51 protein-coding genes, 1 tRNA gene and 3 pseudogenes (2 of these 55 cut by a window edge) are annotated in these 57,671 nt (G+C 67.6%); 44 read left to right on the top strand and 11 right to left on the bottom strand.

The features are described 5' to 3' along the window. Positions 1-77: part of an AMP-binding enzyme coding region (locus tag BJF87_RS04820; protein WP_139319417.1), annotated on the top strand (this coding region is incomplete at its 5' end). Its footprint begins 75 nt before the window's first position; the window shows 77 of its 152 annotated nt. Positions 78-156: 79 nt separating this feature from the next. Continuing rightward, positions 157-233: transfer RNA gene (locus BJF87_RS04815), tRNA-Met, on the top strand. A 66-nt stretch (positions 234-299) separates the two neighbouring features. Here BJF87_RS04815 and BJF87_RS04810 read toward each other — a convergent pair. Then, on the bottom strand, positions 300-1,745 hold the full coding sequence (locus tag BJF87_RS04810) for an APC family permease (RefSeq protein ID WP_075862739.1): 1,446 nt from the start codon (positions 1,743-1,745) through the stop codon (positions 300-302). Positions 1,746-1,857: 112 nt separating this feature from the next. Here BJF87_RS04810 and BJF87_RS04805 point away from each other — a divergent pair, with 112 nt between their 5' ends. The 4 genes from BJF87_RS04805 to BJF87_RS04790 all read left to right on the top strand — a co-directional run bounded on the left by BJF87_RS04805 (position 1,858) and on the right by BJF87_RS04790 (position 5,205). Beyond that, positions 1,858-2,604, top strand: coding sequence for a phosphoglyceromutase (locus tag BJF87_RS04805; protein ID WP_006358521.1), 747 nt, complete (start codon positions 1,858-1,860; stop codon positions 2,602-2,604). Positions 2,605-2,703: 99 nt separating this feature from the next. Beyond that, positions 2,704-3,024, top strand: a complete 321-nt coding sequence (locus tag BJF87_RS04800) for a GNAT family N-acetyltransferase (protein WP_006358522.1) — start codon at positions 2,704-2,706, stop codon at positions 3,022-3,024. A 139-nt stretch (positions 3,025-3,163) separates the two neighbouring features. Next, positions 3,164-4,522 carry a cell wall metabolism sensor histidine kinase WalK gene (locus BJF87_RS04795; RefSeq protein WP_006358523.1) on the top strand — a complete coding sequence of 453 codons (1,359 nt, stop codon included), beginning with the start codon at positions 3,164-3,166 and terminating at the stop codon, positions 4,520-4,522. Then, positions 4,519-5,205 carry a response regulator transcription factor gene (locus tag BJF87_RS04790; protein ID WP_006358524.1) on the top strand — a complete coding sequence of 229 codons (687 nt, stop codon included), beginning with the start codon at positions 4,519-4,521 and terminating at the stop codon, positions 5,203-5,205. Before BJF87_RS04795 ends, BJF87_RS04790 begins: the two co-directional genes overlap by 4 nt. A gap of 30 nt (positions 5,206-5,235) precedes the next feature. On the opposite strand, the gene BJF87_RS04785 is transcribed toward BJF87_RS04790, so the two are convergent. Continuing rightward, positions 5,236-6,096: a hypothetical protein gene (locus tag BJF87_RS04785; RefSeq protein WP_035752078.1), complete on the bottom strand. Its 861-nt coding sequence runs from the start codon at positions 6,094-6,096 to the stop codon at positions 5,236-5,238. Between the two features lie 55 nt (positions 6,097-6,151). Between BJF87_RS04785 and BJF87_RS04780 the strand changes: the two genes are divergently transcribed. From BJF87_RS04780 to BJF87_RS04735, 10 genes are all read left to right on the top strand, one after another. After that, entirely contained in the window at positions 6,152-7,129 is a 978-nt protein-coding gene (locus BJF87_RS04780) for a Ppx/GppA phosphatase family protein (protein WP_187346464.1), read from the top strand. Between the two features lie 131 nt (positions 7,130-7,260). Beyond that, positions 7,261-9,048, top strand: a complete 1,788-nt coding sequence (locus BJF87_RS04775) for a hypothetical protein (protein ID WP_006358527.1) — start codon at positions 7,261-7,263, stop codon at positions 9,046-9,048. Further along, the gene (locus BJF87_RS04770; RefSeq protein WP_006358528.1) at positions 9,045-9,953 is read left to right on the top strand and encodes a sugar phosphate isomerase/epimerase; all 909 of its coding nucleotides are present in this window, start codon (positions 9,045-9,047) and stop codon (positions 9,951-9,953) included. The genes BJF87_RS04775 and BJF87_RS04770 overlap by 4 nt, the downstream gene beginning before the upstream one ends. A 64-nt stretch (positions 9,954-10,017) precedes the next feature. Beyond that, positions 10,018-10,905, top strand: coding sequence for a thioesterase family protein (locus BJF87_RS04765; RefSeq protein WP_006358529.1), 888 nt, complete (start codon positions 10,018-10,020; stop codon positions 10,903-10,905). A gap of 6 nt (positions 10,906-10,911) precedes the next feature. Next, positions 10,912-11,772 carry a pyrroline-5-carboxylate reductase gene (proC, locus tag BJF87_RS04760; RefSeq protein ID WP_035751763.1) on the top strand — a complete coding sequence of 287 codons (861 nt, stop codon included), beginning with the start codon at positions 10,912-10,914 and terminating at the stop codon, positions 11,770-11,772. A gap of 188 nt (positions 11,773-11,960) precedes the next feature. Then, complete coding sequence (locus tag BJF87_RS04755; protein ID WP_006358531.1) at positions 11,961-12,194, top strand: helix-turn-helix domain-containing protein; 234 nt, start codon at positions 11,961-11,963, stop codon at positions 12,192-12,194. Between the two features lie 314 nt (positions 12,195-12,508). Continuing rightward, complete coding sequence (locus BJF87_RS04750) at positions 12,509-12,610, top strand: 30S ribosomal protein bS22 (RefSeq protein WP_003402602.1); 102 nt, start codon at positions 12,509-12,511, stop codon at positions 12,608-12,610. Positions 12,611-12,720: 110 nt separating this feature from the next. Beyond that, positions 12,721-13,773 carry an NAD-dependent epimerase/dehydratase family protein gene (locus tag BJF87_RS04745; protein ID WP_006358532.1) on the top strand — a complete coding sequence of 351 codons (1,053 nt, stop codon included), beginning with the start codon at positions 12,721-12,723 and terminating at the stop codon, positions 13,771-13,773. Positions 13,774-14,291: 518 nt separating this feature from the next. Then, on the top strand, positions 14,292-15,287 hold the full coding sequence (locus BJF87_RS04740) for a lysophospholipid acyltransferase family protein (RefSeq protein ID WP_006358533.1): 996 nt from the start codon (positions 14,292-14,294) through the stop codon (positions 15,285-15,287). A 66-nt stretch (positions 15,288-15,353) separates the two neighbouring features. Next, positions 15,354-16,517: a zinc-binding dehydrogenase gene (locus BJF87_RS04735; protein ID WP_035751761.1), complete on the top strand. Its 1,164-nt coding sequence runs from the start codon at positions 15,354-15,356 to the stop codon at positions 16,515-16,517. Positions 16,518-16,523: 6 nt separating this feature from the next. On the opposite strand, the gene BJF87_RS04730 is transcribed toward BJF87_RS04735, so the two are convergent. Together BJF87_RS04730 and BJF87_RS04725 are read right to left on the bottom strand one after the other, a co-directional pair. Beyond that, entirely contained in the window at positions 16,524-18,893 is a 2,370-nt protein-coding gene (locus tag BJF87_RS04730) for a transketolase-like TK C-terminal-containing protein (RefSeq protein WP_006358535.1), read from the bottom strand. Between the two features lie 63 nt (positions 18,894-18,956). Next, positions 18,957-20,129, bottom strand: coding sequence for an HAD family phosphatase (locus BJF87_RS04725; protein WP_006358536.1), 1,173 nt, complete (start codon positions 20,127-20,129; stop codon positions 18,957-18,959). A gap of 174 nt (positions 20,130-20,303) precedes the next feature. Between BJF87_RS04725 and BJF87_RS04720 the strand changes: the two genes are divergently transcribed. The 9 genes from BJF87_RS04720 (at position 20,304) to BJF87_RS04680 (ending at position 28,506) form a co-directional block, all read left to right on the top strand. Then, a complete protein-coding gene (locus BJF87_RS04720; RefSeq protein ID WP_006358537.1) occupies positions 20,304-20,558 on the top strand; it encodes a glutaredoxin family protein in 255 nt (84 codons plus the stop codon). Positions 20,559-20,703: 145 nt separating this feature from the next. Next, positions 20,704-21,531 carry a redox-sensing transcriptional repressor Rex gene (locus tag BJF87_RS04715; RefSeq protein WP_006358538.1) on the top strand — a complete coding sequence of 276 codons (828 nt, stop codon included), beginning with the start codon at positions 20,704-20,706 and terminating at the stop codon, positions 21,529-21,531. Then, positions 21,528-22,904, top strand: coding sequence for a glutamyl-tRNA reductase (locus BJF87_RS04710; RefSeq protein WP_006358539.1), 1,377 nt, complete (start codon positions 21,528-21,530; stop codon positions 22,902-22,904). The genes BJF87_RS04715 and BJF87_RS04710 overlap by 4 nt, the downstream gene beginning before the upstream one ends. Next, positions 22,901-23,845 (top strand): hydroxymethylbilane synthase, encoded by a 945-nt coding sequence (gene hemC / locus BJF87_RS04705; RefSeq protein WP_006358540.1) that lies wholly within the window; start codon positions 22,901-22,903, stop codon positions 23,843-23,845. Before BJF87_RS04710 ends, hemC begins: the two co-directional genes overlap by 4 nt. A 49-nt stretch (positions 23,846-23,894) precedes the next feature. After that, positions 23,895-25,577, top strand: a complete 1,683-nt coding sequence (locus tag BJF87_RS04700) for a bifunctional uroporphyrinogen-III C-methyltransferase/uroporphyrinogen-III synthase (RefSeq protein WP_006358541.1) — start codon at positions 23,895-23,897, stop codon at positions 25,575-25,577. A 13-nt stretch (positions 25,578-25,590) separates the two neighbouring features. Beyond that, positions 25,591-26,568, top strand: a complete 978-nt coding sequence (gene hemB, locus BJF87_RS04695; RefSeq protein WP_006358542.1) for a porphobilinogen synthase — start codon at positions 25,591-25,593, stop codon at positions 26,566-26,568. Positions 26,569-26,633: 65 nt separating this feature from the next. Further along, the gene (locus BJF87_RS04690) at positions 26,634-27,428 is read left to right on the top strand and encodes a hypothetical protein (protein ID WP_006358543.1); all 795 of its coding nucleotides are present in this window, start codon (positions 26,634-26,636) and stop codon (positions 27,426-27,428) included. Then, positions 27,425-27,868 (top strand): hypothetical protein, encoded by a 444-nt coding sequence (locus BJF87_RS04685; RefSeq protein WP_006358544.1) that lies wholly within the window; start codon positions 27,425-27,427, stop codon positions 27,866-27,868. Before BJF87_RS04690 ends, BJF87_RS04685 begins: the two co-directional genes overlap by 4 nt. After that, positions 27,865-28,506, top strand: a complete 642-nt coding sequence (locus tag BJF87_RS04680; protein ID WP_006358545.1) for a hypothetical protein — start codon at positions 27,865-27,867, stop codon at positions 28,504-28,506. The genes BJF87_RS04685 and BJF87_RS04680 overlap by 4 nt, the downstream gene beginning before the upstream one ends. Here the strand turns inward: BJF87_RS04680 and BJF87_RS04675 are convergent. The 3 genes and pseudogenes from BJF87_RS04675 to BJF87_RS04665 form a co-directional block, all read right to left on the bottom strand. Next, the gene (locus tag BJF87_RS04675; protein WP_006358546.1) at positions 28,488-29,204 is read right to left on the bottom strand and encodes a hypothetical protein; all 717 of its coding nucleotides are present in this window, start codon (positions 29,202-29,204) and stop codon (positions 28,488-28,490) included. The two genes, BJF87_RS04680 and BJF87_RS04675, sit on opposite strands and share 19 nt — an antisense overlap. A gap of 22 nt (positions 29,205-29,226) precedes the next feature. Beyond that, a pseudogene (locus BJF87_RS27065) lies at positions 29,227-29,399 on the bottom strand (catalase); the annotation flags it as partial. A gap of 171 nt (positions 29,400-29,570) precedes the next feature. Further along, a pseudogene (locus tag BJF87_RS04665) lies at positions 29,571-31,636 on the bottom strand (acyl-CoA dehydrogenase). Positions 31,637-31,856: 220 nt separating this feature from the next. On the opposite strand from BJF87_RS04665, the gene BJF87_RS04660 reads away from it, so the two are divergent. The 8 genes from BJF87_RS04660 to BJF87_RS04615 all read left to right on the top strand — a co-directional run bounded on the left by BJF87_RS04660 (position 31,857) and on the right by BJF87_RS04615 (position 45,463). Continuing rightward, entirely contained in the window at positions 31,857-33,566 is a 1,710-nt protein-coding gene (locus tag BJF87_RS04660; protein ID WP_075862742.1) for an AMP-binding protein, read from the top strand. Between the two features lie 234 nt (positions 33,567-33,800). Continuing rightward, a complete protein-coding gene (locus tag BJF87_RS04650; RefSeq protein WP_075862737.1) occupies positions 33,801-34,487 on the top strand; it encodes a TetR family transcriptional regulator in 687 nt (228 codons plus the stop codon). Positions 34,488-34,646: 159 nt separating this feature from the next. Continuing rightward, complete coding sequence (locus BJF87_RS04645; RefSeq protein WP_075862736.1) at positions 34,647-35,810, top strand: acyl-CoA dehydrogenase; 1,164 nt, start codon at positions 34,647-34,649, stop codon at positions 35,808-35,810. Between the two features lie 175 nt (positions 35,811-35,985). After that, entirely contained in the window at positions 35,986-36,519 is a 534-nt protein-coding gene (locus BJF87_RS26585; protein WP_075862735.1) for a hypothetical protein, read from the top strand. 493 nt (positions 36,520-37,012) lie between these two features. Then, positions 37,013-38,848 (top strand): DUF2075 domain-containing protein, encoded by a 1,836-nt coding sequence (locus BJF87_RS04630; RefSeq protein WP_075862733.1) that lies wholly within the window; start codon positions 37,013-37,015, stop codon positions 38,846-38,848. Then, positions 38,848-39,351 (top strand): hypothetical protein, encoded by a 504-nt coding sequence (locus tag BJF87_RS04625; protein WP_075862732.1) that lies wholly within the window; start codon positions 38,848-38,850, stop codon positions 39,349-39,351. The genes BJF87_RS04630 and BJF87_RS04625 overlap by 1 nt, the downstream gene beginning before the upstream one ends. 57 nt (positions 39,352-39,408) lie before the next feature. After that, complete coding sequence (locus BJF87_RS04620; protein WP_075862731.1) at positions 39,409-42,219, top strand: PD-(D/E)XK nuclease family protein; 2,811 nt, start codon at positions 39,409-39,411, stop codon at positions 42,217-42,219. 1 nt (position 42,220) lies between these two features. Continuing rightward, on the top strand, positions 42,221-45,463 hold the full coding sequence (locus BJF87_RS04615; RefSeq protein ID WP_075862730.1) for an exodeoxyribonuclease V subunit beta: 3,243 nt from the start codon (positions 42,221-42,223) through the stop codon (positions 45,461-45,463). A gap of 4 nt (positions 45,464-45,467) precedes the next feature. On the opposite strand, the gene BJF87_RS04610 is transcribed toward BJF87_RS04615, so the two are convergent. The 4 genes from BJF87_RS04610 to BJF87_RS04595 form a co-directional block, all read right to left on the bottom strand. Then, complete coding sequence (locus tag BJF87_RS04610) at positions 45,468-46,562, bottom strand: hypothetical protein (RefSeq protein WP_075862729.1); 1,095 nt, start codon at positions 46,560-46,562, stop codon at positions 45,468-45,470. Then, on the bottom strand, positions 46,562-47,185 hold the full coding sequence (locus BJF87_RS04605) for a hypothetical protein (protein WP_075862728.1): 624 nt from the start codon (positions 47,183-47,185) through the stop codon (positions 46,562-46,564). Before BJF87_RS04605 ends, BJF87_RS04610 begins: the two co-directional genes overlap by 1 nt. A gap of 27 nt (positions 47,186-47,212) precedes the next feature. Continuing rightward, positions 47,213-47,803, bottom strand: a complete 591-nt coding sequence (locus BJF87_RS04600) for a DUF6642 family protein (RefSeq protein WP_075862727.1) — start codon at positions 47,801-47,803, stop codon at positions 47,213-47,215. A 148-nt stretch (positions 47,804-47,951) separates the two neighbouring features. Then, positions 47,952-48,146: a hypothetical protein gene (locus tag BJF87_RS04595; RefSeq protein WP_075862726.1), complete on the bottom strand. Its 195-nt coding sequence runs from the start codon at positions 48,144-48,146 to the stop codon at positions 47,952-47,954. A gap of 87 nt (positions 48,147-48,233) precedes the next feature. On the opposite strand from BJF87_RS04595, the gene BJF87_RS04590 reads away from it, so the two are divergent. The 11 genes and pseudogenes from BJF87_RS04590 to BJF87_RS04545 form a co-directional block, all read left to right on the top strand. Continuing rightward, positions 48,234-49,625 carry a recombinase family protein gene (locus tag BJF87_RS04590; RefSeq protein WP_075862725.1) on the top strand — a complete coding sequence of 464 codons (1,392 nt, stop codon included), beginning with the start codon at positions 48,234-48,236 and terminating at the stop codon, positions 49,623-49,625. Beyond that, positions 49,622-49,984 carry a hypothetical protein gene (locus tag BJF87_RS04585; protein ID WP_024497260.1) on the top strand — a complete coding sequence of 121 codons (363 nt, stop codon included), beginning with the start codon at positions 49,622-49,624 and terminating at the stop codon, positions 49,982-49,984. The genes BJF87_RS04590 and BJF87_RS04585 overlap by 4 nt, the downstream gene beginning before the upstream one ends. A 124-nt stretch (positions 49,985-50,108) precedes the next feature. Continuing rightward, positions 50,109-50,330, top strand: coding sequence for a hypothetical protein (locus BJF87_RS04580; protein WP_075862724.1), 222 nt, complete (start codon positions 50,109-50,111; stop codon positions 50,328-50,330). 319 nt (positions 50,331-50,649) lie between these two features. Continuing rightward, the gene (locus BJF87_RS04575) at positions 50,650-52,215 is read left to right on the top strand and encodes an AAA family ATPase (protein WP_262338865.1); all 1,566 of its coding nucleotides are present in this window, start codon (positions 50,650-50,652) and stop codon (positions 52,213-52,215) included. Then, on the top strand, positions 52,212-52,367 hold the full coding sequence (locus tag BJF87_RS26045) for a hypothetical protein (protein WP_158037456.1): 156 nt from the start codon (positions 52,212-52,214) through the stop codon (positions 52,365-52,367). Before BJF87_RS04575 ends, BJF87_RS26045 begins: the two co-directional genes overlap by 4 nt. Continuing rightward, the gene (locus tag BJF87_RS26040; protein WP_158037454.1) at positions 52,364-52,525 is read left to right on the top strand and encodes a hypothetical protein; all 162 of its coding nucleotides are present in this window, start codon (positions 52,364-52,366) and stop codon (positions 52,523-52,525) included. The genes BJF87_RS26045 and BJF87_RS26040 overlap by 4 nt, the downstream gene beginning before the upstream one ends. Beyond that, positions 52,518-52,793: a hypothetical protein gene (locus BJF87_RS04570; RefSeq protein ID WP_075862722.1), complete on the top strand. Its 276-nt coding sequence runs from the start codon at positions 52,518-52,520 to the stop codon at positions 52,791-52,793. The genes BJF87_RS26040 and BJF87_RS04570 overlap by 8 nt, the downstream gene beginning before the upstream one ends. Positions 52,794-53,205: 412 nt before the next feature. Beyond that, the gene (locus tag BJF87_RS04560; RefSeq protein WP_075862720.1) at positions 53,206-54,675 is read left to right on the top strand and encodes a terminase large subunit domain-containing protein; all 1,470 of its coding nucleotides are present in this window, start codon (positions 53,206-53,208) and stop codon (positions 54,673-54,675) included. Next, positions 54,672-56,017: pseudogene (locus BJF87_RS04555) on the top strand (phage portal protein). The gene BJF87_RS04560 and the pseudogene BJF87_RS04555 overlap by 4 nt, the downstream one beginning before the upstream one ends. A 531-nt stretch (positions 56,018-56,548) precedes the next feature. Further along, positions 56,549-57,022 carry a hypothetical protein gene (locus BJF87_RS26580; protein WP_075862719.1) on the top strand — a complete coding sequence of 158 codons (474 nt, stop codon included), beginning with the start codon at positions 56,549-56,551 and terminating at the stop codon, positions 57,020-57,022. 121 nt (positions 57,023-57,143) lie between these two features. After that, positions 57,144-57,671: the 5' portion of a phage major capsid protein gene (locus BJF87_RS04545; RefSeq protein ID WP_075862718.1), read on the top strand. Its footprint extends 309 nt past the window's final position; the window shows 528 of its 837 coding nt (coding positions 1-528); the start codon lies at positions 57,144-57,146; the stop codon falls past the right edge of the window.

Raw genomic sequence — 57,671 nt, 5'->3', positions numbered from 1 at the left:
TTCGTGCGGTGGAGTTCATCGAGGCGATCCCGAAGTCGGCGTCGGGCAAGATCCTGCGCAAGGACCTGCGCAAGTAGGTCCGGCCACGGGACGGGGCCCGTCCGAGCTGCCGATTTGGTGCAGGCCGCACCCCGCGGATAGTGTTGCTCCTTGCAACGCGGGGTGGAGCAGCTCGGTAGCTCGCTGGGCTCATAACCCAGAGGTCGCAGGTTCAAATCCTGTCCCCGCTACCAGAAACGACCCCCACCAGGTGATCACCCGGTGGGGGTCGATTCATTTCCGTCCTACTCGAGCGGGCCTCAGCTCATCTGATGCGGCGGCACCTCGTCGTAGCTGATCGCATGGTCGCCGGCGCGTCTGTTCCACCAATAGGTCAGCGCCCACAGGAGTACGCCGATCAGCAACAGCCAGCCGGCGATCACATACTGCTCGGGATCGCGGCCGGTGACCGGCAGGGTGAGGTATCCGCACGTGACGGCACCGAGCACGGCGACCGGTGTCGAGGTGCGGAAGTGCTTGTGCTCCACCGTGTCCCGGCGGAGCACCAGCACCGATACGTTGACGACCGTGAACACCGCGAGCAGCAGCAGTGCAGTGGTGCCGCCGAGGAGTCCGACGATGGAGCTCTTCGGGTCGGAGCTCACGTAGGTGAGCAGCAACAGCGCGATGACCGTGGTGAAGATGACCGCCGCGAACGGGGTCCGGCGTCCCGGGTGCACATACGACAGGAATTTGGGCAGCACGCCTCGTCTGGCCATGCCGTAGAGCAGACGACTCGCCATCATCATGTTGATCAGGGCGGTGTTGGCGACCGCGAACATCGAGATCCACGGCAGCAGATCCGACATCGGGAAGTTCGGTGCCGCGGCCTGGACGACGTCGACGAGCGGGGTCTCGCTCTCGGCCAGCACGCCGACGGGCACGATCGCCACCGCGCAGATCGCGATGAGGACGTAGATCGCGGCGGTGATACCCAGGCCGCTCAGCATGACCTTCGGGAAGATGCGGGTCGGCTCCTTGCACTCCTCGGCCATGTTCACCGAGTCCTCGAAGCCGACAAGAGCGAAGAAGGCCAACGAGGTCGCGGCCGTCACCGCGATGAAGACGTTCTTGTCGTCGGGACTCTCGAAGGCCACCACCGCATCCCAGTGCTCGGCGTTGCCGCCGACGATGAACCAGTAGCCGATGAACAGCACGAGCAGCAGACCGGTCAGCTCCACGAGGGTCAGGACGACGTTGGTGCCGACGCCCTCGGCGACGCCGCGGAAGTTGATGAACATGACGAGCAGCAGGAAACCGACGGCCACCGCGTACAGGGCGGGGTTCGTGGCGTCGGGGGACTCGCCGCGGAACGCGGTCAGCATGTTCACCGCGAACGCGCGGGAGGCCGTGGTCGCCGACGTGATGCCCGAGCACATCACCGTGAACAGCACGATGAAGGTGATGAAGTGGATGCCGAAGGCCTTGTGCACGTAGAGCGCTGCCCCGGCGGCCTGCGGGTACTTGGTCACCAGTTCGAGGTAGGAGAACGCGGTGAGCGTCGCAACGGCGAAGGCGATGAGGAACGGCAGCCACGCCGCGCCCCCGACCTCGCCGGCCACCTGGCCGGTCAGCGCATAGACGCCGGTGCCGAGGATGTCGCCGACGATGAACAGGAGCAGCAGCTTCCAACCCAGTACGCGTTTGAGTTCGGGCTGCTGTTCCGCATTCTTGCCGGTCTCGCCGGCGTTCGTGCTGGCTGTCATGCGACAACGCTAGACCTCGGATGTGGGGGTCGCCGGGCGAATGGAGGCGTCGGACGTCAAATGGCCGGGCGGTGGGAAGAGGCCTCGGCGCGACTGTGCGAAACTATCGCCCATGAGCAACGGCACCCTGATCCTGATGCGTCACGGCGAGAGCGAATGGAATGCGTCCAACCAGTTCACCGGATGGGTGGACGTGGCGCTCACGGACAAGGGCAAGGCCGAGGCCGTACGGGCCGGTGAGCTGCTCGTCGAGCACGATCTGCTGCCCGACGTCCTGTACACCTCGCTGCTGCGACGCGCCATCTCGACGGCGCAGATCGCTCTCGACACCGCCGACCGCCACTGGATCCCGGTGGTCCGCGATTGGCGTCTGAACGAGCGTCACTACGGTGCGCTCCAGGGCCTCGACAAGGCCGACACCCTGGAGAAGTACGGCCAGGAGCAGTTCATGCTGTGGCGTCGCAGCTACGACACCCCGCCGCCGGCCATCGAGCCCGACGCCGAGTACAGCCAGGTCGGCGACCCGCGCTACGCCGACCTCGACGAGGTGCCGCTGACCGAGTGCCTCAAGGACGTCGTGGCGCGGATGATCCCGTACTTCACCGAGACGATCGCCGCCGACATCCAGGCAGGCAAGACCGTGCTCGTCGCCGCCCACGGCAACTCGCTCCGGGCGCTCGTCAAGTACCTCGACGGCATCTCCGACGAGGACATCGCGGGTCTGAACATCCCCACCGGCAACCCGCTGCGGTACGACCTCGACGAGAACCTCAAGCCTCTGAACCCGGGCGGCACCTACCTCGACCCCGAGGCGGCCGCGGCCGGCGCGGCCGCGGTGGCGGCCCAGGGCCAGAAGTAGCCTCTCCGACACGCCTTCGCCGCCCGCAGACGCCGGGCGGTGAGCGCGTAACATAATCGTCATAGCTTCTTGGGTGTGACGCGCGCTACATTAGACGCTATGGCGGATGTGGGCACCCTGCGGATCGATCATTCACCTGCTCGGGAACGGTATGAGGCGATGCTCGCCTCCGATTCCTTCGGCGAGGACGAGGTGGTCGGGTACCTCGACTATGTCTCCGAGCCGTATCAGGTCGTGCTCACGCACACAGTGATCCGCGAGCAATACAGCGGGCACGGCTATGCGGGACAACTGGTTCGGTTCGTCCTCGAGGACATCCGGGCGAGTGGCAAGCAGGTCGTGCCGGTCTGCTCGTATGTACAGCGTTTCATCCAGCTCCATCCGGAGTTCGCCGACATGGCGGTGCCGGTCCCCCAGTGATCCGCGCCGCCGGCGTGGGCTCCACCCGCCGACGGTCCGACCCGGCGGCCGCAAGGCCTTCGGCGAACGGCACGTGAACAGCTGCCCAACAGCTGCGACACGTGTGCAACTCGCGTTGGTTCCGCCGTAAGCTGGGCCTGTGACCGCCGCAATCTCAGCCGCGACGATCGCGTTCGTACTCGCGCTCATCCTCGGAGTCATCCTGGGTCGCTGTCTCGGCGCCTCCCGGTGGCCCCGACGCTTCTCGCTCGGCTCCTTGTTCGGCCGGGGTAGCACGTCCATGCAATCCGACGCCTCCGGCGCCGCGGCCCTGCCCGTCCCGGCCACCGACCGCGCGCAGGTCCCGAGGGCTGTGCCCGCCTCGGCCGAGATCCGCGATTCCGATGTCGCGTCGACGACCGCCGACGGCCGGATGACCAAGGCCGGCCTGCTGAGCATGGTCGTTCGCAACTCGTCGACCGCCGTTGCGGTGGTCGACGAGTTCCGCGACGTCGTGATGTTCAATCACCGGGCTGTCGAACTGGGGATCGTCCGCGACATGTTGCTCGCCGACCCCGTCTGGGATGCCGTCAAGGACGTCCTCGACACCGGCGTCGAGCAGAACTTCGAGTTCAGTCCACCCACCTCGACCCTCGGCTTCGTCTCCACCGGCCGCACCCCGCGGCCGACCGTCGAACATGTGCGCTGCCTGGCCAAGGTGGTGGCGCAGGACGACGAGCGGTACGCCGTGGTCTACGGCCTCGACGACACCGAACACAAGCGTCTCGAGGCCACCCGCCGCGACTTCGTGGCGAACGTGTCGCACGAACTCAAGACACCGGTCGGCGCGATCGGGCTGCTCGCCGAGGCTCTCCTGGAATCGTCCGACGACGTCGAATCGGTCCAGCACTTCGGCCAGCGGGTTGTGGGGGAGACCAAACGTATGGGCAGGCTGGTGAGTGAGCTGCTCGCGCTGTCGCGCCTGCAGGACGGCGACACCCCCGAGTTCACCCCGATCGACGTCGACGAACTGGTCGACGACGCCCTCGCCGCGGCGACGCTCACCGCCGAGGCGGCGTCGATCGAACTGCGTTCCGACGATCCGCTGGGCGCGACGATCCGCGGCGACCGGCTGCTGCTGTTGACTGCCCTGAACAACCTCATCTCGAACGCCATCGCCTACTCGCCCGCCGACACCGTCGTCTCGATCAGCCGACGCATCATCCGGATCGACGGCCGTCCCATGGTGGCGATCGCCGTCACCGACCGCGGTATCGGCATCGCCCGCGCCGACCAGCAGCGTGTCTTCGAGCGCTTCTTCCGGGTCGACCAGGCGAGGTCGCGGATGACCGGTGGCACCGGTCTGGGCCTGGCGATCGTCAAACACGTGGCCGCCAACCACGGCGGCACGATCAATCTGTGGAGCGAACCCGGTACGGGCTCCACCTTCACTTTGTGTATCCCCGAGGACCTGTCCGACGTGGGCTGGTCCGCTGACGACAAGGAATCCGAGAGTTGACCCACGTGCTGATCGTCGAGGACGAGGAATCGCTGGCCGATCCGCTGGCCTTTCTGCTGCGCAAGGAGGGGTTCGAGGCCAGCATCGTCAACGACGGTGCCCAGGCGTTGCCCGCCTTCGACCGCGTCAGCCCCGACATCGTCCTTCTCGATCTGATGCTCCCCGGGATGTCGGGGACGGAGATCTGCAAGGCCCTGCGTGCCCGGTCGAACGTGCCGGTGATCATGGTGACTGCCCGGGACACCGAGATCGACAAGGTCGTCGGACTGGAGCTGGGCGCCGACGACTACGTGACCAAGCCGTATTCGGCGCGGGAGCTCATCGCCCGCATCCGGGCGGTCCTGCGCCGCGGGGCGGACGCCGGCGACGACGACCTCGATCTCGGTGTCGTCGAGGCGGGCCCGGTCCGGATGGACGTGGAACGACACACCGTGGCGGTCAACGGCGAGCCGATCACGTTGCCGCTCAAGGAGTTCGATCTTCTCGAGTATCTCCTGCGCAATGCCGGCCGCGTGCTGACCCGCGGGCAGCTGATCGACCGGGTCTGGGGAGCGGACTACGTCGGCGACACCAAGACCCTCGACGTGCACGTCAAACGCCTGCGCTCCAAGATCGAGCCGGACCCGGCCAGCCCCAAACACCTCATCACGGTCCGCGGTCTCGGGTACAAGATCGAGGCCTGAAACGGGTGCGCGGTCTCCCGCGCACCCGGCTCACTCCGGCGGCTGCAGCTCGTATTTGACGTCGGTCTCGCGGCGTGCGGTTGCGGCGGTGGTCGCCGGGTGAACGGCGATGAGCCCCAGACCCTTACGGCGCCGGCAGGCGGCCGCGAGTGCCTCGTAGGCGGGGGCGCCGAGGAGCTCGGTCAGCTCGGGCGCATAGGACTCCCACACCTGCTTCGCGCCGACGTGGGCGTCGGGTGAACCCGAGCAGTACCACTTGAGGTCGTGGCCGCCCTCGCCCCATCCGCGACGGTCGAACTCGGTGATCGTGGTCTGCAGGATCTGGGTGCCGTCGGGCCGTTCCACCCAGTCCTGCTCACGGCGCACCGGCAGCTGCCAGCACACGTCGGGCTTGACGGTCAGCGGTTCGAGTCCCTTGCGCAGGGCCATCGAATGCAGTGCGCATCCGACGCCGCCCTCGAAGCCCGGACGATTCAGAAAGATGCACGCGCCCTTGTGGAGTCGCGTCTTGAGCGCCGGCTCGTCGTCGAGGTCGCCCTCCTCGAGATACCCCTTGGGGCCGAGCGGGTTCTTGCCCGAGCCCTTCTTGTAGAACTGCCAGTCCTCCGGGGTGAGCATGGAGACGCCGTGGGCGAGACGTTCCCGATCGTCGGAGTCGGACAGGTAGGCGCCGTGGCTGCAGCAGCCGTCGGTCTCGCGTCCGGGCAGGATGCCCTGGCAGGCCGGGGTGCCGAAGACGCACGTCCAGTGCGACAGCAGCCAGGTGAGGTCAGCTCTGATGAAGTGTTCGGGATCGGCCGGATCGACGAATTCGTACCATTCACGCGGAAAGTCGAGTTCGACCTCCGGGGCGGGCGTGATTCGTGGCGCGGACGGCGAGAGTGCGGTCACGACCACAACGGTAGCCGGGATCGTGCCGACACGGAGCCTGCACTACCGTTGACGCGTGCGCTTAGGAGTTCTGGACGTGGGCAGCAACACTGTTCACCTCCTGGTGGTCGACGCCCATCGCGGTGGCCACCCGACGCCCATGAGTTCGACCAAGGCCGTTCTGCGCCTCGCCGAACAGATCGACGCCGACGGGCGGATGAGCGACAAGGCGGTGTCCAAGCTGATCGACTCCGTCACGGAGTTCACCCACATCGCCGGCACCTCCGGATGCGAGCAGATGATGGCTTTCGCAACGTCGGCGGTCCGCGACGCCACCAACTCCGACGATCTGCTCGACGAGGTCGAGCAGCGCACCGGGGTGCGTATCACGGTCCTGTCCGGGCGCGACGAGGCGCGGCTCACCTCACTCGCCGTCCGACGCTGGCGCGGGTGGAGCGCGGGACGCATCCTCGCCCTCGACATCGGCGGCGGTTCGCTGGAGATGTCCAACGGCGTCGACGAGGAACCCGACGTCGCGCTGTCGCTGCCGCTCGGCGCCGGACGACTCACCCGCGACTGGTTGCCCGACGACCCGCCGGACCGGCGTCGGATCGGTGTGCTGCGGGACTGGCTCGACGCGGAACTGCGCGCCCCCGCCAGGGAGCTCCTCGCGCCCGGCGCACCCGACCTGTGTGTCGGCACCTCGAAGACCTTCCGCAGCCTCGCCCGCCTGACCGGCGCGGCACCGTCGAGCGCGGGCCCCCGTGTCCGGCGCGAGCTGACGACGAGCGGACTCCGTCAGCTCATCTCCTTCATCTCCCGCATGACCCGCTCCGACCGCGCCGAACTGGAAGGCGTCAGCGCCGATCGTGCCGGTCAGCTGGTCGCCGGCGCGCTCGTGGCGGAGGCGGCTATGCGGGCCCTCCAAGTCGATACACTGGAAATCTGTCCGTGGGCTCTGCGGGAGGGTGTTATCTTGCGTCGACTCGATGCGGAACCAGCCGACTCGTTCGAGCCCTCACAGACGACTGGCGCCCGGGGCGGCGTCGGCTGATCCGGTCTGCGACGCCCACGGGCGCGCGGGATGGGGGAGACGGTCGACGGTGCGTCCACGAGCGCCGAGAGGTACCCAAGCGGATGCGCTCGACCGGCATCCGGTGACGTTCGAGGACGGAGAGCCACTTCATGTCGAAGGATTCGGAACCCGAATCTCGACCCATTTCGGTATCGGAACTACTCGCCCGGTCGCAGGCGGCCGGCGGCACGACGCCCACGCGGCGTGACGGTCGCGGGCGGCGACGCGCAGGTCGCGACGGCTCGGTCTCGGTGTCCGAACTGACCGGCGAGATCCCGAAGATCACCGACGCGCCCGCCACGCAGGCCGACGAGAAACCCGCTTCTGCGGACGAGAACGCGTCCGCGCAGACCGAACCCGCAGTGGTGGAGGCGTCCGAGGTCGAAGCGCCCCAGGCGAAGACCGCCGAGGTCGAGCAGCCGGAGGCCGAGCCGGCCGAGACCGCATCGACCCCGGAACCGTCCGCATCGGAACCTTCCGCACCCGAATCGTCGGCGAGGACCGAGAGCCCGAGCGGTCCGTTCCCGCGGTCGGGGAACCCCGTCGCGCGTCGCGCCGCCGACGACCGCCCGGTCGCCGACCGGTCCCGCCCGGACCGGCCGTTCGCATCGTCCGGTCGCAACGCCAGCGGTATGCCCGGTTACGGCGAGGCACCGCCGGCCACCCGTGACTTCAGCTCGGATTCCGTCGCCCGGCGCATGAGCCCGCCGCGCGACTCGGAACCCGTCGACGAGGAGTCGGCGAACGCGGTCACCGGCATCATCCCGGTCGTGGAAGGTTCCGACGAGGGTCTCGTCGTCGTCGAATCCGACGATGTGGTGACCTATGACCTCAACGAGGTCGACTCGGGTTCCGATCCGCGCGAGCGGGCCGACGGCGGGTTCTCCGACGTCATGGACTTCGATGCCTACCGCAACTTCGCCGACGTGGAGGGCGACACCGACACCGGTGCCCGGCCGGCGGCCGGTACGAGTGGGCCGAAGAAGGGCGCCAAGGCGCTCGGCGGGCTCGCACGCAAGCTGTTCAGCCGCAAAGCGGCCGGCGCCGCCGCGGGAACAGCCGCTTCGGTCGCCGCCTCGACGCCCGGCACGGTCTCCGCGACGTCGTCCGCGCCGGGTGGTCGCGCACGAGCTGCCGCAGCACGGGCACGTGACGACGAGAACCCGACCGAGATCATCGAGCCGATCGCGTCCCCGGGGGACGCCGCCCACGACGAGGCGGCAGCGGGGGACACCCGCGTCGAGGAGACCCGGCCCGCAGAGACCGACGAGACAGAGGCATGGCAGGCGTCGGCCCAGTGGTACGACACCGAGGCATGGTCGGCGCCGGTCGTCGACGAGGAGGACGACCAGCCTCGCGAGACTCCCGAGCCGGCCGCGGAACCCGAGCCCGTCGACAAGCCCGACACCGCCCGCCTCGCGGAGACCGCCGACCTCGACGAGACCCCCGGCGGTGTCGCCGACGGGCCGGCGGAGGACACCGCCACCATCGCCGGTACGACGCCGCCTGAGCTGGAGGAGGCCGCGAAGCCCGCGGTCAGCGTCGGTGAGGCCGACGAAGCCGAGACCGACGAAGCCGAGACCAGGGAAGCCGAGACCAGGGAAGCCGAGACCAGGGAAGCCGACACCGAGGACGAGAGGTCACCGGCCGCCGCGTGGCTCCTGATCTTCGGTCAGGCGGTCGTAGGTCTGGTCGTCGGTATCGGTCTGTTCTGGGGCTTCACCGAACTGTGGCGCTGGAACCCGTACTTCGCGCTGGTCCTCGCGGTCCTGGTGATCTTCGGGATCGTCACGCTGTCGCACGTGGTGCGGCGCACCAAGGACCTGACCACGACGCTGCTCGCGTTGGGGGTCGGCCTGCTGGTGACCATCGGTCCACTGGTACTCCTGGCCACGTGACGACGCCCGGGACGCCTCCGCTCCCCAGACCGGAGATACCCATCGGTCTGTCGACCGCCTCGGTCTATCCGCAGAACACCGAGGCGGCCTTCGCCTACGCCGCGGACCTCGGCTACGACGGTGTCGAGCTGATGGTCTGGGGCGACCCGGTCAGCCAGGACATCCGACGCGTGGGATACCTGTCGGACCACTACCAGGTGCCGGTGCTGTCCATCCATGCCCCGTGCCTGTTGATCACCCAGCGGGTGTGGGGCCGCGACCCGGTCGTGAAGCTCGCACGATCGGTGCAGGCGGCCGAGGACCTCGGCGCGTCGACCGTCGTGGTGCACCCACCGTTCCGCTGGCAGCGCGGCTACGTGTCGGCCTTCGACGACCTCGTCGGCGAGCTCGAGGACGACAGCGGCGTCGCCATCGCCGTGGAGAACATGTTCCCGATGCGGGCGGACCGCTTCTTCGGCTCGCGCGAGCCATCCGTACGCCGCCTCCAGAAACGTGGCGGTGGGCCCGGTCTCGCCGCCTCGGCGTTCGGCAAGTCGATCGACCCCACCGACGACGGGTACTCGAACTACACGCTCGACCTGTCGCACACCGCGACGGCCGGTGTAGACGCCCTCGACCTGCTCGATCGCATGGGACCGAACCTCAACCATCTGCATCTCGCGGACGGTCACGGCGCCGCCACCGACGAACACCTCATCCCCGGTGACGGCGGACAACCGTGCGCCGAGGTGTGTCGTCGAATCGCGGAGAGCGACTTCGCCGGTGCGGTCGTGCTGGAGGTCACCACGGGCAGCGCACGCACCAAGCCCGAACGCAGTGCACTGCTCGCGCGTTCGCTAGATTTTGCGCGGCAGCATCTCAAACGGGAGCTGCACCCCGAGAGCGCCGGCCGGCTCGACACCTGACCCCGGAGATCGTCGCGTCCCGGTCTTCCGCCGGCGTCGGGGTCGGCACGACGAAAGCGGGACGATGACCAGCAAGATCACCGAGGTACTGGCGCTGACCGAGGTGGAGCGCGGTGGTCCCGACTCCATCACCTTGCGAGCGCACATCGACGAGACCTTCACCATCGGACCCAAGGTGCACGGCGGAAGCCTGCAGATGGTGGTGGCGAAGGCGGCGCGCACCGCACTGACCGCCCTCACCCCGGCCCCGGGACCGGACGGCGACACGAAGGACGGCGACACGAAGGCCGCCGACGCGGCGGCCGCGATGATCCCGGTCGCCATCGCCAGCGACTACCTCACCGCACCCGACGCCGCCGACGTCGACCTCGCGATCTCCGTGCGCAAACGCGGCCGGACCGTCACGGTCCTCCAGGTCGACGCGGTCCAGCAGGGTCGCACGGTCGTGTCCTCGTCGGTGACGATGGCCCGCCCCGACTCCGGGACCCCGCATCACTCCGGCCCCAACGTGCTCGACGGCACGCCCGCCGAACCCCCGTCGACCGGGATCTCGCTGGACGGTTCGCCGATCGCCGAGATCAACCATCTCGGTGCGGCGGTCGACCTGGTCCTCGACGCCGAGACGTTCCCGATGGTCCGCGGCGAGACCGGTGAGCCGCTCGTGCGCGGGTGGATTCGTCCGAAGGGCCTCGATCCCGACGAGTACTTCGCGGTCCTGGTGTGCGACATCTCGCCGCCGGTGGTCTTCAACCTCGCGATGTTCGGCTGGGCGCCGACCGTGCAGCTGACCACCTACGTGCGTCGGCATCCCGCGCCGGGATGGCTGCGGTTCGCCGCGACGAGTACCGAGGTCGGGCCCGGAATGTTCGAAGAGGATCATCTCGTGGTGGACTCGACCGGGACAGTTGTCGCCCAGTCGCGTCAGCTGGCACTCATTCCCGCAGGAAGGTAGACATTCGTGACCGAACGCATCGCCATCATCGGTGGAGGCAAGATCGGGGAGGCGCTCCTGGCCGGCCTGATCGGCGCCGGAACCCCGACGAAGGATCTCGTCGTCGCGGAGAAGCTCGAATCCCGCGCGTCCGAGATCGCCGACGAATACGGGGTCCTGGTGACCGACGTGAAGACGGCCGCCGAATCCGCGCAGTACGTATTCCTCGCCGTCAAGCCGGATGCCGTCGACTCGGTGCTGCGGGAGCTGGCCTCGGCCGAGGACAACGCGCAGACCGAGCGCGTGACCGTGACCCTCGTCGCCGGCATCCCGCTGGCCCGCTACGAGAGTGCGCTACAGGCGGGTTCGCCGGTCATCCGCGTCATGCCGAACACGCCGATGCTGGTCAACGAGGCGATGTCCGCGGTCTCAGCCGGACGCTACGTCGGCGATGAGCAGTTGCGCGCCGTCGTCAACATCCTCAAGACCGTCGGCCGGGTGGCCGTGGTGCCCGAGAAGCAGATGGACGCGGTCACCGCCGTGTCCGGGTCCGGTCCCGCCTACGTCTTCCTGCTCGCCGAGGCGATGATCGACGCCGGCGTCGGTCTGGGTCTGACCCGCGCACAGGCGTCGGAGATGACGATCCAGACCATCCGTGGCGCCGGGGTCCTGCTGAGTGATTCCGGGATGTCACCGGTCGATCTGCGGGCCGCGGTGACCTCACCGGGCGGCACGACCGCGGAGGCGATCCGGGAATTCGAGGCGAACGGCCTGCGGCACGCCGTCTACCAGGCCACACGCGCCTGTGCGGCCGCCAGCGCCCGCGGCGGACGTCGAGTGGAAGTCGAGGGTTTGGCGGCGGGACACGCGGTGTCCGACACCCCATGAGTTGTGGTCGACAGGCCGCTAAACCCCAGCATGTTGGGGTCGAGTCCCAGGAATCTCAGAAATCACGGTCCCTCACGTCGCTTTTTTCACATCTGCCACGCTAAGCTGCTTTAAGCACGTGCGTGTCTGATGTCCGCAGGAGGGGAAGCCTGCGGCCGCGACGCGTGCACCGGAGGTATGAGTGATCAATGGCACCTGCAGACACTCCTGGTGACAGGGCGGCCTCGGTGAGCAACGCGACCTCTGCGTCGCAGTTCCTCACCGTCGCCGAAGTTGCGTCGCTGATGCGCGTTTCGAAGATGACCGTTTACCGTCTCGTCCACAACGGCGAACTGCCCGCGGTTCGGGTCGGACGCTCGTTCCGTGTGCACGCGAAAGCGGTGCACGACTACCTGGAGACGTCGTACTTCGACGCCGGCTAGGTTCGGTCTCGGCTGACGCGCCGATCAGCAGTTCTACCCAGCACTCCCGAGGGTGGCCGCACGGCCGCCCCGGGAGTGCTGTGTCTGGTGCGGGTGTTCACCCGGGCCGGCAGACCGTCCCGGTGGTCATTTCGGCCACCGCGATTTCCTGATCCGATACACCGCCCGGTAGGCTCAGTGGTCGCGTACCTGGATGTACCGGTGAGCTCCTCGAGCCGGGTAGTCGACGCCAGTCGACGACCACTGACGAAGCCGATCGAGTGCAGGCCAGGGTCGGTCAAGTACATCAGTGTCAATCGTGAGGAAGCGCCCCCATGGGTTCAGTGATCAAGAAGCGCCGCAAGCGCATGTCGAAGAAGAAGCACCGCAAGCTGCTGCGTCGAACCCGGGTGCAGCGCCGCAAACTCGGCAAATAAGCACTCTCATGGCACCAGGACCCGCCTCGGCGGGTCCTTTTGCTGTTTGATGGACCCGATCCGGGGCCCTCGACGGGCTGAAACGGGCCGATGACGTTAGCCTCGACGCCATGGCCGAATCCTCCGCAGTGCTGCCCCGGGTCGTCCTGGTGACCGGGGCGTCGACTTTTCTCGGCGGGTACCTTGTCGCAAGGCTCGCGGCCAATCCGCAGATCGAACGTGTGCTGGCCGTGGACTCCCGGGTGCCGCGCAAGGACCTCCTGCGCCGGATGGGGCGTGCGGAGTTCCTGCGTCTGGACATCCGGCGACCCACCATCGCAAAGGCGCTGGTGTCGTACGAGGTCGACACGGTGGTCCACGCCGCGACGTCGATCGCCGACACCGCCCCGCACTCGGCGGCCATCAAGGAGTTCAACGTGGTCGGCGCGATGCAGGTCTGTGCGGCCTGCCAGCGGACGCCGTCGGTGAAGCGGCTCGTACTTCGGTCGACCGGGATGGTCTACGGCTCCAGTGCACACGACCCGTCGCACTTCTCCGAGGAGACCCGCGCACGCCGCGAGCCCAAGCGGGGTTACGGCCGCGACCTCCTCGACGTCGAGGGCTACGTCCGCGGACTCGGACGCCGCCGCCCGGACATCGACATCACGATCGTGCGCCCACAGGCGATGCTCGGACCGCGGATCACCACGCGCATGGGTTCGTACCTGTCGGCGCCGGTCGTCCCGACGGTCATCGGATACCAGCCGCGCCTGCAGTTCCTCCACGAGGAGGACGCACTCGCGGCGATGGAGCACGTGACCCTCGCCGGCAAGCCCGGCACGTTCAACCTCTCCGGTGAGGGTGTGGTGACGTTGTCGCAGGCCATCCGGCGGGTCGGGCACGTCGAACTGCCGGTGCCGAGTGGTCTCCTCGCGCCGATCGCCGGAGTGTTCCAGGACCTGCGCTCGGCGAAGCTCCGTTCCTCGCAGACCGAGTTCCTCACCTACGGCAGGGTGCTGGACACCACCAGGATGCGCACCGAGTTGGGTTTCGTGCCGCGGTACACGACCATGGAAACCCTGGATGACTTCGTGAAACGCAGCGGCGTGACGCCGGTGATCGGGACCGACGTCTGGCGGGCTCTGGAGCAGCGTGTCGTCTCGGCCGCACATCAACTCCAGTGAGTTGTGGATGAGATTGGTGCGAGGTGTGGCCGTCGACGTGCGCAACGTCGGTGCAACCTCTAGACTTGGTCGCCAGACCCACATCGCGCGCGGGGGAATCACTCCACCGCGGGCGACGGGTGAGACTTCGGGAACATGCTGACGATCACACGGGGAGATCGCGGGTCGTTCCCGGGTTCTCGTTTCATGTCATCGACGACGCAGCGTTACGTCTGCCGGCCTGGGGGGATGGCTTGTGACGGAACGACGGCCAGTAGTTCAGGCACCCCGGTTCAGACGTCGAGCGGGGGGTTCACCGACACGGACGATCCACGGGACAAGAACAAGGGGTGAGCGCCTTGCCAGGTAGCGGAGCGACGGATGCACGTACCGCCAAGGTCATACAGCTCTACGCGTCACCGTCGGGTCCGGACGCCTCTGCGGATCGCCGCGGTGCACGTGATTCGGGGCGCCGTCGACATCCGAGCCAGCAGGTTCCGGGACAGCGCACGAATACCGGTGTCATGCAAGGTGATTCGATGCTCGGCCATCCCAACACCGATGGATTCGGCCGCTCGCCCGCGCGGGTGACCCCGATCAGCAACGAGATCGCGCTGTCGGATGAGGCGCTCGGTGTCGAGCACCGCGGCCCGTCCAAGTCGAGCCCGCTGTTCAGTCTCGGGGGCATCCGGAACGCCGTCGCCGACACCCTGACCTCCACCGCGGGTTTCATCCGCGAACGGATGGCGGGCGAGTACGAGGTCGACGAGTTCGGATTCGACCCCCATTTCACCGAATCGGTGTGGTTTCCGGCGCTCCGCCAGGTCTACGAGAAGTGGTTCCGCGTCGAGGTCACCGGTATCGAGAATCTGCCCCTCGAGGGCGGTGCGCTGCTCGTTGCCAACCACGCCGGCACCATTCCGGTCGACGCGATCATCACCTCGCTGGCCGTCCGCGACAACCATCCCGACAATCGGTATCTACGTGTCCTCGCCGCCGACATGGCCTTCGACTCACCGGGCATCAGCGAGGTCGCGCGGCGTATCGGCGCGACGCTCGCCTGCAACAACGACGCCGACCGACTCCTGCGCGCCGGTGAACTCACCGCCGTATGGCCGGAAGGGTTCAAGGGCATCGGCAAGCTCTACAAGGACCGGTACAAGCTGCAACGGTTCGGCCGGGGCGGCTTCGTGACGACCGCGCTGCGCAACGCGGCGCCGATCATCCCGGTGTCGATCGTGGGCTCGGAGGAGATCTATCCGATGCTCGCCGACCTCAAGCCGCTCGCCAAGGTGCTCGGCCTGCCGTACTTCCCGATCACGCCACTGTTCCCGTGGCTCGGGCCCCTGGGCATGGTGCCGTTGCCGTCGAAGTGGCACATCCACTTCGGCCGCCCGATCGAGACCGGTTCCTACGACGAGTCGTCGGCGGACGACCCGATGGTGGTCTTCGACCTCACCGACCATGTACGCGAAGAGATTCAGCAGACCCTGTTCCGGATGCTGAGCCGCCGCGGAAGTGTCTACTTCGGCTGACCCCGCATTTCGGCTGACCCCGCATTTCAGCTGACGCAGCGCCCGTCGGCTGCTACCCATTGAGGCATGCGTGCAGTCGTGTGTCGAGCCGGTGAGCTGACCGTCCAGGACGTCCCCACCCCCGTACCGGAAACCGGGCAGGTTCTCCTGCGTGTTCTGCGGGCGGGCATCTGCGGTTCCGACCTCCACGCCCGCGTGCACTGCGATGCGACCGCCGATGTGTCCGGCGAGGTCGGTTACGACGCGTTCATGCGGTCCGACCAGTCGGTCGTCATGGGTCACGAGTTCGCCGGCGAGGTGGTGTCCTACGGTCCCGGATGCCGCAAGCTGTGGGCGCCGGGGACGCCGGTGGTGGCGGTGCCGATGATCCGCCACGGCGACGAGGCGCACCTGACCGGCCTGACGGCGTCGGCCCCGGGCGCCTACGCGCAGTTCGTGCTGGTGTCGGAGGACATGACCTTCGAGATCCCCGACGGGCTGTCGGTCGACCACGCCGCCCTCACCGAACCCCTTTCCGTCGCCCATCACGCGGTCCGACGCGGCGAGGTCGGCCGGCGCGATGTCGCCGTGGTGATCGGGTGCGGGCCCATCGGCCTCGCGGTCATCGCCATGCTCAAGGCGTCGGGCGTGCGCACCGTGATCGCGAGCGACCTGTCCGAGGGACGCCGGGCGCTGGCCGGCCGCGTCGGCGCCGACATCGTCGTCGACCCGGCCGTGGAGTCGCCGTTCGACCGGTGTGCGCAGGAGGGGAAATACGTCACCGCCGCGCAGGACCTGCTCGGCACCGCATTCGATGCCATGCACACCCTGCGTCGAATTCCGTTGGCCCCGTGGAACTCCCTGTTCCGGATCGCCGATCGGCTCGGCGCGACGCCGAAGGGGCCGGTGATCTTCGAATGCGTGGGCACCCCCGGCATGATCGAGCACATCGTGTCCAACGCCCCGTTCCGCTCACGTGTCGTCGTGGTCGGTGTGTGCATGGAACCGGACACGTTCCGCCCGGCGATGGCGCTCAACAAGGAGATCGAACTGCGATTCGTGTTCGTCTACGACCCGGCCGAATTCCACGAGACGCTGCAGATGATCGCCGCGGGCAAGGTCGACGTCGCGCCGATGATCACTGCGACGGTCGGACTCGAAGGGGTCGCGCCGGCGTTCGATGCGCTCGGGTCGGCCGCCCACCACGCGAAGGTGCTGATCGACCCGATGAGTGAGGTCGCCTCGCTCTGAACAGGATCAGGTCGCGAGGTCGAGGGCGGCGCGGACGATCGAATCGGCGTCGATGCCGTGGAGGCGATACACGTCCTCGAGCGAGCCGACCTGACCGAACCGGCTGACCCCGAGCGCCGCACCCGGCACGTTGTTGATGCCGGTCAGGAAGGCGAGGGTGTGCGGATGTCCGTCGAGGACGGTGACCATCGGTGCCGCGCGCCCGGGCGGGAACACCTGGTCGAGAATCCACGACGCGGCCTCGGCGAGCCCGCGTCGGGCCTGTAGCGCCTCGAAGATCAGTCCGGGGCTCGTCACGCAGACGACGTCGGCGGCGACGCCCTGATCCGCCAGGCGGTCGGCGGCGGCCAGTGTCTCCGTGCTGACCGCACCCATCCCGACCAGCGTGACCTGCGGGGATTCGCTGCGACGCAACAGGTATCCGCCGGCCACCACCTGACGGCGGCGGCGTTCACGGGCGGCCGGGTCGTCGGGGACCGCGGCGAGTCGCTGGTCGACCGGCCGCGTCGACAGCCGCAGGTACGACGAGGTCCCGTCGGGGCGTCCGAGCCGGCCGATGCACGCCAGCAGCGTCCACTCGACGTCGATCGCGAAGGCAGGTTCGTAGCTGACGCACCCGGGTTGTTCCAGGCCGATCGACGGTGTCGTGATCGATTGGTGCGCTCCGCCTTCCGCTGCCAGCGTGACGCCGGACGGGGTACCCACCAGGATCGACTGGCCGCCGGCGTAGATGCCGTAGGACCACGGCTCGAGTGTGCGCTCCACGAACGGGTCGTAGAGCACGCCGATCGGGAACAGCGGTTCGCCCCAACGACTCCAGGTGGCGCCGAGCTCGCCGATCAGTCCGGCCAGGTTCGTCTCGGCGATACCGAGTTCCATGTGCTGGCCGGTCGGTCGTTCCCGCCAGTGCATGATCGTCTCCGCGTCGTCGGCGAACCAGTCGCGGCGTTCGTTCGGCGACCACACCCCGACCTTGTTCAGCCAGCCGGCGAGATTGGTCGTCGAGCTGACGTCGGGGCTCACGGTGACGACCCGGGCGGAGGCCTCGGGAGCCTCCCGGGACAGGGCGAGGAGCGTACGGCCCAGTGCGGCTTGCGTTGTCGACGTTCCCGACGGTGTCTTCCCGGTGTCGGTCGGGACCGCGGGCGGTGCCGTGGGCGCGACGGGTTCGCGCCGAAGTCGCTCGGCCGTCGCGGCACACAGCCGGCCCTCGTCGGTGTCCTCGTCGAACCGTCCCCACGGATGGCTCGGGTCGAGCCCAAGCGACGCCGCCAGCTCGTCGTACTGTTCGACGGTGAGCAGCGACGAGTGGTTCTGCGGGTGGCCCTCGATCGGCAGTCCGTTGCCCTTGATGGTGTAGGCGAGGATGACCGTCGGACGGGTGTCGTCGATCTGCTCGTAGGCGCCGACCAGGGCGTCGAGGTCGTGGCCACCGAGGTTGCGGATGGCCTCGAGGAGGGTCTCGTCGTCGACCTCGGCGATGAGCGCGGCGACGGCGTCCGAGTCGGGACCCGATCCCGGCAGGCGTTCGCGGACCTCGCCGGCGTCGCACCGCAGCAGGCGTTGATATTCGGGGTTGGGCATGTCGAGGATGCGCGAACGCAGCGCGGACCCGCCCGTCCGCGCGAACAGATCCTCCAGCAGCCGGCCGAACTTCACCATGATCACCTGCCACCCGGCGGCGGCGAACATGGCCTCCAGGCGTCCGGCGGCGATGTTGGGGACGACCCGGTCCAGGGACTGCCGGTTGAGGTCGACGATCCAGACGATCTCGCCGAGCTCGGCCACGGAGGGGTCGAGGATCGCCTCCCAGACCGCGCCCTCGTCCAGTTCGGCGTCGCCGACGAGCGAGTACTGCCGGGCGAGCACCGTGGGCGAACGCCGGTCGGCGGCAACCGCATCGGGGCCGCCGACCGTCGTGTCGAGATAGCGGCGTGCCACCGCACCCCAGATGGGCGCGGTCGCACCGATTCCCACCGACCCGGTCGAATAGTCCACCGCGTCGGGGTCTTTCGTGCGGCTCGGATACGACTGGAGTCCGCCGAACTGCCGCAGCGTCGTCAGATACGACTCGTCGAGACCGCCGAGCAGGTAGTTGATGCCGTGCAGGACCGGTGACGCATGGGGTTTGACCGAGACCCGATCACCCGGCCGCAGTTGCGAGAACCACAGCGACGTCATGATCGACACCATCGAGGCGCACGACGCCTGGTGCCCGCCGACCTTCAGGCCCGACGGGTTCGGCCGAACCCGGTTGGCGTGGTGGATCATCGACGTCGACAGCCAGAGCACGCGCTGCTCGATCGTGCGCAGCGGATCGGGTGTGGCGGTCGCGCCTGCTCCGGGTCCGGGATCGGTGAGGGTCTCGTCCGTCATGGTGGTCCTCTCCGGGATGGGGTCTCTCCGGGCGGTCACCGACGTCGCGACGAGGCGCCGGGGTCAGCGGTGTCGTAGGAGCCGTGCGGCGGCCGCGGCACCGCCGCCGGCGGCGCCCAGCACGATGGCGGTACCGGCACCGTACTTCGCCGCCTTGCGCGCTGTCCGGAAGTCGTACATCTCCCATCCGCGGACCTTGGCGACGTCGCGCAGGTCGGTGTCGGGGTTGATGGCGACGGCCTTGCCCACGAGCGACAGCATCGGGACGTCGTTGTGCGAATCCGAGTACGCGGTACAGCGTTTGAGGTTGAGGCCCTCACGGATGGCGAGTGCGCGCACCGCGTGGGCCTTGCCGGGCCCGTGCAGGATGTCGCCGACGAGACGCCCGGTGAACACGCCGTCGACGCTTTCGGCGACCGTGCCCAACGCACCCGTGAGTCCGAGACGGTCGGCGATGGTCTGCGCGAGTTCGACCGGCGTCGCGGTCACCAGCCACACCTGCTGACCGGCGTCGAGGTGGCGTTGCGCGAGAGCGCGCGTGCCCGGCCAGATCTTGTCCGCGATGTAGTCGTCGAAGATCTCCTCGCCGAGTTCGGCGAGCTCCGAGGTCTGGCGTCCGGCGATGAACGAGAGCGCCTTCTCCCTGCCCTCGGCGACGTCGCGGGCGTTTTCCTTGCCGGTGATCCGGAACTTGGCCTGGGTCCACGCGAAATCCATGATGTCGCCGTAGGTGAAGTACTTGCGGGCGGCGAGGCCTCGAGCGAAGTGCACGATCGACGCGCCCTGGACGAGGGTGTTGTCGACGTCGAAGAAGGCGGCCGCGGTCAGATCGCGCGGGGGTTCGCCGGGCTCGATGTCGGACGGTTCGCGCAGCCGGAGCGAGTCGACGGCGGCTTTCGCGCTCGCCTCGCCGGCGAGGGTCTGACGGAGTTCGTGGGCGGTCTGGCGGAAACGGCCGGTCGCCGCGCTGGCCCGCTGGGAGATCCACGTGGTGACCCGGTGGGTCTCGTCGTCGGCGGCGATGTCGTGGAGTTCGGCGTCCTCGTCGAAGTCGTCGTCGAACTCGATGCGTGCTGCCTGCGACTCCCAGTCGTCGCCGGTGTCGAGCGGGGTGGCGCCGGAGTCGGCCGGTGCGGAGCTTCGCGCCGCGGGGGTTTCGGGACTGGATGCGCCGGGCACAGGGGTGTCGGACGAGTTGTCGGGTCGTTCGTCTCCCGGGCCCGGGGTGTTGCCCACTGCCCACCTCCCACGTCGCGTCTGGCGCCAGCACTGCCTGCGCGGTCCAGCCTAGCGGCCACCCACGACGATCAGCGTCGCCGCGGGGCCGTTGCGGCGCGCCCGGGCCGTGGTTCTCGTCACCGGGCCGGGGTCGCGTCGGCGGGGGAGCGGAGCGCTGCGAGTATGGACCTCATGACCGTGGAACTGCTGACCCGTGAGGGATGCCAGATGTGCGCGACCGCCCGTCGTGACCTGACGCGGATCTGTGGCGAGCTGGGGGTGGAGTTCACCGAGGTCGACGTCGACCGGGCCGCGGCCGACGGCCGTCCCGAGATCCGTGCGGAGTTCGGGGACCGGCTGCCGGTGGTGTTGCTCGAGGGTGACGAGCACAGCTACTGGGAGGTCGACGAGCCCCGGCTGCGTGCCGACCTCACGCGTCAGGGCTGAACCGGCGGTCCGGCCCCGATCCGCCATCGCGGAGAAACGGTGGTGCTTAACACAGCTCCGCGAATCATGAGGGTCCATGTGAAGAGATTCACAGAGGGTTATATCCTCGATGGATCGTGCTGTGCGTAGGGGAGTGGAGGTGAGCGTGGGCGCCGATCGTCAGAAGTCCGGCGACGCCGACCCTCCCGCGTCTGCGCTGCCGCCGCCCGCCGCCACGGTGGCCACCGACATCCCGGCTCCCACAGTGGCCCGGCTGGCCACATATCTGCACGTCCTGCGCTCTTTCAGCCAGCGCGGCGTCCTGGTGGCCTCCAGCGGCGAACTGGCCACCGCGGCCGGGGTGAACCCCGCCATCCTCCGCAAGGACCTCTCCTATGTCGCCGCGAACGGCGTCCGCGGCGTCGGATATGACGTCGGTCGTCTCACCGCGCGCATCTCGATGACCTTGCACACCGACAGCATCCACACGGTCGCACTGGCCGGGGCCGGCCAGCTCGGACGCGCTCTGCTCGCCCACACCGGCTTCGGTCGCGGCTTCCGGGTGGCCGCGATGTTCGACGCCGATCCGGCTCTCACGGGCACATCGCTGGAGGTCGGCGGCCCGCGGATCGCCCCGCTCACCGACATCGCGGCGGTCTGCGCCGAGGTCGAGCCCGCGGTGGAGATCGGGGTCGTGGCCACCGCCGACGACGACGCCCGGCCGGCCTTCGACGCCTTCGTCGGGGCAGGTGTGCGGCAAGTGCTCAACGTCACCCCGGTGGCGCTGACGACGGAGGCGGATGTCGTCGTCAGACAAGTTGATCTAGCCTTGGAGCTACAGGTGTTGACGTTCCAGGCCTCTCGTGGCAGTGCACAGGCCCCACGGAACGACCTCAAGATCTCCTCACGCAGCGACGTCGGTGCGCCTCGCGAGGTGAAGGCGGCCGACGGACGCCACGGAAAAGCAATGGGTGAAGAAACGGTGACAGCGTGAGTGTTCTGTTGTTCGGGGTGTCGCACCGCAGTGCGCCCGTCGAGGTGCTGGAGAGGTTGACGGTCTCCGACCACGACCGTCCGAAGCTGGTCGACGAGTTGCTGTCGTCACGGGCGATCTCCGAGGCCATGGTCGTCTCGACATGCAATCGCGTCGAGATCTACGCGGTCGTCGACGCCTTCCACCCGGCCCTCGAGGCGGTCGGCGAGGTTCTCGGCGACCACTCCGGCATGACCGTCAACGAGATGACCCGGCACGCCTACGTGCGCTACTCCGAGGCCGCCGTCGAACATCTCTTCACCGTCGCCGCCGGTCTCGACTCGCTCGTCGTCGGCGAGCAGCAGATCCTCGGCCAGATCCGCAACGCCTACCTGAGCGCGGACGCCAACGACTCGGCCGGCCGCGTCCTGCACGAGCTCGCGCAGCAGGCATTGCGCGTGGGCAAGCGGGTGCACACCGAGACCGGCATCGACCGTGCCGGCGCATCGGTCGTGTCCGTGGCCCTGCACCGCGCCAAGTCCCTCCTCACCGACCCCGCGACCGGGGCGCACCGGCTGCGCACCGCGGTGGTGGTCGGCGCCGGCGCCATGGGTGGCCTCGCGACCGCCCAGCTGGCCCGTGAGGGCGTCACGGAGATGTCCGTGGTCAACCGCACGGTCGAGAACGCCCGCCACCTGGCCGACAACATCGCCGCCAACCACGGGATCACCGTGCACGGGGTGGGACTCGACGACCTGCCGGCCGCGATGGCCGCCGCCGACGTCGTGGTCAGCTGTACCGGCTCGATCGGCTCCGTGGTGAGCGTGGGTGCGGTGCATTCGGCTCTCGCCGAGCGAAACCGCAACGGCGAGTCGACCCCGATGGTCATCTGCGACCTCGGACTCCCGCGGAACGTCGATCCGGCCGCGGCCCGCCTGCCCGGCGTGCACGTCGTCGACATCGAGGGTCTGCGCGGCCACTCCGAGACCCAGGCCGCGGAGAACGACACCCTCGCGGCCCGGTCCATCGTCGCCGCCGAGCTCGCCGACTACCTGACCCACCAGCGCCAGGCCGAGGTCACCCCGACCGTCGCCGCTCTCCGCCAGCGCGCCGCCGATGTCGTCGAAGCCGAGATCCTGCGCCTCGAGACCCGGCTCCCGGACCTCGAGAACAACCAGCGCGACGAGGTCGCCAAGACCGTCCGCCGCGTCGTCGACAAGCTGTTGCACGCACCGACGGTGCGGGTGAAGCAGCTGGCGTCGACGCCCAACGGCGATCACTACGCGGAGGCCCTGCGCGAATTGTTCGAGCTCAAACCAGGTGCGGCCGAGTCGGTTTCGGCGCCCGATCGACTGGGGACCACCGACTCGACCGGCGAGCAGGGTGACCGATGAGTGAAACCCGGACCGCGCCGATCCGTATCGGTACGCGGGGTTCGCTACTGGCCACCACCCAATCCCAGACGATCGCCGATGCACTCACCGCCGCCGGCCACCCGGCCGAACTGGTGATCATCAAGACCGCCGGTGACGCATCGGCCGCACCGGTCGCCGAGATCGGCGTCGGCGTCTTCACCACCGCCATCCGCGTCGCGCTCCGCGACGACGAGGTCGACGTCGCCGTGCACTCCTACAAGGATCTGCCCACGGCCCCCGAGGACGACCTGACGATCGCGGCCGTCCCGACCCGCGTGGACCCGCGAGACGCGCTGGTCAGCCGGGACGATCTAGTGCTCGGGGAATTGCCGCCGGGATCGGTGATCGGCACCTCGGCCCCCCGGCGGGCGGCACAGCTTAAGGCATTGGGTCTCGGTTTGGAAATCCGCCCCCTAAGAGGCAACCTAGATTCTCGGTTGGGCAAAGTCGCCAGCGGCGAACTCGACGCAGTCGTGGTCGCCCGCGCCGGCCTCGTGCGGATCGGACGGACCGAAGTGGTCTCCGAAGCGCTCGATCCGGTCGTCATGCTGCCGGCTCCGGCGCAGGGTGCTCTCGCTGTGGAGTGCCGCTCAGACGATGCCGAACTGGTGAGAATACTCGCCGAGTTGGACGACAAGTCCACCCGGGCGGCCATCGATGCCGAGCGGGCAGTACTCGCGGCCCTGGAGGCCGGGTGTACTGCGCCGGTCGGAGCGATCGCCGAGGTGGTCGAATCGATCGACGAGGACGGGCGCATCTTCGCCGAACTGTCGCTTCGTGCGGCGGTGGCGGCCGAGGACGGATCCGATGTGATCCGCGCTTCGGCGGTGGGTCCGGTCGATCGTGCCGTCCAACTTGGTAAAGATCTTGCCGCCGAACTGCTGGAGCTGGGAGCGGGCGAACTCGTCAACTCTCCCTAGCAGAGAAAGAACTGCAGCCCTCGACGCGAGGGCAGGAGAGTGCGAACCCATGAGCCGTACGAAGAAGGCAAATCCCGGACGGATCCTGTTCGTGGGGTCGGGTCCAGGTGACCCAGACCTGCTCACCGTGCGGGCACGCACCGTGATCATCAACGCGACCACGGCCTACATCGATCCCGATGTCCCGGCCGCCGTGGTGTCGCTGATCGGCAGCGCGCACCGCGAAGAACCCGCACCGAACACCCGCCGGTCGACCAAGAAGGCCGACAAGACGGCGGAAGACAAAGCCGACGGCACCGATGCGGCGGACACCGCGGCCGCCGCGGATGCATCCGCGGCGGAGGCGGACAAGGCCGACGAGGAGTCGGTGGTGCGCCCGGCGCTCGGTGACCCGACCGAGGTCGCCAAGACCCTCGTGGCCGCCGCCCGCAACGGGGACGACGTGGTCCGCGTCGTCGCCGGTGATCCGCTCACCACCGACTCGGTGCTCGCCGAGGTCAACGCCGTGGCGCGTCACTCGGTCACCTTCGAGGTGCTGCCGGGCCTGCCCGCCGCCTCGGTCGTACCGAGTTACGCCGGCATGCCGCTGGGTTCGACGCACACCGAGGCCGACGTGCGCGGTGAGGTCGACTGGGCCGCCCTGGCCGCGGCGCCCGGCCCGCTGGTCCTGCACGCCACGTCCGGCCACCTGGCCGAGACGGCCAGCGCGCTGACCGAGCACGGGATGGCGCCGCAGACCCCGGCGGCGATCACCATCAACGGCACCACGTGTGCACAGCGCACCATCGAGGCCACTCTCGCGACACTGAACGAGCAGGGCAACGCCCTGACCGGCCCGCTGGTCGTGACCGTCGGCAAGGTCGTGGGTTCCCGCAGCAGGCTCTCCTGGTGGGAGTCGCGGTCGCTCTACGGCTGGACCGTGCTGGTGCCGCGTACCAAGGACCAGGCCGGCGACATGAGCGACCGCCTCGTCAGTCACGGCGCGATCCCCAAGGAAGTGCCCACGATCGCCGTCGAGCCCCCGCGCAGTCCGGCGCAGATGGAGCGCGCGGTCAAGGGACTCGTCGACGGCCGCTACCAGTGGGTGGTGTTCACCTCCACCAATTCGGTCCGCGCCGTGTGGGAGAAGTTCGCCGAGTTCGGTCTCGACGCCCGCGCCTTCTCCGGCGTCAAGATCGCCTGTGTCGGCGAGGCCACCGCGGACAAGGTGCGGTCGTTCGGCATCAACCCCGAACTCGTGCCGTCGGGTGAGCAGAGCTCGCTGGGTCTGCTCGACGAGTTCCCGCCGTACGACGACGTCTTCGACCCGGTGAACCGAATCCTGCTGCCGCGGGCCGACATCGCCACCGAGACCCTCTCCGAGGGACTGCGTGACCGCGGCTGGGAGATCGACGACGTGACGGCGTACCGCACGGTGCGCGCCGCGCCGCCGCCCGCCGAGACCCGCGAGATGATCAAGACCGGCGGCTTCGACGCGGTCTGCTTCACCTCGAGCTCGACGGTCCGCAACCTCGTCGGCATCGCCGGAAAGCCGCACGCCCGCACCATCGTTGCGTGCATCGGTCCCAAGACCGCCGAGACCGCAACGGAATTCGGTCTGCGCGTGGACGTGCAGCCGGAGAACGCGTCGGTTCTCGAACTGGTCGACGCGCTCGCCGAGCACGCCGCCCGGCTCCGCGCCGAGGGCGCACTGCCCCCGCCGCGCAAGAAGTCCCGTCGATCGCGTTCGTGAGCCGGGTGCATCGATGGCACCGCTGATCCGGCCCCGCCGGCTGCGCACCACACCGGCGATGCGTCGGCTGGTCGCCGAGACCACCCTCGCACCACGGCAACTCGTGTTGCCGATGTTCGTCGCCGACGGCATCGACGAGCCGAAGCCGATCTCGTCGATGCCCGGCGTCGTCCAGCACACTCTTGCCTCGCTGCGCACTGCCGCGGCCGAGGCCGTCGAGGCCGGTGTCGGCGGGCTGATGCTGTTCGGCGTGCCGCGTGCGGAGGACAAGGATGCGACGGGCTCGGGTGCCGATGCGGACGACGGAATCCTCAACCGTGCCCTGCGCGCGCTGACCGACGACCTCGGTGACTCGACGGTTCTCATGGCCGACACCTGTCTCGACGAGTTCACCGATCACGGGCACTGCGGTGTCCTCGACGGTCGCGGGCGCGTCGACAACGACGTGACCCTCGACCGCTACGTGTCGATGTCGCTGGCACAGGCCCGCGCCGGTGCCCGGCTCCTGGGGCCGAGCGGGATGATGGACGGCCAGGTCGCCGTCATCCGCGAGGCACTCGACGCCGAGGGCTTCACCGACACCGGAATCCTGGCCTACTCGGCCAAGTACGCGTCGGCCTTCTACGGTCCGTTCCGCGAGGCGGTCGGCTCCTCGTTGCAGGGGGACCGGCGGACCTACCAGCAGGACGCGGCCAACCGGATCGAGTCGTTGCGGGAGGTGCGCCTCGACCTCGAGGAGGGCGCCGACATGGTGATGGTCAAGCCCGCGATGAGCTACCTCGACATCGTGCGCGACGTCGCCGAGATGAGCGACGTCCCCGTCGCCGCATATCAGATCAGCGGTGAGTACGCGATGATCACGGCCGCCGCCGAGCGGGGCTGGATCGACCGCGACGCCGCGATCATGGAATCGCTGACCTCGATCCGTCGTGCCGGCGCGTCGGTCATCCTGACCTACTGGGCCACCGAGGTCGCGAACCGGCTCTCCTGAGCTGACCGCGGCGGCCTCCGGGACGCGTGCACGGGACCGGGGTCGCCTCCGATTAGGCTGGTGCCATGTCCGCACCGTTCGACCCGATGCGCGCCTCGTCAGAGCCCGACGCAGACCTGCGCCCGACGATCCCGGATTCGATCTCGATCGCCGTCGAACTGTGGGTGGTGGTCGTCGTCGGACAGATCGTCGCGCTGTTCGCCCAGACCGGCACCTTCGTCGACCTCGTCCGCGACCAGATCCGCGCCAACCCGCAACAGGGTGTCTCCGCGGACCAGCTGCAGTTCATGACGTCATCGGGTTTCGTCGTCGGCGTCCTCGTCGCGATGTCGGTCTTCCTGACCGCGATCACCGCGCTGGTCGTGTGGTTCACGCGCAAGGGCTACAACTGGGCGCGCATCGTGCTGGGTGCGATGGGCGTCTATATCGTCGTCAACCTGGTCTTCTCGCTCTTCGGCGACCTCGAACCGGCGTGGGCGATGGTGCCGTTGGTCATCAGCGGCGTCGCCGCGCTCGGCGCGACGGTGCTGTTGATGCGTGGTGACTCCGAGAAGTACTGCCGGCGTATGGCCGAGGAGCGCAAGCCGCGGCCCGTGCCGCCCGCCGCGGCGCCGTACCCGTACGGACAGAACCCGTATGGCCAGAATCCGTACGGCCAGAATCCGTATGGCAGCAATCCGTATCCGTCACCCCACGAGCCGACACCGAACCCGTACGGGTCTGCGTCAGAGCCGGGGACGCAGTCCGCGGGCACACCGTATGGTGACAATTCACCCGGCGACGCGGCTCGCGGTGGAACACCCGACCTCCGCAAACCCGAGACCCCCGACCCCGACAGCGAAGGACCGAAGAAGCAGTGACAAGTCCCGACCCGGCGCAGCGTCCGAAACTCGTCGTCTGGGCCTACCGGTGCTGGGTGGTGTCGGGAGCGCTCCTGGCCGTCCTCGGTGTCCTCGTGGTGATCCTGTCCGCGATCGACGACTCCGGGTCGATGTCTTCGGCGACGCTCGGCGTCCTCGTCCTGATCGTCGGCGTCGCCTACATCCTGCTCGGCAGCAAGGCCTTCACCGGTGACGCGCGCTGGCGGTCGTCGCTGTCGGCCCTGACACTCGTCGTCGTCGCGATGCTGCTGTTCCTCAGTGTCGGTCTCGGATCGCCGGTGTTCGCCCTGGCGTTGCTGGCGGCCATCATCGGCCTGTTCGGCTCGCTGCTGGCCTACCGGCCGGACTCGGAGACCTGGTACACCGGCAAGGCCCCCGAACCCAAGAAGCAGCGCACGCCGCGCAAGAAGAAGCCGTGACCGACGAGACCCCCGACCCAGCCGACGGGGTCGATCCGGTCGAACCCGAACCGGCTGCACCCCAACCGGAAGTGGACCCGGGCGAGGTTCTCTTCTACGAACCCGGCGGCAGCAGGTGGGTGGTCCTCATCGGGCCGGTGCTCGTCCTCGCCGTCCTGATCATGGAGATCGCCGGGCCCGGGCAGGTGCACTGGCCGGTCCTGATCATCTTCCTGGTGATCCTGTTCGGCTTTTCGCTCGTCCAGGTGACCGCGGCACGACGCCACGTCAGCGTCGAACTCACCGAGACGACGCTGCGTCAGGGCGCGGTGACGACGCCGCTCGCCGACATCGAGAAGATCTACCCGGCCAACAACTCCCCGACACCCGAAGACTGGGAGAGCGCTCCGGCGCTCGGCGAACTCCACGGCGTGCCGCGGCGTCGTAAGGGGGTGGGGGTGCGGCTCACCTCCGGCAATCTGGCCCAGGCATGGGCCCGCGACGTCGAGGTGTTCCGCAGTGAACTCACGCAGGCGCACGCCGCCGTACGGATGGGACTACCGCCCTCCACCAGGAAGAGCAAGTCCACCGAGAGCGACGAATCCCGGAAGACCGATCCGGAAGAACCCGAGAAGAAGGATCAGGACACCACCGAGTGACGGCCCTTGCGGCTGTCGCGGTAGGCGCGCCGGCGCAGGTCGCCCAGCCACGACGGCGCGAACTCGACCCCGTCGGGACGATGCAGGATCGGATCGAAGTCGATGTCGAGCCCGGTCAGGACGTGGTCGAGTTCGATCCGGGCCAGGGGTACGAACCGTTTGAACCCGGCTTCGAGGATGATGACGACCGGTTTCTTGGTGCGCAGGCAGGCGGCGAGATCCTCGACATTCAGACCCGACGGCCCGGTCGGCTCGATGATGCGGGCACGAATCCAGTAGAGCTCGCCGTCGTAGCGATAGGGAGTCAGGCTCGAGACGGCGGTGGGGGCCCAGTGCGTGGCCGGCAGCGGCACCGGTAGACGACCCGACAGCGGTGCGGGGCCGGCCAGCAGCAGATCCCAGGCACCGGACGCGGTGTCGCCGGTGACGGTCGGGGTCGGGGCGTCGGCGGGGGCGTTCGTCGGGGCCACGGCGGGGAACCGCACGGCCACACCGACGATGTCGGGCAGACCGCCAGGGGTGCCGATCCCCTTCGACAGGCGGACCGTCACCGGGCCGGAACGGAACGGCAGCGGGTGGTCGCCGGACACCGACGCCCGGCCGCCGCACAGCAGGCCGTCCGGATGGAACACGCGGGCGTGCCGCAGAGCGCCGAGCCAGCGGAACGGCGTGGTGATGAGGTCGGGCAGGTCAGGCATGGCACCTCCGTAGATGAAGCGGCGGGTCTCCCATGGCGCCATCGTAGGTCGCGTAGAGCTTCGGATCCGGCGGCGGACCGGATTGGCGGTCGCCGAGCGGTTGCGGATCGGCGAGGAACTTGAACTCGTGCTTCCCGTCGGGGTAGGACCACTGGCCCAGCCGCCCTTGTCGGCGTCCGCGCCGTCCGAGAGGTGCTCGATGCAGCACGTGGCCACATCCCTGGACGCGTCGCAGCGGGTGGTTTCACAGCGGCGTCGAGGCAGTAGTGCCCGAGTTGTGCTCTTTCCAAACACGAGCGCACACAAGACTGCGCCCGGCCTGAGGGATACAGGCCGGGCACAGTGTCAGATGAATTACCGGTCGGGTCAGCCGTTCACGAGCATCGGTGCGCGGAGAAGTTCCTCGGGGACACCGAAGGCGTCGACCAGCGACCGTGCGTGCGGGCGCAGTTCCTGGCACAGCTCGTTCACGCCGCGCCGGACCGCCTTCGCGCGCTCCACCGAGATGTGCCGGTGCATCATGAACCACGACAGGTCGGCTTCGAGGGCGGAGTACACGAACAGGTCGCACACCTTGCCCAACAGTTCTGCGGCGGAACGGGAATCGCAGTTCTCGATCGCCTCGACGAAGGCCTCGAGCACCACGCGCTCGATGTGGGCGTGCCCGACCTTCAGCAGGTGGTCCTGCGCGTTGTTGAAGACGTCGAAGGCGTCGTTGTCGTCGTCGAGGGCTCGGCGCAGACGCTGCGCACACGTGCGGACGAGGTGGTCCTCACGGTTGCGGAACAGCCGGATCTGCGTGCTCCGGTCGGTGAGTGCCGACTTCTCGGTGTCCTCGTCGGAACTGTCGAGCAGTGTCTGCACCACCTGGCGGACGGCGGTCTTCTCGGCCACCACGTCGCGCGCCATCCCGGCGATGAAGCGGACCCAGCCGCCCGCCGAAAGACCTTGCACATCATCGGAATACGACGAGAGGAGTTCCTTGGCGATGAGCTGCATCATGATCGTGTTGTCGCCCTCGAAGGTGGTGAACACGTCGATGTCGCCGCGGATGATCGAGAGCTGGTTCTCGTCCAGGTATCCCGCGCCGCCGCAGGCCTCACGACTGACGTTGATCGAATGCGAGGCATGCCAGGTCGCGTAGGCCTTGAGGCCCGCGCCTGTCCCTCCAGCTGGCGCTGGCGTCCGGCGTCGGAGTCGTCGGGTGCCACCGATTGGACGTCGTGCAGTTCGGCGACGATCTCGTTCTGGGCGAAGGCGATCGCGTAGGACTTGGCGATGAGCGGCAACAACTTTCGCTGGTGGCCGAGGTAGTCCAGAACGGTGATCTCGTCGGTGGCCTCCGGCGCCTCGAACTGCTTGCGGATCAGGCCGTACCGGGTTGCGAGTGTCAGCGCTTTGCGACCGGCGGCACCCGCGGTCGCGGCCACGCTCACGCGTCCGCGGATCAGCGTGCCGAGCATGGTGAAGAAGCGACGGTTGATGTTCTCGATCGGCGAGCTGTAGCTGCCGTCCTCGGCGACGTCGGCGTAGCGGTTGAGGAGGTTCTCCGCCGGTATGCGCACGTTGTCGAACATGATGCGACCGTTGTCGACGCCGTCGAGACCGCCCTTGTAGCCGCAGTCGCTGGTGGTGACGCCGGGTAGGTCGTTGCCGTCCTCGTCGCGGATCGGTACGACGAAGCAGTGCACGCCTCGACCCTCCGGCTCCTCGCCGGGTCCGCCGGTGATGAGCTGGGCGAAGACCGCGGCGAACCGGGCGTGCTCGGCCGCCCCGCCGATGTAGTCCTTGCGCGACGACGGGGTGGGGGAGTGGATCACGAACTCGCGGGCGTCGCGGTCGTAGGTGGCGGTGGTCTCGATGGCCTGCACGTTGGAGCCGTGCCCGGTTTCGGTCATCGCGAAGCAGCCCAGGACGTCCAGGTCGATGATGCCCGGCACGTACTTGTCGTGGTGGCGCTTGGTGCCGAGGTTCTCGACCGCACCACCGAACAGACCCCACTGCACGCCGGCCTTCACCATCAGCGACAGATCCGCGTAGCCGAGCATCTCGATCGCGGTGATCGAGGCGCCGATGTCGCCGGTGCCGCCGTGATCGGCGGCGAATCCGGCGGCGGCGAAACCCTGCGACGCCAGCTCGCGCATCACCTCGAGGGTGTGGGCGCGTGCCTCCTCCAGCGTGCAGGAGGGATCGGGGAGCAGGTCGGCGCGGTTGGAGTTCTCGCGGACGGTTTCCCTCGTGGCCCGCCACCGGCCGTCGAGGACGAACCGGAGGTTGTCGACGAGTAGCGCGCGCTCGTCGGCGGACAGGTCGTCGTCGGCGGAGACACCGGCCGGGGTGACCGGATCGTCGACGGTCGGTTCCTTGGCGATCGGGGTGCGCCCAGATGAGGTGGGACTCGACGGGGTGGGACTCTCGGTGGGAGTTGCCATGGAACCACCGTACGTAGTGCGCAGGCCTCCGTCCCACCTTTTGTGGTGCCCGCTACGGGCTCGGGGAGTGCACCAATCCGGTCACGGTGTCGGCGTCGAACCCCCACTTCGGAGGGTGCAGGCACTTCCATGTGATCAGTACCCTAGATCGCCGTCGCACGTATGGGCCGTCACAAACCCCACGGCCCTTCTCACACGGTCGCGAGAAAACGGAGGAATGATGTCGGTCTCCACCCCCGATGTGTCCGGGACTGGCGCAGCCCCGTCCCCCGATGTGTCTACAGGCCCGGGCCCCTCGACCACGGATTGGGGCGGCGCGAACCGCTCCGAGCTGAGCCCCCTGCGATTCCTGGAGCGTTCGGCGGCGGTCTTCCCCGACCGCGCGGCCATCATCTACGGGCAGCGTCGGCACACCTACGCGGAGTTCGCCGACCATGTTCAGCGGCTCGCCCGCGTGCTCTCCGCCAAGATCAAGCCCGGTGATCGCGTCGCCTACCTGGCCCCGAACATCCCGGAGATGCTGATCGCGCACTATGCGGTGCCGCTCGCCGGTGGCGTCCTCGTCGCCCTCAACTCGCGACTCGCCGGACCCGAGCTGGTCTACATCCTCGAGCACTCCGGGGCCAAGGCACTCTATTTCGACGCGGAGTTCCGCGACACCGTCGCCGCGATCATCGGGCAGGTGCCGGAGGTCGAGACGGTTGTCGAGATCGCCGATCCCGAGTTCGGGGTGACACCCGGTCCGGTTTCCGACGCCGGCATCGACGGGCTCGTCTCCTACGACGACCACCTGGCCTCCGCCGACGACCTCGATGCGACGCCGATCCCGTGGACGGTCGACGACGAGAACGCGATCATCTCGATCAACTACACCTCGGGAACCACCGGAAAGCCCAAGGGCGTCATGTACACCCACCGTGGCGCGTACCTGAACTCCTTCGGCGAGACCTTCCACAACCAGTTCACCGGTTCGTCGCGGTATCTGTGGACGCTGCCGATGTTCCACTGCAACGGGTGGTGCACGCCGTGGGCGGTGACCCACGCCGGTGCCACCCACGTCTGTCTGCGTGCCGTGCGCGCGGACGCGATCTGGGATGCCATCGACGATCTCGGTGTCACCCACATGTGCGGAGCGCCGACGGTCTGCACCACCATCGTCGGCTCGCCGCGGGCACATCGGCTGGACCGGCCGCTGCACATCACCACTGCCGGCGCGCCGCCGTCGCCGACCGTGATCGGCTCCCTCGAGGCGATCGGCGTGACCGTGGTCCACGTCTACGGCCTCACCGAGGTGTACGGCCCGTACACCATCTGCGAGTACCAAGATGCTTGGAGCGCACTGGAACCCGGCGATCGTGCGGCGAAGCTCTCCCGCCAGGGCGTGGGTATGGTGCAGGCCGAGACGGCCCGGGTGGTGGTCGCCGATCAGGTTCCGCTGGTCGACGTCCCGGCCGACGGCGAGACAATGGGCGAGATCGTGCTGCGCGGCAACAACGTGATGGCCGGATACTTCCGTGACGAGGACGAGACCCGAAAGGCGTTCGCGGGCGGCTGGTTTCACACCGGCGACCTCGGCGTCATGCACCCCGACGGCTACATCCAGCTCCGCGACCGCGCCAAGGACATCATCATCTCCGGCGGCGAGAACATCTCCACCATCGAGGTCGAGCAGGCCTTGGTGAGCCACGACGCCGTCGTCGACGTCGCGGTCATCGGTGTCGAGGACGAGAAGTGGGGCGAGCGCCCCCGCGCCTACGTCCTGCTGCACCCCGGGGCGACGCTGACCGGTGAGGAGCTCATCGAGCACGGCCGTCGCCTGCTCGCCGGTTACAAGGTGCCGCGCGACATCGTCTTCGCGCACGACCTGCCGCGCACCCCCACCGGCAAGGTCCTGAAAGGCGAGCTCCGTGCACAAGCCCGCGCCGAGTGACCCGGCGCCCAGTGACGTAGGGCAGGAACCGAATCCGTACCCGAAGCGCAGGAGCGGCGGTGGCCTCGCGGCCAGGCGGTCCCGTCTCGGGCCCCGGCGTGGGATGTTGGTCGACGAGCAGGTGGAGGTGACGCCGCGCGCGACGGGCGCCTTCGGCCGGCAGGACCTCGGTACCGCCGACCACTGATTCGGGTCGTGCGCCCGTGCGGACGCTCATGTGGTGATACTTGACCCATGTCAGTTGCCGATGTCGACAGCGCGGGCTTCCGCATGCTCGTCGTCGCCGAGTCGATCCGGCTGTTCAGCGAGCACGGCTACGAGTCGACGACGGTCGAGCAGATCGCGTCGGCCGCCGGGATGTCGCGTCGCACGTTCTTCCGGCAGTTCGGGTCCAAGGAGGACGTGATCTTCGCCGATCACGAATCCCTGCTGGCGCAGGTCGATGACACCCTGGCCGGCTTCGAGGGTGATCCGTGGTCGGCGGTGTGCGCCGCCGCGGAGGTCGTGTTCAGCCATTTCCGGCGGGACCGCGACCTGGCCGTCCGGCGCGCCCAGGTGGTGCAGGAGGTCCCCGCGCTGCGTGATCGCGAGCTCGTCACCACCTACCGCTACCAGGGCGCCTTCGAGGAGTTCCTGCGCCGGCGCCTGCCCGACGAGCCGCCGGTCCGCATCGTCGCCTACGTCGCGGCGATCACCGGCACGCACAACTACCTGCTCCGGCAGATGATCCGCGGCGACGCCGACGCAACGCTCGAACGCCTACGTCGTGAGCTCGCCCGGGTGGCGGTGGCACTCGGTGCCGAGGTCGACCGAACCGACGCCGAGGACCTGCCGCAACAAGTCACCGTCGTGACCTATCCGGCGGGCACCTCGCCCGACGAGGTGGCCCGTCGCGTAGCCGATGAGCTGCGGAAAGCCTGACCGGGTCGGTCAGGTTCGGGACAACAACGGAACCGGCGAGGACAATCGGTGACGTGGGTCGCATTCCTGCGGTGCCGCGGTGCGTTGACATGGCACTGAGTGCCGTGATGCACTGGTCAATAACCACCAATTTGGCACCCCGTGCCGTGAGGAGTTGTCATGGGTTTCGGAAATCCCGACTTCGACGTCTTCCAGCTTCCGGAGGAGCACGTCGCTCTGCGTGAGGCGATCCGAGCGCTCTCCGAGAAGGAGATCGAGCCGCACGCGGCTGACGTCGACGAGAACTCGCGCTTCCCGCAGGAGGCCCTCGACGCGCTGAACGCCTCGGGCTTCAACGCCATCCACGTCCCCGAGCAGTTCGGCGGCCAAGGCGGCGACTCGATCGCGGCCTGCATCGTCATCGAAGAGGTCGCCCGCGTGTGCGCCTCGTCGTCGCTGATCCCCGCCGTCAACAAGCTCGGCACCATGGGCCTGATCCTCCAGGGTTCGGACGAGCTCAAGCAGCAGGTGCTCCCGGGCATCGCCTCCGGTGAGGCCATGGCCTCCTACGCGCTCTCCGAGCGCGAGGCCGGTTCCGACGCCGCCGGCATGAAGACCCGTGCCCGCAAGGACGGCAACAACTGGGTTCTCAACGGCTCCAAGTGCTGGATCACCAACGGCGGCAAGTCGACCTGGTACACCGTGATGGCCGTGACCGACCCGGAGAAGAAGGCCAACGGCATCTCCGCGTTCATGGTCCACAAGGACGACCCCGGCTTCACCGTCGGCCCGCTGGAGAAGAAGCTCGGCATCAAGGGTTCGCCCACCGCCGAGCTGTACTTCGAGGACTGCACCATCCCGCTCGACCGCATCATCGGCGACGAGGGCACCGGCTTCAAGACCGCACTGCAGACCCTCGACCACACCCGCCCGACCATCGGCGCACAGGCCGTCGGTATCGCGCAGGGCGCCCTGGACCAGGCCATCGCCTACACCAAGGACCGCAAGCAGTTCGGCAAGTCGATCAGCACCTTCCAGGGTGTGGAGTTCATGCTCGCCGACATGGCGATGAAGATCGAGGCCGCACGCCTGATGGTCTACACCTCGGCCGCGCGCGCCGAGCGGGGCGAGAAGAACCTCGGCTTCATCTCGGCCGCTGCCAAGTGCTTCGCCTCCGACGTCGCCATGGAGGTCACCACCGACGCCGTCCAGCTCTTCGGTGGCGCGGGCTACACCCGCGACTTCCCGGTCGAGCGCATGATGCGCGACGCCAAGATCACCCAGATCTACGAGGGCACCAACCAGATCCAGCGCGTCGTCATGAGCCGCGCGCTGCTTCGCTGATCGCCCGATTCTCAGCTGAATTCGCCCCGCCGGCATTGCCGGCGGGGCGTTTTCGTTCCCGCGGTGCCATTTCCTTCGCGCGGTGCCATTTCCCTCCCGCGGGTGCTAGCCGGCAAGCGGGAAGGAAACGGTCCCGCGGGAAGGGCGACTCACCGAGGCATTCTAGAGTCGTCTCGTGTCTGAGAACTCCACTGCCCGAGGTCATCTGTTCGTCCTGCACGGCAGGATCGAGAACTTCGATTACGACGCCGTGATCGTCCCGACGGACCACTCGTTTGTCGTCGAACCGCATTGGAAGGCGGTTGCGGGAGATGTCCAGCGGGCGTGTCCGGAAGATTGGCCCCGACCGCCTTTCGGTCGCAGCGCAACCGGGGACCCGGTGTGGTTCATCAGCGTCGCCGATGATGTCCCGGTGGAAGGGGCCGAACTCGTCGACACGCTTCGAGAGACGTTGCGCGACATCAAGGCATCGGACCTGCCGGAGCCTGTCGGCCGCGCCCTCCGACGCGTAGCGCTACCTGTCCTGGGGATCGGTTGCGGCGGACTCGGCGACCGTCGGGGTGCGATCCTCGCGGCGCTGCTCGACGCACTCCAGAGCGAAGCGCAGACACTCGAACTCGACATTCTTCTCGTGACGCCCGACCCCGCCGTCTTCAGTGCTGCTCAGCCGACTGGCGATGGAGGTCGACGAGTACCTTCAGCAAAGTGAAGACCGGTCCGAACAGGGCAGCTTCGTCGACGTTTCCGGTGTCGAGGCGCGGAAGCAACTGTGGCGCAGCCAATTTCGTTGGTTCGGTGGGTGAGGGGTGGCCAGAACTACGCCGAGTCCGCTGGATGGAGGTTTTCCTCGACGCGATCGCCGCGTATGCGGCGAGCGACGCACCGTGGCTCCTGGACCAGCGGTTCGATGGATTGCTCCCGGAGTGGGACCGGGATGTCGTCGCTCAGGCCAGGGAACTCGCTGCCGCAACACACTCGGCGTCAGGCTTGCTCGCGCCGATGCGGAGTGTTCGTCGTTCGCTTGGCGGGGCGTAGGACTCAGGCAAGAAGTCGCCGTGCGGCGGACGGTGTCTGGCACAGGCTCTACACTGCACACGTAATCCGCTACGGCCCGACAGACGCGTCTCCACGACAAGGCTCCAACCCGAGCGGGAAGTCCTTCGTGTCTTCCTGGAGCCGCTTTGTCGCTGTTTCGAGCCTCGGTGTCGGGCGTACGCGCCCAGATCACCGCGAACACCCTGATCCCCACATTGGTCGAACAACACTTTTTCGAGTACGGCTACCACGCTTCCAAGGCGGAGGTGAGGTCTTGGGAACGCAGTGTCGCGGTGCTCGTCGGCGACCTGGAGGACGCCGGCCTGGAGCAGGCCGAGCTTCTCCTGGAATATCGGCTGCCCCTCACCAGTAAGCGTGCCGATGTCGTCGTCTGCGGCGTGCACCCGAAGACGGGCGAGCCGTCCTATGTCGTCGTCGAACTCAAGCAGTGGTCCTCCGCCACGCTGCTGGACGGCACCGAAGACGTCGTTCTGTACGACGGAGACCGTGAGCGTCTCCACCCGGTTGAACAGGTCAGGCGGTACTGCTCCCATATCGCGGACTTCATCGCGAGTCTGGCGGGCAGCTCCGATCAACTCGCGGGTGTCGCGTACCTCCACAACGCCAGCGACGACGGGGTTCGCACGCTGTGGGGATATCCGGAATCCCAAACGGGGCGAATGTTCACCGGACAGCGTCGCGGCGAACTCGTCGACTTCCTGAAGTCCCGGATCGCCGACAAACCCGGCTCCGACGCCGCCGACCAGCTGCTGTCGTCGGCAGTACGACCGAGCAAGCAACTCATGGCACTAGCGGCCGACGAGGTCCAGCGCCGTGAGCAGTTCGTGCTGCTCGACGAGCAAAAGGTCGCCTACTCGCTCGTGATGCGCGCTGTCCAGCAAGCGGCCCGACAGAACACCAAGCAGGTCATCGCAGTGGTGGGCGGACCGGGTTCTGGAAAGTCGGTCATCGCTCTCAGTCTGCTCGGCGAACTCGCCAGGCAGGGCAGGAGCGCTGTACACGCGACGGGCTCGTCGGCGTTCACCAAAACCCTCCGCAAGGTGGCGGGCGCCCGCGCACCGCGCGTGCAAAAACTCTTCACCTACTACAACAACTTCATCAATTCCGAGCCCAACGACCTCGATGTCCTGATCTGCGACGAGGCTCACCGCATCCGCGAGACCTCGACCAACCGGTTCACCCGCGCCATTCACCGCACCGACCGGCCTCAGGTCGAGGAGCTCATCGATGCCGCTCGTGTTCCGGTGTTCCTGCTCGACGAGGACCAGATCGTCAAGCCGACCGAGCGCGGAAGCGTTGAGGAGATTCGTCGAGCGGCCGAACGGATGGGCTGCACGTTCAAGGTCGTATCCCTCGACGGCCAGTTCCGTTGCGGCGGAAGCCAGGCCTATGACTACTGGGTACAGCGTCTCTTGGAACTCAAACCAGGCGGACCCATCACGTGGGAAGGTGACGAGGCTTTTGAGGTCTCGGTTGACGATGGTCCGTCGATCATCGAGACGCGCCTGCAACGGATGCTCGAAGACGGCTACTCGGCACGCATAGCCGCCGGATACTGCTGGAGTTGGAGCACTCCGGAAAACGGGGAGCCCCTCGCCGAAGACATCAGCATCGGTGGCTGGCGGCGTCCATGGAACAACCCGAAGTCGACCAAGCACGGCGAGGCGCCCGGCCGCGAGTTCTGGGCGACTGACCCGGCCGGCTTCGGACAGATCGGTTGCGTGTACACGGCGCAGGGGTTCGAATACGACTACGGCGCCGTGATCTTCGGCCCCGACCTGGTGTGGCGTACCGACCACTGGGTTGCGCGACCCGAATACAGCCACGACAAGCAGGTCAAGAAGGCCGACCGTACCGCCTTTGACCGTGCGATCCGCAACACCTACAAGGTTCTGCTGACCCGTGGGATGCGTGGAATGCGGATGTACTCAACGGATGCCGAGACACAGGAGTTCCTCCGTTCGCTGGTTGAGGCGAACTGATGCTGGCATCGGTGCTGACGACATACTCGGGTAAGTCCAGCGATGTTCAGCGAAATCTTCAGTTCGGGATAGCGAACGGACGATGGGGCCTGAAGCGGCAGCCTGTGGATTGGAACAAGGACTCGAGGTTCGACTGGCAGGTGATCGGCGCATGTGCCACCGGTCTCAAGCGAGGCCCCCGCTGCCAGCCGGAGGAATGGGTGACTGCTCTCCTCGACGTGTATGTATTCAAGGTGACATCCCCGCTGGTGCTTGAGTCGGGTGCCTATTGGCCGGACGAAGTTACTGAGTCGGCTGTGAAGTATCCGTTCCGCTTTGACATCGAACTCATGGCGTCTGCGCGGGCAGTTCCGACTGCATACGGCGAGGTGCTACCGCGCGATATCTCAGAGGGGATTCGCCGGGCTGCGACGCCAGGGGCCGAGTCAATTGCGATCATCGGCGATAGTGTGTGGTCCGAGTTTGTGGACCGGATTGCACACCGTGGTAGACGACATTCCTAACCGCTGGTCTTGACGAACAGGCCGAGTTTGTCAGACAGGATTGGCATCATCGGGCCTATGACCGCCGATGTCGAGAGTCTGAACGTGGGCGTCGCGATCGCCAAGTCCGGCTCACCGCTGACCCAGGTCACCGTCGTCGTGCCGAGCCACGGCTCCGGCCGGGACATCCTGCACCACCTGGCCCGGACGCAGGGGGTGGCCAACACCAGCGTCCTCACGCTTGCGCAGGTGGCGGACAAGCTCGCCGCCCCCGCGCTTGCGCCTCGCCAACCGTTGCCGTATCCGCTCCTGGAGGCGGCGATCCAGCGAGTTCTCGCCGACGCACCAGGTGTCTTCGCCGAAGTTGCCGACGAGCCCATCACGTCACAGGCTCTCGCGAGCGCAGCCTGGGAACTCACCGGTATCGCCGAGCCCGCGATGCAGTCGCCGACGCCACTCGTCGCCGACCTGCTGCGCATCCATCGCACCACCACAGCGCGTTTGACCGGCTCGTATTACCTTCAGCACGAAGCGTATTCGGCCGCCGCCGAACGACTCGACGAGCTCGGGGCGGTGATCGTCTATCACCCGGCCGCTCACACGCCCGCTGAGCAAGCCCTTCTCCGTGAGCTCCAGCGCCGCGGCGAGACCATCGACGCGAACACCCACGTCTCACCCACCCAGGTCATCCACACCTCCGACGCCGACGACGAGATCCGCGCTGTCGTCCGGCTGGTCCGCAAACACCTCGCCAGCGGGGTTCCCGGTCACCGCATAGGCATCTTCTACGGCACCGAAGACCCCTACCTTCCGCTGCTCCACGAGCACCTGACCGCCGGCCACATCGCGTTCACCGGACCCGAATGCCACACCCTCGTCGACCGTCCCACCGGTCGCGCACTACTCGGTCTTCTGGCACTCGACCACGACGCGATGCCCCGACGGGAACTGTTCACCCTCCTCGCCGAAGGCGCCCTCCGACGCCCCGAACTCGACGACACGCCGATCACGCAGCCCCAACTCGAACGCCTCACGCGCAGCGACGAACCCATCGTCGGCGGCGCCGACTGGGAGCGCCTCACCCGCGTCGGTGCGCACGAGAAACACCACGCCAGGGCCGCGGCCGTCCACTCGTACGTGCGTCGGCTGCAGGCCGACCTTCGCGCTCTCGTCGACGCGCCGGACTGGGCGACCGTCGCCGAACATCTGAACACCCTGCTCGACACCTACTTTCGCACGCCGAAACGCGAGACCGCGGCCGCCGACCTCGCCGCGATCCGTGGCGACTGCGCGGGGATCGCCCTGATGGACGGCATCGCACCGCAGCGCACCGCGGCTCGGGTGCTCGACGCGGTTTCGATCCGGCTGAACGCGCACCGAGGCATGCACGGGACGTCGGGTGCAGGCGTGACGGTCGCACCGATCTCATCCGGCGTCGGCCGCGACCTCGACGTCTGCGTCGTCATCGGTGCCGCCGAAGGCATCGTGCCAGCACCCCGCCGCGACGACCCGCTTCTCCCGCCGGAACTGATCGGCATCACCGCCCGCGATCACATGGAGCGTCAACGCCTCGCCTTCGCCGGTGCCGTGAGTGCCGGGCGCGCCGAACGGGTCGTCACCTTCCCGCGCGGCAGCCTGCGCGGCGGCGCCGAGAAGGTACCGTCCCGCTGGCTGCTGCCGGCGCTGGCCGACCTCGCCGGCCGCGACGTCGACGTCGTCAACTGGCAACGCGCGACGGAGAATTCACCGCAGATCGTCGCAGTCGACTCCTTCGACGTCGCCGCCCAGCGCGCCGACGAGCGCATCGGCGCCTCCGCCGCCTCCGCCACCGAGTGGCGTCTCCGCGAACTCGCCGCCGTCCCAGCAGACAGTCGTCGCGGCGCGCTCGACGATCCGATCATCAACCGTGGCATGCACATGCGCAGCGACCGCCTCAACGGCCGCTTCACCCGGTTCAACGGCAACCTGTCGTCGGTCAGCGAACTCATCACCACCTTCGATCAGCCGGTGTCGCCGACCGGCCTCGAACTGTGGGTGCAGAGCCCCTATCAGTACTTCCTCGAACACATCCTGCGGCTGCGTGCCCTCGACGACCCCGATGAGATCGCCCAGATCGACGCGCTGACGCGGGGGACCCTGATCCACACCATCCTCGAGCGGTATGTCCGCGAGACGATGGATGGCGCAGAGCTCGACCTCGCCCGCCTACGGATTGTCGCCGCAGAAGTTCTCGACGAGGCGCAGGCCAACAGTCCGGGCTGGCTCGAACAGCTGTGGGCCAAGGACCGCGGCACCATCATGCGCGACCTGGACGAATGGTTCACCCACGACCACGCCGACGCCGCCGACGGCTGGCGGCCGACTCACGCCGAGGCGGACTTCGGTCTCGACGCGCAAGGCAGTCACGAGGTCTCACTGGCATTGGGTGAAAACAGGATTCGCTTCCGCGGGCAGGTCGACCGCATCGATCGCCACCATGGCGGCCGCATCCGCGTCACCGACTACAAGACCGGCAAGGCCGACAAATACAAGGACCTCGCCGAGAGCACACCCACCAACTCGGGTCTGCAATTCCAGCTCCCCGTCTACGGACTGTTCGCCCGCACCTTCGGCGCCGACGTCGAAGCCCGCTACTGGTTCATCACCAGCAAAGGCAAGTTCGCATCGGTCGGCTACCCCGTCACCGACGACGTCGTCGCCACCCTCATCGACGACATGACGCTCGTGCACAAGTCGATCCGGGCCGGCTACTTCCCGCCCAAGATCGAAGACACCCACTGGGACCTGCCCGTCATCGACCTCCTCGGACGTGCCGGGCTGCGACGCGCCTGGGCCGCACTGGAACACGTCGACGAACTGTCCGACTACGTGCAGAAGTACGGAGGCTGAGATGACCGCAGCACAACTCGCCGACCAGGCCGCGCGCGATCGCATCACCACCGACACCGACGCCACCCTGTTCGTCGAAGCCGGCGCAGGCAGCGGCAAGACCCATTCGCTGGTCGGCCGCATCTGTCACCTGGTGCTGCACGATGGCATCGAACTCGATGCCATCGCCGCCATCACCTTCACCGAGAAAGCCGCAGCCGAACTCCGTGAACGCGTGCGTGTCGAGCTCGCCACACACGTCACCGACCGTGCGCGAGCCGCTCTCGAACAGATCGACACCGCAGCCATCGGCACGCTGCACGCGTTCGCGGCCCGCATCATCGGCGAGCATCCCCTCGAAGCCGGTGTGCCACCGCGCATCGCGGTTGTCGACGCCATGGGCTCCCAGCTGTCCTTCGAACGCCGCTGGCGCCGCATGCGCACCCGACTGTTCACCGACGACGCCCCACCCATGCTGGTCGACGCCATGGGCATCGTGATGGCCGCCGGCGCATCACTCGACCAGATGCGCACACTCGCCGATGCGCTGGACCGCAACTGGGATCGCCTCACCCTCGACGACAACCCCCAGGGCATCGCACCCGCCGACATCGACCGCATCCTGTGGGAGACCGACGCCATCATCGACAAGCTCGACGATTGTCTCGATCCGGAGGACAAACTCGCGGTCAAACTCGAGGAACTCCGCGAATGGCGGATACTGGTTGCCGCGGAACGTGATTCCTTCGGATGGGTTCCGATGGTGGACCTGTGCCCGAAACTCGGCAACGTGGGTCGGGGGTCGGCGTGGCGCGGTGGTGTAACGCAGTGCAAAGAGATCAAAGCCGCCGCCAAGGCGCTGCGCGAGGAGATCTGCTCCGACGTGGTCGGCACCTACGTCGACGGCGCGGTGCGCGTGGTGGTCCGTCACCTGTCGGAGATCGTCCTCGACGAGGCGCGCGAGCGGCAGCGCAGCGGACAGCTCGAGTTCCACGACCTGCTCGTCCTGGCCCGCGACGTACTCGGAAAGCCGGAGGTCGCCGCAGCCGCCCATCAGCGCTACCAGCGCGTCCTCCTCGACGAGTTCCAGGACACCGATCCGCTGCAACTCACACTGGCACAACGCATCGTCGCCGGTCGAGACGAAGCCGGCCGGCTCTTCACCGTCGGCGACCCGAAACAATCCATCTACCGCTTCCGGCGCGCCGACATCGCGGCCTACATGTCCGCGCGGGATGGCACCCCGCCCGCCGACGTCGTACAGCTGACCACCAACTTCCGGTCCACGCGACCCGTCCTCGACTGGGTCAACGCCGTCTTCGGCCGGCTCATCGTCGCCGAGCATCACGTGCAGCCCGAGTACACGCCGCTCGACCCGGCCCTGGGCCGACCCCGCTGGGACCTCTCCTGGGGACCGAAGCCGTTCGTCTTCCCCGACACCGAGGAACCCGTCCACGACGAGGACGCACTCTCGCCCGCCGAAGCCCTCCGCGCACGCGAGTCGCGCGACGTCGCGAGGATCATCGCCACCGCCATCGAGAACGGCTGGCGCAAGGAGACATTCGACGGGGATGCGTACCAGCACGTCCCTTTGCGCTGGAAGGACATCTGCATCCTCATCCCGTCGCGCGCGGTACTGCCGTTCCTGGAGAAGAGCCTCGACGCCGCGGGCATCGAGTTCCGTTCGGAGGCAGCGAGTCTGGTGTACTCGACGCAAGAGGTGCACGACCTTCTCGTCACCTGCCGCGCACTGGCGAACACCGCCGACGAGGCCGCACTCGTCGCCGCCCTGCGTACCCCGCTGTTCGGCTGCGGTGACGACGACCTGCTCCGCTGGAAGGCCGCCGACGGCCGATGGAGCATCTACGCCGATGCGCCCACCACAGAGTTGGCCGAGTCGCCGGTGGCGGCCGCATGTGCATACCTGGAGGCTCTGTCTTCGGAACTGGGGGACCTGAACCCGGGCGCACTGCTGAGCCGCCTGGCCACCGACCGTCGGGTGTTCGAGGTGTCTATGGACTCCCCCCGTCACCGCGACGTCTGGCGACGGCTCCGCTTCGTCATCGACCAGGCCCGCGCCTGGTACGCCGAAGATCGTGGGTCGCTGCGCGACTACATCGACTGGGCCGCCACCCAGGCCGACGAGAACGCGCGTGTGGCCGAGACCGTCCTCCCCGAGATCGGTGTCGACGCCGTGCGCATCATGACCATCCACGCCGCCAAGGGTTTGCAGTTCCCGATGGTCGTCGTCGCCGGTATGAGCGGCGGATTCCGCACCCAGCCCGAACCGCTGCTGTGGGACGAGGACGAGAAGCTGCAGGCATGCGCGTCGAAGAACGTGGCGTCGAAAGGGTATGCGGCAGCGGCAAAGATCGAGAAAGCGCATGCCGAGGCGGAGAAGAAGCGCCTGTTGTACGTCGCCTGCACGCGCGCCGAGAGTCACCTCGCGGTCTCCGGATACGTCGGGAAGAACGCATCCTGGGGAGCCGCGCTCGCACCCGCGCTGGAGGGATTGCCCAACGACGTTCCGGAGCTCGTCGAACCGGTCAGGCGCGACGACGAAGCGATCGCCCAGCACGAACGACAGGCCTGGGTCGACTGGTCGGCAGAGACCGCCGCGATCGAGACCGCCTCGACGCTCCGCGTCTCCTACTCGGCGACGCGGATCGTCCATGGCGTCGATGACGCCGAAATAGTTGTGCTGCAGGGGTACCGGGATTCCGGACGGCTGACAGCGCCGGTAGCCGAACAGATCCCGGTCGGCGCCGCGAGCCCCGACAGCGGCGCGACGCTGGGTACCGCCCTGCACGCGCTTCTCGAACAGGTCGCCTTGGGTACCGCGGTCGACGATGAGTTCGACGAGATCGCCCGGCGTGCGGCCGCACTCGCCGGCGTCGTCGACGTGGATCATTTCGTGGCGCTGGCCCGGTCGGCGTTGCAGTCGGCACCCGTTCAGCGGGCTGCCGTCCGCGAGCACTGGAAGGAAATGCAGCTCGCCGGTTCCGGGCCCGACGGTGTCACCGTGGTCGAGGGCATCGCGGACCTGGTGTACCGCGACGACGACGGTTCGTTGGTCATCGTCGACTACAAGACCGACGTCGGGGTTTCCGCCGACACCCTCGAGGCCTACTGGGCGCAACTCGCGATCTACGCCGATCTGTTGCGAAATGCGACTGGGGAGAAAGTGTCTCGGCTGGAGCTGGTGTTCTGTCGGCCCGGGCAGGCGACCGTCGTCGAACGAGGTCTGCGCCTGGCAGGACGCTGAGAACCTACCTGTCGTCAGACGGCTGCTGGGTCTCCCACGTATGGGGCTCCGCAGACCTCACCGTCGGCGGGTCGACCAGGTAGATACGCCCGTCCTGCCCGACGAGCTCGTGGTGGATCGCGTCGCCCCAGGCGGCGGCGTGGGGTCCCGGCCCTCGCCGCGCATACCGCCCGATGACGACCCGACCGGGCTCGCCTGTGCGTGAGTACGGGCGGTAGACCCCCTCGGGGATCGGCGCGATGCGGGCTCGAACCACCACATCGTCGTCGAATTCTGCAGGCAACGGCTGGTAACCATCGTCGTCATCGGTCCACTCGTACTCGCATGAGTCGCAGCGATACTCGAAGGTCACTGGGTCAGATATGACGCAACCGGCGAGGAGGGTTCCCGGTCCCGGTGGTCCCGCAGGGAATCCCCGGTCCACCTGGCAGGTGCGTATCGCCGAACAGCGTGGGCACAACGGGCGGAAACCGAACATGAGGTCGTCGGAGCTCGGCGCGAGTGGACGATGAAGCAGGTCGTGGCAGGTGAGGCACACGACGATCGGGCCGTAACCGAAGAACTCCAACTCCTGGATATCGACGAGCAGGTGATGTACGAGGACCGGCTCCTCGTCTGCCCACTTCCCGCAGCATGCGCACCGCGAGTACGGTTCGACAGGTTCAGAGTGAGCAACGCATCCCCGCTCGTCCAACTCACGCCACGGCGTCGGAGACTTCTCCTCGGCCGAGATCGCCGCGATCAACCGTTCGCTCGACGCCGTGTCGAGGGTTGCCGGGGCGCTCGGTAGGGGAGTGCCGAGCCGGCGTTCGACAGCTCTCACCGAGAGTCCGTCGAACGGTCCCAGATACTGGTCGTACGAGTCCGGACCCGTGGAGTCGTGGTGGGTTTCCTCCACCACGACGACGGCCGACGCCGGGCTGTCCGTCGTCACGATGACAAACAGATCTCCCGCGGCCCAGCGCGCGGGAAACGTGAACCCGAGATCGTCGAGGTCCAGATCGTCGTCGGGGTTGTAGTAGAAATCGACGGCCTGCTGCCACGGCGCCACGCCGACGAGGTGGACGCGTCGCTCTTCGGATTGTCCTCGGACGGGCATCAGCCGAGGTTCTTGCGCGCGTACTCCCACACGGCGTGATCCAGCGCGGTGGCGCTGACATCACGCATCGTCGCGACTGTGGCTAGAAGTTCACGGGCTTCCTCAGTCCGCGCGGGTGGCGCCAGCGCTTTCTCCACGAAGCGGACAATCCACGTGTCTGCCTTGACATCAGCCTCACCGAGCAACATGCCGAAGTATGACCACGTCACCGATCCGCAGCCCTTAACTGATAGGTAAGCGTTCTTCTGCTCTATCGAATTGGTGAAGTCGCTCGCGTGACGGAGTCCAACGGCAGTGAGTGCGTTCGCCGCGTCGACGACGATCTCGCCCTTGAGGCGCCCGCTCGCCTGCGCGGAGTTGTTGACCGTTCTCACGAACTCCACTGGATCAGCGGCGGCGAGTGCCTCCAGGTCGTCGATCTTTCCGGTGCGTCCGTCTCGCTCGCGCCACCTCTTGACGACTCCACGCACACCGCTCTCTGGTCCACCGTACCGGGCGCGGATCGAGAAGACCGCGTCGACCAAGGCGGCTTCGATCTCACCCGGCCATCCCCCTGGCCACGCTTGAAAGCCGTTGCCCAGGGCGGCCGTGATGTAGTCGTCCAGTCTGCCCGCTTCGTTCATTTCGACCTCCGCTCACTACTCGGGCATTCACGAAACCCAGGTCTTCGTGGCAACTCGAAAGCCGAGCCGGTGTGTGAAGTCCGGGAAGTTCTCAGTGACGCGCTTGTACATCGACCGGGGTGGTTTGGTTCCGAAAGGCATTGCGGCCAAGTACCCGAAAAGGATCATCTCGAACGCCGCAGCTTCGACGAAGTCGACGTTCTCAGTGTATCCAACGACCGCATCGGCATCTGCCTTCTTGCAGAACTTCTTCAAGGACTCGTCTGAACTATTGAGCGCGCCGCATGACGAGAGGAAGACCACTCTTTGCCAGCACTGGTCCTGCAGCCTGGCGCCCAAGGTGTCGAGGCCGAGGGGGTCGCCGCTGATGTCCAAGACTTCCGGTTCGCCGTGGAAGCCGGGGTAGAGGAAGCGGTACGCATCAAATGCCTTGGTATTCCAGTTGTCAAGATGACGCCACAGTTCGGCATGCGTATTGACGTTCCGGTGGTGGAGCTTCAGAACACCCACCCGATCGAGCATCTCGAGCGCAGGCTCGATCGTCAGCCGGTCCGCCGGATCCTCGACGTTCCAATCGCCTTCGAGACAGAAGACCCCAAGTGTCGATTTTGTTCCCATAGGCTCCCTCCGACCGCGAACTAATCATCAACACGATTACTGATACCCATCACGCAAAGCGCTACACCTCGGGGGCGATTCGCGCAGCGAATCGCCCCCCGTCGGCATATCGAAGCCGGCCTTCAGCCGCCCGCGCACTTGTTCTGTGTCAGAACGGTGGCGGGTTGTTTCGGTCCCACTCGTCTTGTTGTCGACGATGGGTGTCGGTGCGGTGGTCGCGCTCGTCGGTGAGTCGTTGCCGCGCCGGGTGGTCGGGTGGCTGGGTTTTCAACGACGCGAACAGGTCTCGCCCGGTGTACGGGTTGCCCAGGTAGGTGTGGCCGGTGGGGGCTTCGAACCACACGGCGAGGTACTCGTCCTGGGAGTCGCGCCACCTGCCAAAGGTTTTGATGCGGTGGTGTATGCGACTACGCGAAGTACACTCTAGGGTATGCCGATCAGCCCGACGCGCAAAGCCGCGATCTACGTCCGAATATCCCTGGACCGCACGGGCGAACGGCTCGGTGTCGAGCGCCAGTTGGAGGACTGCCGCGCACTGGCCGAGCGCCTGGGGTGGACGGTAGCCGCCACCTACGACGACAACGACCTGTCGGCCTACAGCGGCAAGACGCGCCCCGGATTCGAGGCACTGCTCGACGCGATCAAGCGCGACGAGGTCAACGCGGTGGTGTGCTGGCACCCCGACCGGCTTTATCGCAAGCTGTCCGATCTGGTGCGCCTGCTCGACGTGGCCGACGGCGTCGCGATCCGCACGGTCACCGCGGGCGACCTCGACCTGTCGACCTCGTCCGGCCGCATGATGGCCTCAATCCTCGGATCGGTGTCAGCCGCCGAGGTCGAGCACAAGTCCGAGCGGCAACGCCGCGCGTTCTCTCAGATGGCGAAGCTCGGGAAACCGAAGTGGCGCCGCGCGTTCGGCTACCTCGACGACACCCACCAGCCGGACCCGACGACCGCGCCGCTGGTCGCCCAGGCGTACGCGTCGATCCTCGCCGGTGGTTCGATCAGTGACATTGTGCGCCAGTGGAACTCGGCAGGACTCTACGGACTGACCGGCAAGCCGTGGACGCCGACGACGATGAGCCTGTTCCTGCGCAACCCGCGTAACGCCGGCCTGCGCGCTCACCGTGGGGAGATCGTCGGCCCTGGCACGTGGCCCGGTCTGATCGCCGAGGACACCTGGCGAGCGGCACAGACGATCCTCACAGCTCCTGGCCGCGGCCCTGGCCGTAAGAGTGTGCGTCGGCACCTGCTGACCGGGATGCTCACGTGCGGCAAGTGCGGCGGCGATCAGATGGCCGGTAAGCAAACGCTCGACAAGGCAATCGTCTACGGCTGCAAGCAATGCCACGGCGTGTCGATCCGCGCCGAGTACATCGAGCCATTCGTATACGAACTCATCGCCGGCCGGCTGGCGATGCCCGATGCGGTGACCCTGCTCGAGGTCGAACAGGACGAGGCCGACGTCGAGGCGCTGCGCACCCAGCGGGCAACTCTGCTCGCACGGCTGGATGACATCGCCGACGAGCGTGCCGACGGACTGCTGACCGGCGCCCAGGCCAAGCGCGCCACCGACCGGATCACCGAGCAGATACGATCCCTCGAGGTGCAGGCGCACGACGCCGAGAAGGTGCGCGTGTTCGACGGGCTGCCGTTGGGCACCGACGACGTCGTGGCCGCGGTCGAGTCGCTGAGCCCTGATCGGCTGCGTGCGATCCTGGGTGTGCTGGCCGAGGTGGTCATCGCCCCGGTGGGTAAGGGGCACAGGGGAACCGACGGCGTCAGATTCGATCCCAAACGGATACAGGTGGTGTGGAAATGACAAGCATCTCGCTCTACTGCGACTCCCAACACGAGCGCGAGGACGTCGCGCGGTTCGTGCATCACGACGCGCTCGGTCGCGGCTGGACTCTCGAGCATCCGCTCGCCGGGTATCGCCGCGATCTGGTCAGGATGGTGCAGGTACTCGACGAGTCTGGTCGGCCCTCGACCACGATCGGAGCACCCGCCGAGCAGGTGTTCGCTCGGCGCTATCGCCTGTCGTGCCAGCAGTGCCACACGCGCGTGGTGGTCCGCGACAACCTGCCGTTGTGGGACTGCCTCGCCGAGCTGACTAAGCGTGGTGTCGTCGAGCTGCGACTCGCCGAACTTGCCGCTGCGCTGCGCTTCCGTGGCAAGTAACTGCTACTGTTTCTAGCAAGCGTTCCACGCGGATATGGATTCAAGGCCCTCGTGCTATCGGAATCCGCGGATCGTCAGAAAGCCTCCCAGCAGAGGGTGAATAACCCATGCTCGGAGGCTTCTGTTGTCTTCCCCGACCCATCATCGAGCGCGTGTCGCCGCGCTCTCACGCGTCAAGCGACCTGACGACCCCGCACTGATCGATGCTCGGCGTGATCTCAAGCTCGCCAACATCGAAAGCTACGTCGGAAAGGTTCTGGCCGAAGCGCCACCGCTGACCGATGAGCAACGCACCCGCCTTGCGGAGTTGCTCCGGCCCGCGCGTCAGGGCGGCGGTGCAGCTTGAGGCCCGCAAACGGCGAAGAGGCCCCCGCGCCACACGAGGACCTCTCCAAGTCAGTCGCCACCAAGCAAGCCGACACCACACAGTCTATCGGCGGTGGTGGCGAATGAGCAGCGCATACGAGCGTGTCATCGATGCTCTTCGAGCCAACGGCAGCAGGGTCGAGGACCGCGGCCGAAACGATGCAATGGCGCAATGCCCCGCGCACGACGACCGCAACCCCTCACTGAGGGTGTCGGTCGGACGGGCCGGTGACCGGGCGGTAATCCACTGCTTCGCCGGGTGTGCCCGCGCCGAGGTTGTCGAGGCTCTCGGAATGAATATGCACGACCTCTACGACGACGATGTCGAGTACCGCTATGCCGGCGGTGCGGTGGTGCATCGTCGATCGGGAAAACGCTTCTCGCAGAGTGGCAACAAGGCAGACCGGTCGCTCTACCGTGTCGAGTATCTACCCGAGGATCACGCGCAAACGGTCTACGTGGTTGAAGGTGAAAAGGACGCCAACACCGCAATGGACCTCGACGGGGTCGTGGCCGTCTCGCCGCGGCAGGGCGCGAGCACTCGGCCAGAACGCTACGACTGGTCACCGCTCAAGCATCGACCCGTCGTGGTGGTGGCTGATCGCGACGAGAAGGGCCTCGAACACGCCCGCCGCGTCGGTGATCTCCTCGAGCCCATCGCGACGTCTGTGGTCATCGTCCAGGCCGCCGAAGGCAAAGACTTCACCGACCATATCCAAAGCGGTCACACCGTAGCCGAGCTGGTGCCGGTCGAGGAAGGCCCAGACCTGTTGGCGGGCTTGATCTCTGCCGCCGAGCTGGACTGCAAGACCTTCGCCGACCTCGTCGAGCACGTACCCGGCATCATCACCGAAGGATCGGGACTCATTGTCGGCCCACCGAAGGCCGGCAAGTCGTGGCTGATGGGCAATATCGCGCTCGCGTGTGCGTCCGGTGGTCGTGCGCTCGGCACCATCGAGGTCGAGCAGCGGCCGGTCCTGTACCTCGCGCTGGAGGACGGGCACAGGCGCCTGCAATACCGACTGCGTGCGATCAACGGCACCGACCCGCTACCGAAGGCACTCGACATCCTGACCAGTGTGGTGCCCGGTCAGGTGATCCCCACGATCGCAGCGTGGCTCGATCAACACCGCGGTGACGAGCCACTGGTCATCCTCGACACCCTCGGCAAGGCGCGCAAACAGCGTCGTTCGGGTGAGGATGCCTACCTGGCGGACTACCAGACGGGCTCAGAGCTCAAGGCGCTTGTCGACGTCGTGCCGGGCGCGTGCTTGTTGGCTGTCCACCACACCCGCAAGAGTAGCGGTGAGGACTTCGTCGACAGCGTCAGCGGTACGCAAGGCATCGCCGGTGCCGCCGACTTCGTCCTGGTGCTGCAACGACCACGCAAGAGCAACGAGGCCACCCTCGCAGTGACCGGGCGCGACATCGTCGAACGCGAAGTGGCGTTAGTGACCGAGGACGGGCGTTGGCGCTTAGACGGCGACAGCATCGAAGCCGCCGAAAGCCAAGGCGAGACGCGGAAGGACCGTCAGCGGCTCGGCGATCTAAGCATCGACGTGCTCGAGTACGTCAACGGGCGCGGCGCCACAACGCCAGCTGAGGTGGCAGCGGAGTTCGGTGTGGACAACAAGCACGCCGGGGTGATCCTGAGCCGCCTCTACGAGTCGGGACGACTGACGAAACCGAAGAGGGGCACCTATAGGGGTGTTGTATCTGTTGAATTGTTGAATTCGGAGCCTCAGAACCCCTCCACTTTCAACACATACAACGGATACAACACCACCCTTTTAGGCACTTGTTCGGTCTGTGGCATTTCGTTGCCCTCCGACCTCGTCGATACGTGCGGGGGGTGTGCATCGTGATCGAGACCCGTCGCCTGCCCTACGGCCTCACCGCAGTCATCTACCTCCGTGACGAGCGTGACGACCTCGCACCCGAAACTCGCGACCGCCTCGACCACATCACCGAGTCGGAGTCGGAGTACGCCCGGCGCTGCGAGAGGGGCAGCGCATGACCGAGCCACAGACCCGCACCCGCCGCCGCCTGGTGACCCGGCTCTACGGCCTGGCCGCCCGCATCAACCACGACCGACTCAACGACGCCCAACTCGCCTACCTCACTGCGGTACTCGACCACTACAACCACGCCATCAAGGGGATGACCGATGACTGAGCCGACCAACCTCAACGACCTCGACCACCGCGACTCGATCAACCACTACCTCAGCCTGTGTGCCCTCGTCGCCGAAGGCCGACGCCTCGACGCATTCGCCTACATGAAGAGCCTGACCGACGTCGAACGCATCGACATGTGGCTCGCAGGCTGCTCCATCACCATCGCCTTCGCCGACGACTGCCGCCTCCACCACAAGGTGCCAGTGGAGCTTTCGGCGTGGTTCCGCCTCATGGTGACCCTCGACGACCAGGACGGCCAGCCGTGATGCCCTGCATGGGCTGCGGTGAGCCCGCAGAGTCCACCCGCTGCTACGACTGCGCCAGCGCGCACCGCAGCGCCAACCGCCCGCCGGAGGTCCGACCATCGCGGAGCGTCGGCTACACGACGGCCTGGGACAAGCTCAGCCGCCAAGCCCGACGCCTGCAACCGTTCTGCTCGTCGTGCGGCGCCCGCGAGGACCTCACGTGCGACCACAGCGAGGAAGCCTGGCGCCGCCACGACGCCGGCAAACCGATCCGCCTCGCCGACGTGGACGTCCTGTGTCGCCGCTGCAACGCCAGAAAAGGCCGCGCACGCCCTGGGGGGCAGCCCCTGCGAGGGGGGCGCGGAGGCGGACGGGGGGAGCCGCGAAGGCCCTTACACACCCCCAGGGGGTACCCGTCGGGCGGTGATGCGGCGTGAAGGCGGGGCCGAAGGCCGCGGTAGACCCGACACCGCTGCCGTGGTCGCCGAGGGTCACCGGGTCGGCGCGGTTCGCCAAGTTCTGTGAGCGGTTCATCAAGGTTCCGAAGGGCACGAACGCGCTCAAAGCGTTGCGGCTGCGGGACTGGCAACGCGAGCTGATCGGGTCGGTGGAGGACGCCACGCCGACGCCGCGCACCGCGGGCTGGATGCTGCCTCGAGGACAGGGCAAGTCCACGCTGGTGGCCGCCTACGGGCTGTATCGGTTCTTCACCGACGGTGAGGGCGCGGTGGTGTGTGTGGTCGCTGTCGATGAGCGTCAGGCCGGCATCGTGTTCGGCATCGCCCGGCGCATGGTGGAGCTCGACGCCGACCTCGCCGGCCGGGTGCAGGTGTTCAAGGAGCGGCTGTACAACCCGACGACCGATTCTTACTTCCACTGCCTGCCTGCCGAACCGAAGCGCCTCGAAGGCCTGGACTACACCCTGGCCATCCTCGACGAGGCTGGTGTGGCCAACAGGGACTCCTACGAGGTGCTGACGTTGGCGCAGGGCAAGCGGGAGCGCTCGACGCTGGTCTGTATCGGCACACCCGGCCCTGACCCCAACGACCAGGTGTTGGCCGATCTGCGCAACTACGCCGACGAGCATCCCGAGGACACGAGCTTGGTGTGGCGGGAACACTCGGCCGCCGGGTTCGAGGGTCACCCCGTCGACTGCGAGCACTGCTGGGAGCTCGCCAACCCGGCCCTGGATGACTTCCTGCACCGCGACGCCCTGACCGCGTTGCTGCCACCAAAGACGCGGGAGGCGACGTTCCGGCGAGCACGCCTGTGTCAGTTCGCCTCTGACACCGACGGCGCGTTCCTGCCTCCTGGTGTGTGGGGAGACCTGTCGACCGGGCATCCGGTGCCCAAGGGGGCACGTGTGGTCCTCGCCCTCGACGGGTCGTTCTCCGATGACACCACCGCCCTGCTGGTGGCCACCGTGTCCACCGAGCCGCACATGGACAAGGTGAAGGTGTGGCAGCGGCCCGACCGCGATGACACCACCTGGCGGGTGCCGATCGCCGAGGTCGAGGACGAGATACGCAAGGCGTGCCGGTACTGGCAGGTGGTGGAGATCATCGCCGACCCGTTCCGGTGGACGCGCACCCTGCAAGCGTTGGAGGCTGAGCGGCTGCCGGTGGTCGAGTTCCCGCACTCCCCTGCCCGGCTGACCGCGGCGACCGGCGACCTGTACAACGCGTGCCTCAACGGCCGGATCAGCCATTCCGGAGACCGCACCCTGGCCGAGCACATCGGGGCGGCGGTGATCGTCGAGGACGCCCGCGGCATCCGATTGAGCAAGGCCAGCCGGTCGGCGAAGGCCCGAAAGATCGACCTGGCCGCGTGCGCGGTCATGGCTCACTCGCGTGCCACTTGGCGCGCCTCCAAGAAGAAGAAACGAACAAGGAGCTTCACATGACCAACGCCCTGCACACCACCCTGCTGCAACGCATCGACGCACCTGCCGCCCGCTACGCGGTCCTGGACCGCTACTACGTCGGCGAACAACCGCTGGCATTCCTAGCCCCCGAAGCGCGGAAAGCGTTGGGCGACAGGTTCGGTCGCATCGCCTCGAATCTGTGTCGTCTGTCGGTGACGTCGATCGCCGAACGGTTGCGCGTCACTGGATTCACCGGCGCGACGTGTGGTCGGATTGGTTGCGTAACGACCTCGACCAGCTCGCCCCGGTCGCTCACCGCGAAGCGCTGCTGCTTGGCGCCAACTATGTCGTGGTGTGGGCTGACGCTCAGGGCCGCCCGCAGGTCAGCATCGAGTCGGCGCATCAGATGTCGGTCAAGGTCGATCCCGGTACCCGGCAGATCGTCGCCGCCTGCAAACGGTGGACCACTGACACCACCACCGAGGCAACGATTTTCGAGGCCGACAAGATCACCCGGCTGCGGGCCAACAACACCGGCGCAACCACCGCAGGATTCGAGACGGTCGAGGTGCTCGACAATCCGCTCGGCGTGGTGCCGGTGGTGCGGCTGGCCAACACCGACCGCATCCTCGGCGACCCGGTCTCCGAGATCGCCGATCTGATCCCGCTCGTCGATGCGCTCAACAAGATTCTCGCCGACATGCTCGTCGGCTCCGAGTTCTACGCCCGGCCGCGCCGCTGGGCCACCGGCGTCGAACTCGTCGAGGAACCTGTCGTTGACGACGAGGGCAACCCGGTGCTCGACGAGGACGGCGACCCGGTCGTGGAGGAGAAGAACCCGTATCCCGAGAACAACCGCATGATGATCGCCGAGGAGGTGCAAGCCAAGTTCGGTCAGCTCGAAGCGTCCGGTCTGACGGCGTACTCGTCGAGCATCGAGGCGCTGCTCACTCAGATCATGGCTTGCAGCGGGCTACCGGCGCACTACGTCGGCATCACCTCGGCGAACCCGGCCAGCGCTGACGCGATGCGCGCTGCTGAGGCCGCGCTGACCGCGCGCGCCGAAGCCAAGCAGGCGCTGTTCGGTCGCGCCTGGGAGCAGGTGGCGCGGCTGATCGTTGCGGTGCGTGACGGCGTCGATCCGGCTGAGGTGCAGGCGTCGGTGCAGTGGGCCGACCCGAGTACCCGCTCGATCGCCCAGGAGGCCGACGCGGTCACCAAGCTCTACCAGGCGGGTCTCCTGCCGGCGACCTACGCGCTCAAACGGTTGGGCTACAGCGATTCCGACATCGTCGAGATCCGCACCGCCACAAGGCTCGAGGCGATGGACTCCGCCGGCGCCGACGTCACCAGCCTGCTGCCCTCTGAGGCGCCCCGGTGAACGCCTACGCCGACCGGGTGGCAACGCTGGCCCAGTCCACCAGCGACTCCGTCCAGGCGCTCTACGACCGTCTCCTGGCCGGTGAGCTGACCGAGGAGATGTTTGTCGAGCTGGCCATCACCGCGCTGACCGTCAACGATCACCGCGCCGCCACCCTGGCCGACGTCGGCCTGGCCGCAGTACTGACCGCGCAACTGCGCACGGTGGCGCTACCCGTCGGCATACCCGCGCCGAACCCACCGAAACGACTGTTGCACAACCTGATTCGGGAAGCGCTCGACGACCCCGACCCCCGCACGAAACTCGACACCACCGCCCGCGGGCGCACGCTGGAAACCGCCCGCGAATCCTACGCCTCCGGTCTGCGCCGCCACGAGGTGCAGTTCTGGAAGCGCGTACCGAACTCCGGTGCCTGTCCGGCATGTCAGAACCTGGCCGGCACCGTCCTACCCATCGACACCCCGATGTGGTCCCACACCGGCTGTGGCTGCTCCCAGCAGCCAGCCACCCCCACCGAGAAGGAGAACGCAGATGCCCAACGATCCGCAGCAGCCCGACGAGCAGCAGCAACCCGACGAGCCAACGACACCCCCGACGCCGCAGCCCGACGATCAGCCGCAGCCCAGCGAGGCGCAGCAACCCGACGAGCCAACCGAGAACGAGCCGACACCGGAGCCTGAGCCCGACACGTTTCCGCGGGCCTACGTCGAAGACCTCCGCAAGGAGAACGCCGACTACCGCACCCGCGCCAAGGCCGCCGACGACCTCGCCAAGAGGCTGCACACCGAACTCGTCCGAGCCACCGGCAAACTCGCCGACCCCACCGACATGCCGTTCGATCCCGACCACCTCGACGACCCCGACAAGCTGGCCGTGTCCATCGATCAGTTGCTTTCGGCCAAGCCGCATCTGAAGGCCCGCCGGGTTGTCGGTGCCGTGGGGCAGGGTGAGTCCGGCACCACCACCGGTGTCGACCTGCTCGGCATCATGCGCGGCACCGCCTAACGACAACCGTTGTCATCTGGCCTGCATCCTGTCATCATGGGTGCAGGCCAGATGCCTGTCTAAGAGACGTTGCGAGCCGGGCGCTCGACGTGAATCCCCAACACTCACGTAGGAGCCCCGTATGGCCACCCAGACCACCGCAACCCTGTCCACGCTGCAACAGACCCAGATTCAGCAGCTACTCGTCCAGCCCCTCGAGAGCGAGTCCGTGTTCCTCGCGTCGGGCCCGAAGGTCATCGACACCAACGGACCCATCCGCATCCCGCGTATCGCGTCCGGTCTGACCGTCGGATTCGTCGCCGAAGGCGGCACCATCCCCGAAAGCTCCGTCGGCCTCGACGAAGTCTCGATGCTGCCCTCAACGCTCAAGAGCCTCAAGGTCATCAGCCGAGTCACCTCCGAGGTGCTCCGCTCGTCGGCTCAGGCACTCGACGCAATCCTCAAGCAGCGCTTGGTAACTGATACCGCGAAGGCCCTCGACGTCGCCCTGTTCACCGGCACCGGCACCTCCAACACCATCAAGGGCCTGCTCAACCAGTCCGGCGTGGCGACGGGCACCCTCGACGCCGACGAGCCTGACAGCCTGCTCGACGGCATCGGCATCGCCCGCGCCAACGAGGTCAAGCCCAACCGCTGGTTCCTCAGCCCC

This window comes from Gordonia sp. CNJ-863 (assembly GCF_001942325.1).
GTDB lineage: Bacteria > Actinomycetota > Actinomycetes > Mycobacteriales > Mycobacteriaceae > Gordonia > Gordonia alkanivorans.
This window is presented reverse-complemented; position numbering and strand designations above follow the sequence as displayed.

What these genes read in the sequence shown, in the direction of transcription:
- BJF87_RS26580 (WP_075862719.1), top strand. Translation starts at nt 56,549, where the DNA reads ATGCCCAACGATCCGCAGCAGCCCGACGAGCAGCAGCAACCCGACGAG.
- BJF87_RS04590 (WP_075862725.1), top strand. Translation starts at nt 48,234, where the DNA reads ATGCCGATCAGCCCGACGCGCAAAGCCGCGATCTACGTCCGAATATCC.
- BJF87_RS04650 (WP_075862737.1), top strand. Translation starts at nt 33,801, where the DNA reads ATGTCAGTTGCCGATGTCGACAGCGCGGGCTTCCGCATGCTCGTCGTC.
- BJF87_RS26040 (WP_158037454.1), top strand. Translation starts at nt 52,364, where the DNA reads ATGACCGAGCCACAGACCCGCACCCGCCGCCGCCTGGTGACCCGGCTC.
- BJF87_RS04610 (WP_075862729.1), bottom strand. Translation starts at nt 46,562, where the DNA reads ATGCCCGTCCGAGGACAATCCGAAGAGCGACGCGTCCACCTCGTCGGC.
- BJF87_RS04615 (WP_075862730.1), top strand. Translation starts at nt 42,221, where the DNA reads ATGACCGCAGCACAACTCGCCGACCAGGCCGCGCGCGATCGCATCACC.
- BJF87_RS04750 (WP_003402602.1), top strand. Translation starts at nt 12,509, where the DNA reads ATGGGTTCAGTGATCAAGAAGCGCCGCAAGCGCATGTCGAAGAAGAAG.
- BJF87_RS04755 (WP_006358531.1), top strand. Translation starts at nt 11,961, where the DNA reads ATGGCACCTGCAGACACTCCTGGTGACAGGGCGGCCTCGGTGAGCAAC.
- BJF87_RS04700 (WP_006358541.1), top strand. Translation starts at nt 23,895, where the DNA reads ATGAGCCGTACGAAGAAGGCAAATCCCGGACGGATCCTGTTCGTGGGG.
- BJF87_RS04740 (WP_006358533.1), top strand. Translation starts at nt 14,292, where the DNA reads ATGCTCGGCCATCCCAACACCGATGGATTCGGCCGCTCGCCCGCGCGG.
- BJF87_RS04660 (WP_075862742.1), top strand. Translation starts at nt 31,857, where the DNA reads ATGTCGGTCTCCACCCCCGATGTGTCCGGGACTGGCGCAGCCCCGTCC.
- BJF87_RS04620 (WP_075862731.1), top strand. Translation starts at nt 39,409, where the DNA reads ATGACCGCCGATGTCGAGAGTCTGAACGTGGGCGTCGCGATCGCCAAG.
- BJF87_RS04800 (WP_006358522.1), top strand. Translation starts at nt 2,704, where the DNA reads ATGGCGGATGTGGGCACCCTGCGGATCGATCATTCACCTGCTCGGGAA.
- BJF87_RS04805 (WP_006358521.1), top strand. Translation starts at nt 1,858, where the DNA reads ATGAGCAACGGCACCCTGATCCTGATGCGTCACGGCGAGAGCGAATGG.
- BJF87_RS04575 (WP_262338865.1), top strand. Translation starts at nt 50,650, where the DNA reads ATGCACGACCTCTACGACGACGATGTCGAGTACCGCTATGCCGGCGGT.
- BJF87_RS04570 (WP_075862722.1), top strand. Translation starts at nt 52,518, where the DNA reads ATGACTGAGCCGACCAACCTCAACGACCTCGACCACCGCGACTCGATC.
- BJF87_RS04810 (WP_075862739.1), bottom strand. Translation starts at nt 1,745, where the DNA reads ATGACAGCCAGCACGAACGCCGGCGAGACCGGCAAGAATGCGGAACAG.
- BJF87_RS04690 (WP_006358543.1), top strand. Translation starts at nt 26,634, where the DNA reads ATGTCCGCACCGTTCGACCCGATGCGCGCCTCGTCAGAGCCCGACGCA.
- BJF87_RS04745 (WP_006358532.1), top strand. Translation starts at nt 12,721, where the DNA reads ATGGCCGAATCCTCCGCAGTGCTGCCCCGGGTCGTCCTGGTGACCGGG.
- BJF87_RS04605 (WP_075862728.1), bottom strand. Translation starts at nt 47,185, where the DNA reads ATGAACGAAGCGGGCAGACTGGACGACTACATCACGGCCGCCCTGGGC.
- BJF87_RS04735 (WP_035751761.1), top strand. Translation starts at nt 15,354, where the DNA reads ATGCGTGCAGTCGTGTGTCGAGCCGGTGAGCTGACCGTCCAGGACGTC.
- BJF87_RS04675 (WP_006358546.1), bottom strand. Translation starts at nt 29,204, where the DNA reads ATGCCTGACCTGCCCGACCTCATCACCACGCCGTTCCGCTGGCTCGGC.
- BJF87_RS04765 (WP_006358529.1), top strand. Translation starts at nt 10,018, where the DNA reads ATGACCAGCAAGATCACCGAGGTACTGGCGCTGACCGAGGTGGAGCGC.
- hemC (WP_006358540.1), top strand. Translation starts at nt 22,901, where the DNA reads ATGAGTGAAACCCGGACCGCGCCGATCCGTATCGGTACGCGGGGTTCG.
- BJF87_RS04645 (WP_075862736.1), top strand. Translation starts at nt 34,647, where the DNA reads ATGGGTTTCGGAAATCCCGACTTCGACGTCTTCCAGCTTCCGGAGGAG.
- BJF87_RS04730 (WP_006358535.1), bottom strand. Translation starts at nt 18,893, where the DNA reads ATGACGGACGAGACCCTCACCGATCCCGGACCCGGAGCAGGCGCGACC.
- BJF87_RS04775 (WP_006358527.1), top strand. Translation starts at nt 7,261, where the DNA reads ATGTCGAAGGATTCGGAACCCGAATCTCGACCCATTTCGGTATCGGAA.
- BJF87_RS04625 (WP_075862732.1), top strand. Translation starts at nt 38,848, where the DNA reads ATGCTGGCATCGGTGCTGACGACATACTCGGGTAAGTCCAGCGATGTT.
- BJF87_RS04600 (WP_075862727.1), bottom strand. Translation starts at nt 47,803, where the DNA reads ATGGGAACAAAATCGACACTTGGGGTCTTCTGTCTCGAAGGCGATTGG.
- BJF87_RS04720 (WP_006358537.1), top strand. Translation starts at nt 20,304, where the DNA reads ATGACCGTGGAACTGCTGACCCGTGAGGGATGCCAGATGTGCGCGACC.
- BJF87_RS04585 (WP_024497260.1), top strand. Translation starts at nt 49,622, where the DNA reads ATGACAAGCATCTCGCTCTACTGCGACTCCCAACACGAGCGCGAGGAC.
- hemB (WP_006358542.1), top strand. Translation starts at nt 25,591, where the DNA reads ATGGCACCGCTGATCCGGCCCCGCCGGCTGCGCACCACACCGGCGATG.